48 protein-coding genes, 1 pseudogene and 4 CRISPR repeat arrays are annotated in these 54900 nt (G+C 39.7%); of the genes and pseudogenes, 25 read left to right on the top strand and 24 right to left on the bottom strand.

Translation table 11 applies throughout. The features are described 5' to 3' along the window. Positions 1 to 8: 8 nt before the first annotated feature. From H6G28_RS30510 to H6G28_RS30460, 11 genes are all read right to left on the bottom strand, one after another. Complete coding sequence (locus H6G28_RS30510) at positions 9 to 3185, bottom strand: plasmid replication protein, CyRepA1 family (RefSeq protein WP_190676558.1); 3177 nt, start codon at positions 3183 to 3185, stop codon at positions 9 to 11. 191 nt (positions 3186 to 3376) lie between these two features. Next, positions 3377 to 3973, bottom strand: coding sequence for an alpha-ketoglutarate-dependent dioxygenase AlkB family protein (locus H6G28_RS30505; protein WP_190676556.1), 597 nt, complete (start codon positions 3971 to 3973; stop codon positions 3377 to 3379). Between the two features lie 17 nt (positions 3974 to 3990). Further along, positions 3991 to 4749 (bottom strand): hypothetical protein, encoded by a 759-nt coding sequence (locus H6G28_RS30500; RefSeq protein WP_190676554.1) that lies wholly within the window; start codon positions 4747 to 4749, stop codon positions 3991 to 3993. Positions 4750 to 4790: 41 nt separating this feature from the next. Then, a complete protein-coding gene (locus tag H6G28_RS30495) occupies positions 4791 to 5246 on the bottom strand; it encodes a DUF1392 domain-containing protein (protein ID WP_190676552.1) in 456 nt (151 codons plus the stop codon). Next, complete coding sequence (locus H6G28_RS30490) at positions 5230 to 5499, bottom strand: MerR family transcriptional regulator (RefSeq protein ID WP_190676550.1); 270 nt, start codon at positions 5497 to 5499, stop codon at positions 5230 to 5232. The genes H6G28_RS30495 and H6G28_RS30490 overlap by 17 nt, the downstream gene beginning before the upstream one ends. A gap of 110 nt (positions 5500 to 5609) precedes the next feature. Further along, on the bottom strand, positions 5610 to 6419 hold the full coding sequence (locus tag H6G28_RS30485; RefSeq protein ID WP_190676548.1) for a hypothetical protein: 810 nt from the start codon (positions 6417 to 6419) through the stop codon (positions 5610 to 5612). 98 nt (positions 6420 to 6517) lie between these two features. Beyond that, on the bottom strand, positions 6518 to 6892 hold the full coding sequence (locus tag H6G28_RS30480) for a hypothetical protein (protein ID WP_190676546.1): 375 nt from the start codon (positions 6890 to 6892) through the stop codon (positions 6518 to 6520). A gap of 117 nt (positions 6893 to 7009) precedes the next feature. Beyond that, a complete protein-coding gene (locus H6G28_RS30475) occupies positions 7010 to 7207 on the bottom strand; it encodes a hypothetical protein (RefSeq protein WP_190676544.1) in 198 nt (65 codons plus the stop codon). A gap of 25 nt (positions 7208 to 7232) precedes the next feature. After that, positions 7233 to 7430 (bottom strand): hypothetical protein, encoded by a 198-nt coding sequence (locus tag H6G28_RS30470; protein ID WP_190676542.1) that lies wholly within the window; start codon positions 7428 to 7430, stop codon positions 7233 to 7235. Then, positions 7423 to 7746 carry a hypothetical protein gene (locus H6G28_RS30465; RefSeq protein WP_190676540.1) on the bottom strand — a complete coding sequence of 108 codons (324 nt, stop codon included), beginning with the start codon at positions 7744 to 7746 and terminating at the stop codon, positions 7423 to 7425. Before H6G28_RS30465 ends, H6G28_RS30470 begins: the two co-directional genes overlap by 8 nt. 135 nt (positions 7747 to 7881) lie before the next feature. Then, the gene (locus tag H6G28_RS30460; RefSeq protein ID WP_190676538.1) at positions 7882 to 8817 is read right to left on the bottom strand and encodes a hypothetical protein; all 936 of its coding nucleotides are present in this window, start codon (positions 8815 to 8817) and stop codon (positions 7882 to 7884) included. Positions 8818 to 8991: 174 nt separating this feature from the next. On the opposite strand from H6G28_RS30460, the gene H6G28_RS30455 reads away from it, so the two are divergent. The 4 genes from H6G28_RS30455 to H6G28_RS30440 all read left to right on the top strand — a co-directional run bounded on the left by H6G28_RS30455 (position 8992) and on the right by H6G28_RS30440 (position 13096). After that, complete coding sequence (locus tag H6G28_RS30455; RefSeq protein ID WP_190676536.1) at positions 8992 to 9330, top strand: helix-turn-helix domain-containing protein; 339 nt, start codon at positions 8992 to 8994, stop codon at positions 9328 to 9330. 170 nt (positions 9331 to 9500) lie between these two features. Beyond that, on the top strand, positions 9501 to 10439 hold the full coding sequence (locus tag H6G28_RS30450; RefSeq protein ID WP_190676534.1) for a hypothetical protein: 939 nt from the start codon (positions 9501 to 9503) through the stop codon (positions 10437 to 10439). Between the two features lie 287 nt (positions 10440 to 10726). Then, positions 10727 to 11809, top strand: coding sequence for a DNA-processing protein DprA (locus H6G28_RS30445; RefSeq protein WP_190676532.1), 1083 nt, complete (start codon positions 10727 to 10729; stop codon positions 11807 to 11809). 36 nt (positions 11810 to 11845) lie between these two features. Then, the gene (locus tag H6G28_RS30440) at positions 11846 to 13096 is read left to right on the top strand and encodes a phosphoribosyltransferase family protein (RefSeq protein WP_190676530.1); all 1251 of its coding nucleotides are present in this window, start codon (positions 11846 to 11848) and stop codon (positions 13094 to 13096) included. A 455-nt stretch (positions 13097 to 13551) separates the two neighbouring features. Beyond that, positions 13552 to 14455: direct repeats of the CRISPR family, unit length 36 nt; unit sequence CCTTTAAACTTCTTCGGAAGTTGAATTAATGGAAAC. Positions 14456 to 14812: 357 nt separating this feature from the next. Here H6G28_RS30440 and H6G28_RS37975 read toward each other — a convergent pair. Then, positions 14813 to 15019, bottom strand: a complete 207-nt coding sequence (locus tag H6G28_RS37975; RefSeq protein WP_524538622.1) for a hypothetical protein — start codon at positions 15017 to 15019, stop codon at positions 14813 to 14815. 109 nt (positions 15020 to 15128) lie between these two features. Here H6G28_RS37975 and H6G28_RS37970 point away from each other — a divergent pair, with 109 nt between their 5' ends. Beyond that, entirely contained in the window at positions 15129 to 15287 is a 159-nt protein-coding gene (locus tag H6G28_RS37970) for a hypothetical protein (protein ID WP_524538621.1), read from the top strand. Between the two features lie 355 nt (positions 15288 to 15642). On the opposite strand, the gene H6G28_RS30435 is transcribed toward H6G28_RS37970, so the two are convergent. After that, positions 15643 to 19392: a CHAT domain-containing protein gene (locus H6G28_RS30435; protein WP_190676528.1), complete on the bottom strand. Its 3750-nt coding sequence runs from the start codon at positions 19390 to 19392 to the stop codon at positions 15643 to 15645. Between the two features lie 14 nt (positions 19393 to 19406). After that, positions 19407 to 20168 carry a DUF4384 domain-containing protein gene (locus H6G28_RS30430; protein WP_190676526.1) on the bottom strand — a complete coding sequence of 254 codons (762 nt, stop codon included), beginning with the start codon at positions 20166 to 20168 and terminating at the stop codon, positions 19407 to 19409. Between the two features lie 229 nt (positions 20169 to 20397). Between H6G28_RS30430 and cas1 (H6G28_RS30425) the strand changes: the two genes are divergently transcribed. From cas1 (H6G28_RS30425) to H6G28_RS30375, 11 genes are all read left to right on the top strand, one after another. Next, the gene (gene cas1, locus H6G28_RS30425) at positions 20398 to 22410 is read left to right on the top strand and encodes a CRISPR-associated endonuclease Cas1 (protein WP_190676524.1); all 2013 of its coding nucleotides are present in this window, start codon (positions 20398 to 20400) and stop codon (positions 22408 to 22410) included. Between the two features lie 211 nt (positions 22411 to 22621). Next, positions 22622 to 23974: direct repeats of the CRISPR family, unit length 35 nt; unit sequence CTTTAAACTTCTTCGGAAGTTGAATTAATGGAAAC. Between the two features lie 238 nt (positions 23975 to 24212). Then, positions 24213 to 25253, top strand: coding sequence for a CRISPR-associated endonuclease Cas1 (cas1, locus tag H6G28_RS30420; protein WP_190676521.1), 1041 nt, complete (start codon positions 24213 to 24215; stop codon positions 25251 to 25253). Beyond that, positions 25253 to 25531: a CRISPR-associated endonuclease Cas2 gene (gene cas2 / locus H6G28_RS30415; protein ID WP_190676519.1), complete on the top strand. Its 279-nt coding sequence runs from the start codon at positions 25253 to 25255 to the stop codon at positions 25529 to 25531. Before cas1 (H6G28_RS30420) ends, cas2 (H6G28_RS30415) begins: the two co-directional genes overlap by 1 nt. A gap of 134 nt (positions 25532 to 25665) precedes the next feature. Next, on the top strand, positions 25666 to 25926 hold the full coding sequence (locus tag H6G28_RS30410; protein WP_190676518.1) for a hypothetical protein: 261 nt from the start codon (positions 25666 to 25668) through the stop codon (positions 25924 to 25926). A gap of 111 nt (positions 25927 to 26037) precedes the next feature. Further along, positions 26038 to 26340, top strand: a complete 303-nt coding sequence (locus tag H6G28_RS30405; RefSeq protein ID WP_190676516.1) for a hypothetical protein — start codon at positions 26038 to 26040, stop codon at positions 26338 to 26340. A 135-nt stretch (positions 26341 to 26475) separates the two neighbouring features. Further along, positions 26476 to 26652, top strand: a complete 177-nt coding sequence (locus H6G28_RS30400; RefSeq protein WP_190676514.1) for a hypothetical protein — start codon at positions 26476 to 26478, stop codon at positions 26650 to 26652. A 326-nt stretch (positions 26653 to 26978) separates the two neighbouring features. Then, positions 26979 to 30098, top strand: coding sequence for a type III-B CRISPR-associated protein Cas10/Cmr2 (gene cas10, locus H6G28_RS30395; protein WP_190676512.1), 3120 nt, complete (start codon positions 26979 to 26981; stop codon positions 30096 to 30098). Positions 30099 to 30101: 3 nt separating this feature from the next. Beyond that, positions 30102 to 31217 carry a type III-B CRISPR module-associated Cmr3 family protein gene (locus H6G28_RS30390; protein WP_190676510.1) on the top strand — a complete coding sequence of 372 codons (1116 nt, stop codon included), beginning with the start codon at positions 30102 to 30104 and terminating at the stop codon, positions 31215 to 31217. A 3-nt stretch (positions 31218 to 31220) separates the two neighbouring features. Beyond that, positions 31221 to 32126, top strand: coding sequence for an RAMP superfamily CRISPR-associated protein (locus H6G28_RS30385; RefSeq protein WP_190676509.1), 906 nt, complete (start codon positions 31221 to 31223; stop codon positions 32124 to 32126). Between the two features lie 2 nt (positions 32127 to 32128). Then, positions 32129 to 32518, top strand: coding sequence for a hypothetical protein (locus tag H6G28_RS30380; RefSeq protein WP_190676507.1), 390 nt, complete (start codon positions 32129 to 32131; stop codon positions 32516 to 32518). 28 nt (positions 32519 to 32546) lie between these two features. Next, positions 32547 to 34265, top strand: coding sequence for an RAMP superfamily CRISPR-associated protein (locus H6G28_RS30375; RefSeq protein ID WP_190676505.1), 1719 nt, complete (start codon positions 32547 to 32549; stop codon positions 34263 to 34265). A gap of 44 nt (positions 34266 to 34309) precedes the next feature. Here the strand turns inward: H6G28_RS30375 and H6G28_RS30370 are convergent, their stop codons facing one another. Then, positions 34310 to 35164 (bottom strand): hypothetical protein, encoded by an 855-nt coding sequence (locus tag H6G28_RS30370; protein WP_190676504.1) that lies wholly within the window; start codon positions 35162 to 35164, stop codon positions 34310 to 34312. 109 nt (positions 35165 to 35273) lie between these two features. Here H6G28_RS30370 and H6G28_RS30365 point away from each other — a divergent pair, with 109 nt between their 5' ends. Then, positions 35274 to 35537 (top strand): Rossmann-fold NAD(P)-binding domain-containing protein, encoded by a 264-nt coding sequence (locus H6G28_RS30365; RefSeq protein WP_190676502.1) that lies wholly within the window; start codon positions 35274 to 35276, stop codon positions 35535 to 35537. Positions 35538 to 36003: 466 nt separating this feature from the next. Beyond that, a CRISPR array of direct repeats spans positions 36004 to 36678; the repeat unit is 35 nt; unit sequence CTTTAAACTTCTTCGGAAGTTGAACTAATGGAAAC. A gap of 882 nt (positions 36679 to 37560) precedes the next feature. Here the strand turns inward: H6G28_RS30365 and H6G28_RS30360 are convergent. Further along, positions 37561 to 38952, bottom strand: a complete 1392-nt coding sequence (locus H6G28_RS30360; RefSeq protein ID WP_242054683.1) for an RNA-guided endonuclease InsQ/TnpB family protein — start codon at positions 38950 to 38952, stop codon at positions 37561 to 37563. Between the two features lie 74 nt (positions 38953 to 39026). On the opposite strand from H6G28_RS30360, the gene tnpA (H6G28_RS30355) reads away from it, so the two are divergent. After that, entirely contained in the window at positions 39027 to 39434 is a 408-nt protein-coding gene (gene tnpA / locus H6G28_RS30355) for an IS200/IS605 family transposase (protein ID WP_190676500.1), read from the top strand. Between the two features lie 114 nt (positions 39435 to 39548). Beyond that, a CRISPR array of direct repeats spans positions 39549 to 40110; the repeat unit is 36 nt; unit sequence GTTTCCATTAATTCCACTTCCCCGAAGAGAAGCGAC. 407 nt (positions 40111 to 40517) lie between these two features. Here the strand turns inward: tnpA (H6G28_RS30355) and H6G28_RS30350 are convergent. Both H6G28_RS30350 and H6G28_RS30345 read right to left on the bottom strand, forming a co-directional pair. Then, positions 40518 to 42056: a hypothetical protein gene (locus H6G28_RS30350; protein ID WP_190676499.1), complete on the bottom strand. Its 1539-nt coding sequence runs from the start codon at positions 42054 to 42056 to the stop codon at positions 40518 to 40520. 2 nt (positions 42057 to 42058) lie between these two features. Then, on the bottom strand, positions 42059 to 43723 hold the full coding sequence (locus H6G28_RS30345) for a type III-B CRISPR-associated protein Cas10/Cmr2 (RefSeq protein ID WP_242054682.1): 1665 nt from the start codon (positions 43721 to 43723) through the stop codon (positions 42059 to 42061). 685 nt (positions 43724 to 44408) lie between these two features. Between H6G28_RS30345 and H6G28_RS30335 the strand changes: the two genes are divergently transcribed. After that, positions 44409 to 46523 (top strand): WYL domain-containing protein, encoded by a 2115-nt coding sequence (locus tag H6G28_RS30335; RefSeq protein ID WP_190676496.1) that lies wholly within the window; start codon positions 44409 to 44411, stop codon positions 46521 to 46523. Between the two features lie 259 nt (positions 46524 to 46782). Here H6G28_RS30335 and tnpA (H6G28_RS30330) read toward each other — a convergent pair. Next, positions 46783 to 47185, bottom strand: a pseudogene (tnpA, locus tag H6G28_RS30330) (IS200/IS605 family transposase). 50 nt (positions 47186 to 47235) lie between these two features. On the opposite strand from tnpA (H6G28_RS30330), the gene H6G28_RS30325 reads away from it, so the two are divergent. Together H6G28_RS30325 and cas2 (H6G28_RS30320) are read left to right on the top strand one after the other, a co-directional pair. Beyond that, positions 47236 to 48420, top strand: a complete 1185-nt coding sequence (locus H6G28_RS30325) for an RNA-guided endonuclease InsQ/TnpB family protein (RefSeq protein WP_190676569.1) — start codon at positions 47236 to 47238, stop codon at positions 48418 to 48420. Positions 48421 to 48429: 9 nt separating this feature from the next. Next, a complete protein-coding gene (gene cas2 / locus H6G28_RS30320) occupies positions 48430 to 48696 on the top strand; it encodes a CRISPR-associated endonuclease Cas2, Ssr7093 family (RefSeq protein WP_190676567.1) in 267 nt (88 codons plus the stop codon). A 59-nt stretch (positions 48697 to 48755) separates the two neighbouring features. Here the strand turns inward: cas2 (H6G28_RS30320) and H6G28_RS37100 are convergent, their stop codons facing one another. Continuing rightward, a complete protein-coding gene (locus H6G28_RS37100) occupies positions 48756 to 49760 on the bottom strand; it encodes a hypothetical protein (RefSeq protein ID WP_190676493.1) in 1005 nt (334 codons plus the stop codon). Positions 49761 to 49775: 15 nt separating this feature from the next. Continuing rightward, on the bottom strand, positions 49776 to 50609 hold the full coding sequence (locus H6G28_RS30310) for a BRO family protein (RefSeq protein WP_242054680.1): 834 nt from the start codon (positions 50607 to 50609) through the stop codon (positions 49776 to 49778). 209 nt (positions 50610 to 50818) lie between these two features. Between H6G28_RS30310 and H6G28_RS30305 the strand changes: the two genes are divergently transcribed. After that, on the top strand, positions 50819 to 51145 hold the full coding sequence (locus H6G28_RS30305; RefSeq protein WP_242049377.1) for an XRE family transcriptional regulator: 327 nt from the start codon (positions 50819 to 50821) through the stop codon (positions 51143 to 51145). 115 nt (positions 51146 to 51260) lie between these two features. Here the strand turns inward: H6G28_RS30305 and H6G28_RS30300 are convergent, their stop codons facing one another. Next, positions 51261 to 51422 carry a hypothetical protein gene (locus H6G28_RS30300; protein ID WP_190676491.1) on the bottom strand — a complete coding sequence of 54 codons (162 nt, stop codon included), beginning with the start codon at positions 51420 to 51422 and terminating at the stop codon, positions 51261 to 51263. A gap of 17 nt (positions 51423 to 51439) precedes the next feature. Here H6G28_RS30300 and H6G28_RS30295 point away from each other — a divergent pair, with 17 nt between their 5' ends. Then, positions 51440 to 52294, top strand: coding sequence for a hypothetical protein (locus tag H6G28_RS30295; RefSeq protein WP_190676488.1), 855 nt, complete (start codon positions 51440 to 51442; stop codon positions 52292 to 52294). Positions 52295 to 52313: 19 nt separating this feature from the next. On the opposite strand, the gene H6G28_RS30290 is transcribed toward H6G28_RS30295, so the two are convergent. Together H6G28_RS30290 and H6G28_RS30285 are read right to left on the bottom strand one after the other, a co-directional pair. Next, entirely contained in the window at positions 52314 to 52781 is a 468-nt protein-coding gene (locus H6G28_RS30290) for a GNAT family N-acetyltransferase (RefSeq protein WP_190676485.1), read from the bottom strand. A 6-nt stretch (positions 52782 to 52787) separates the two neighbouring features. Continuing rightward, positions 52788 to 53096 (bottom strand): hypothetical protein, encoded by a 309-nt coding sequence (locus H6G28_RS30285; RefSeq protein WP_190676483.1) that lies wholly within the window; start codon positions 53094 to 53096, stop codon positions 52788 to 52790. A gap of 378 nt (positions 53097 to 53474) precedes the next feature. On the opposite strand from H6G28_RS30285, the gene H6G28_RS37095 reads away from it, so the two are divergent. Together H6G28_RS37095 and H6G28_RS30275 are read left to right on the top strand one after the other, a co-directional pair. After that, positions 53475 to 53885: a hypothetical protein gene (locus H6G28_RS37095; protein WP_242049376.1), complete on the top strand. Its 411-nt coding sequence runs from the start codon at positions 53475 to 53477 to the stop codon at positions 53883 to 53885. A gap of 478 nt (positions 53886 to 54363) precedes the next feature. Next, positions 54364 to 54504, top strand: a complete 141-nt coding sequence (locus H6G28_RS30275; RefSeq protein ID WP_190676481.1) for a hypothetical protein — start codon at positions 54364 to 54366, stop codon at positions 54502 to 54504. Positions 54505 to 54900 lie beyond the last annotated feature (396 nt).

Genomic DNA, 54900 nt, shown 5'->3' with positions numbered 1-54900 from the left:
TATTTGAGTCACCCCATCCACGTCACCCACTCAGGAGCCTGTGCTACCAACTCCCCGAACACCTCTGGCTGCGCCTCCTCAAACGCCAGCATCACGCCCCACCGTTCATCACTCGTGAGGGTGGAGAGGAACTCTTTGATTGATTCCACATCATCTTTCACTCGTTCCATAAACCCAGCAGCGTAAGATTTAACCTGCCGCCACCAAGAATCCGTAGAACTTTCCTGTCCCTCCATATCCTGATTACTGGGGAGTGGTGTTGTGTAAGTGATTGGTGTTGGTACATTTATATTACTAGTGACTGACACCAACTCCCGATTTAACCACTTCTCAAAAATCCCATCCCGCCCATCATCAGGCCCAACAAACTTATAAACACACTCCCGTTTCCCTCTTTCCCCCAACCGACCAACATACGACAACCGCAGGTCAATCTTGCCCAACAGCTTCTGTACGATCGCCACAGGTGTCAACTTCTCCGAAATAGTCACGTTCAAATAATTCTTGATCAAGTACCGATGCTGTAGCGCGTGAGCCTTAAACTCCTGCATCCTCTGATCAGAACCCCGCAACTGTTCCCCAGGCGTAAGCAATTGCAACAGCTTCAATTCTTCTAACAACCGCACCGACGACAACATCTGCCCCTTGTTAAAGTCAGGCTTCCATATCGCATTCTCCCCAACTTCCGCCTGTGCCTTAGCTCGTTTGCTGTCTCGGTTTACTAAAAACTGCCGCCCCACAGTCAGATAATAGTACAACCGCAGTTGAGGATACCAGCCGTCATCGTCTTTCTCGACTAATTCGGGTGTCACTTCCACTTCATAACGCCGGGACAATTCACCCTTACGCTGCTGATACCGTTCTTCTTTAGTCTTCACCCGCTTCTCCTGCAATTTCTTGAGTTCCGCATCAGACACATCTTCTGATTCAGAAACCCCCAAGCATTGACCAGAATATAATTCCTTGGAAGCTGCTTTGACTTCCTGAACAATTTCCTTGGTTTCATCAGGGTCAGAATCATCCGCGTCAATAATCGTATAGCCATCAGCAGCCAGACCCTTCAGCACAAATTCTTGATAGCGGCGCATCTCGACATTAATAACAGCACCTCGCTTACCCCAAGTTTGCAATGATTCGGGTTGGAAATTCTGATCAATGAACGAGTAATCATCATTGTCAGATGCCGACAATAATGCGATATTTGCCTGGGTTGCAATGTCCTGACTCCGCAATAACCCACCCATCGAAGTTGAACCATTGCCCACAGTCCCCATCCCATACCGACTAACCCAAATGTGGCGGTCAACTGTTTCGCGCAATCGTGCCAACATCTGCCGTACAGAGTCCACAGGCTGAACCCCCTGGAATATCCCCCAGACAGAGTTGAAATAACCTCGAATATCGATAGACACGCCAGTTTCCAGGCTGGGCGAAGCAATAACTAAATCGTACTGCGTGAGAATTTCGTTGAGATGGGCAATACATTCAAAAGCTGGGTGTTTCGGATCTAAAACTGAATGACTGTCAATCCGCAGTATTCGCAGGTGTGGGAATTTCTGCTTAAACCTTTGCTCTAATGCCTGAGTTCCCCACTTGGATTTAGCTTTCTGGGCAGAACAACATAATAAATGATGTCCGCCAGCAGCGATCGCCCGATCTAACGCCGCAATCAAATTCTTGGGGTTACTGCCAGAATAGTTGTAGCATTTGCCAGACACTGACTGGTAATTGTTGACGATGACGAACGGATTGACACGATATTCTCCAGCCAGAGACAAAATGTACTTGACATCCGTATCTGAGGCATCGGCAGAAGAAAGATAGATTTTGCCCTGTTCGCTACCTAAGACGTTTTGAACTAACTGCTTGAAGTTGCGAAGAATTGAGACACGCCTTTTAGCCACATCAGTAGTAGAGTTGAGCAAATGCCAGAACACTTGGTCGCATTCATCAATAATAATGACATCGTTTGACCAGTCGTTAGGGTTGAAATGAGCTTGGCTATCCTTGTGTAACGAATCAACGCACACGCCATACCCAAGCAAACCGCCTGTATCAGAGGTTTTAATTTCGCTAACGTAATCAACGCCGAAGCGATCGCACAATGCCTCACCCAGTTGAATGCGATGGGTAATAATCAGTACCTTTCGCCCCTGGTCATGTGCTTTGGCAACCTCCTGAGATAACCACTCGGTTTTGCCTGTGCCTTTTGGAGCCTTGAGGACGATGAGCTTTTCACCTTCTGGAGCAATCATCTCACCCAGGAATCTTTGGTTGAGTGCGATCGCTGGCGGATAAGTTAACAAGGTGAATAATTTGATTTCCCACAGTTCCAAGGTTTCGGCTGTATTGTACAGTGAGTGAAAAGCCGCCTCACCATGAGCTACAACAAAATCATCAACTCCCTTTTCGGTTCCTGGTAGATCAATCACTCGTAGAGAGCAACCCTCAGCAATCAATAAACGACCCATCCGGCTGATAGCAGTTCTTACCCGTTGAACAGTCTCAGGTTTGGTATCGTTGTCAAAGCAAATGTTAACTTGTCTGCCTGTTGTTGCGAAATGTTTCAAATCGGGAATGAGCGATGGCTTACCAGTGGCAGTAATGGAATCATCTTTTGGTGTGCGGTAGCCAGCATTTACTCCACTGATGGCGATCGCCGCATAACCAGCACTCAGTAAACAAGCGGCCTTCTTCACCCCTTCGACAATTACGACTGGTACATTGTTCTTCCATACCCAATGCCAGAACCCACCCGGATGCTGTAAATCCTCGTCAGTGATGGGAATACCGCAACGGTTTGAGACTTTCACCCAAATCTTCTTGGTGACTTGCAGAAAGAATGCGCGTGTTTGCTCCCTGTACGGATGCTCGTATTTTATATGTTTGTGGATCTTCTGCGGGTCACGTCGGGGTTTATCGGGCTTGAAACAACCCCACATCATTAGAATATAGTCAGCTAAGGGGTCAACACCACTGCACCACCAACCGCCCAATTCAATGTGTTGGTATTTCTTCAAATCGCGATCGCGTAATCGCCCATCGTTGCGGCGGGAGATTTTTGGACTGTACAACAGGTATTCATAAGGTGTTCTGCCGACAAGCGATCGCACATTCAAAGCAATCAGTTCTTCATCAACGCCACTGTTGAGCCATTCTTGTAAGTGATGTGATTCAAGACTCATAATTCCCTCCAATAGACGCACGACAGAGTTAGCGGTATGCACTCATACCGCTAGAGTGAAAACTGACACTGGCTAAAAAACTAAATCAGGTTGTTAGTACACCTGAACTAAGGCACGAATACTTTACGCCATTCTGAAAAATTGGGTTGAAACTCAAAACAATTAAGGAGGCGTGATTGAACAAGTAGTTTTTATCTGCCCCCGGTGTGTGGTCGAAAAGTCAGATTAATCCTCGTCCACACCACTTTGTTTGTCTTCGGAACCTGATGTACATGGGTAGACTGACATCCTGGGTGCATCAAAAGCAGACTGCCGTGTTCCAACCAAAAGTCAGTGGCACTACCACCTATCGGTTTAATCTGGAACTTACGAACAGCACCCAAACTGATGGATGCGATTGCGGGGTCGAGTCCCATTGAAGATTCGTTATCACTGTGCCATCCAATAGAATCAGAGTTTGTACGATATTGATTGCCAATGACGATACGGAAGCTGTAACCAGTAGCGACGGTAATTCTATCTCGCAGTTGGGCCAGTGGTTCTGTCCAAGGCAGGGGTTTGAGTAAAACACTTTTGGAATACAGGTAATTACAACCCGCGTCCCCGTAGATACATTCCAGGCGGGGGACAGGCAAAGTTTTTCCCAGCATCCTGATTTGGTTTTGTTGCCATTGCAGTTGTAGGCAGTGTTGATAGAGTTCGTTTGCTTCTTGAGCAGTTAGGAATTCTGGGTAATAGGTGACTGGTAGGGTTGGTGTGGATTCAGGAAATAAATTGAGTTGTTGCATGGTGGTTTCTCCATCACTTAATTTTGGTTGGCACAGAAAACCTCAATCAAAACGCTTTCGGGATACAAGCCGACTCTGCCAAACCTGGGGTCATGAATGCGTTCAATTTCGATGTTTTGTTTACGACACAAGGCACTGGCTTTTTTTCCTTTAGCACTCGCTTCTTTTGCTGATATTTCTAAACCTTGAAGATTAGCGAAACCCACGATGCTGTACTTGTGGCCGGAGGGTGTGTTAAAGCGGTCTTGTTCAATTTCGACATCCTTAAGTCGGTGCAAGATTTCGGCTTGCTGTTGTTGCTGTTGGAGTAAACGTTGTTCTTGTTCTGCCATTTGTTGTGCGATCGCAGCGAGTAACTGGATTTGAGTGAGGGCAGTTTCATTAGCCGTTGTGGGTTTTGTCCAACCCAACTTTTCTTGAATCCAAGCCCGAATACCGATAGTGTTGAATGAACGGCATACAAGTCTTGCTTGTTTAGTGCAGTATCTTCCGGCTTCATGAGCGTAGTATTCTAAAATGATGGCGATCGCCTTGTCGGGAATGCCATCAGTGCGCCATTCTTGCAGGTTAACAGCTTCAAACCAGGACTCTAAAAGCATTTGAGCTAATTTGGATGGCTCTTGGTTAACACTCTCAAAAGTCTTGAGAATTGCTGTAGCACTTACCCCAGCCAATCTTGCGGTTGCTCGAATGCTGGCTTTAGCTTTACCTGATGCGTCAACAGTAATTTCTTGCTTAATCTGTTCGATGATTTGGGCTACTTCAATCTGTGACATAGTTTTATTTGTGTGATGAGTAGAGAGTATTGAGTTGGGAGTTAAACATTCACCCGCACTAAGTCTTCTTCCCGCACCAAAGAAAAGCGATTGGTGGTGATGAGTGGTTGTTTAAAAGTAGGTAATACCAACTCGACTAGATAAAACCAGGACTTCTCGATTAACTCAATCCCCAGAATTAACCTTTGCTTTGTGCCGTGATTGGGAATTTTTAACAGTACGCGCTGTCCCAACACGAAAGCAGGTTTTTTCAAAATCCTGGGTTGTATATTACCAGTGGCAATAATTTGATGTTTAGTGGCATAGTGGAAATCATTTTTGACCTCGATAACGTAATTCCAGCAATTGCCATACCATTGCACTCCACAGCAGTAACCGAATCTTCTGTTGGTTTTGAGGTAGACTTTTTCAAACAAGTTAACTTCAACGGGTGGGATGTTTTGTTTCCAAGGCGGAGATAAGAACCAACATCTTTCTAAATCAGTGATTGATTCCATTACGCTTTCCCTTCAAAAGATAATTAATGGCTTGAGAATCAAGGGCAGTAATCCGTTTTCTAATTTGATGTGGAGGATTTTCTAGAAATTGTTTGAGGTGTCCAATCCCGATTTCATAATGTTTGGGAGTATGTTTGTTAGCTTTCAACCAACCACGCTGAATCCAAAAGCGAACTATTGATAAATTCAGAGATAGAATACTAGCAATTTGATGACAGGTATAGTTGTCTGAATCAATCAAGACTTTAGCCATAAATACCTCTCTTAAATTTGATGCCCCTTAAGATTTAGAAATAGAAGAAAGTGGTCATAAGAAACTTTGAGATTCTTTGTCTACTTCCAGCCCCTGACTTATTTACTTGGTCAAGCCACCCCTGCTTTTACTGTTGTTAACTGCTGCATCCATGAGCGAATCGCCGCTACTTCATCAGCCCCACTAGCGATCGCGTCAAGAACTTGCTTTTGATACGAAGATTCAGCATCATTGGGGTTTTCAAACTTATCAACAGCCCAAGCCAAGCACATTGCTTTTACAAGAGAATCAATCTTATTCACAGGAAGTAAACTCGGACGGTCAACATCCTGAAACTGCAAGTATTCTTTAACTAAATCAAGCGGATAATTTAACAAAGTACGTATCTGTTTCACTCGCAAATCTTGTGGGTGTGGTTGTTCTGGTGTTACGGGAACAGATGAAGATGTACCCAAGCGAGATTGAATTTCGGTAATGATTGCACCCCAGTCAGCATTTGCATTCCATTCTCTGCGGATTCTGACTTTGGTAGTGGCATCATACAATCGACAGAAAACGGTATTTTCTTCACCAGCAGTAACAGCAATAATCAGGGGTTTAGAAAAATCTTGTACAAGTGATGCTGATAATAAGAACGTTTTGGCAAAGTTCGTATCTATGCCAGTTCGGATAATGTAAACTTCATCAGATGTCACAACAATATCTAACTTGAGATTGTCCTTTCCCTTGAATTCTTTAGCTGTCACTCGTAGTTCTGATAAATAACCTGTTAGCCCACGTTGTTGTACTGGGATAGTTTTATCTTGGTCGATATTGAAGTGATACCAAAGATATGATTCACCGTTTGATTCTCCATTTTTGACGTATAGGTAAACTGGTTCTGGAGGATTGCAAAAGCCTAGTTTAATTTCAGTATTCATTTCTTAACCTCTTGATTAAATAGGTGTGCAATAATTCCCTTCATGTAGAGATATCTACCTAAATCCCTTATTTAGTAATCGCCTGGATAAAAACTTATTCAGGCTTTTGCTTTTTCATGGTTTTGATTGTTCCAAAGTTCAAAAAAGTAATGTAATTCTTCAATGCTGTTGATAGCTGTCTCCCACAAATAGGGAAATAATTTACTTGTTGTTTGGGTTTGCTGTTGAGAACAAATGATTAATCTGTTTTGTTGCGGAATCAGAACTATATTGTATCGACGGCGTTTGTTGTTCTTAATTCTGTAACCAGAGTATTGATGGCGTTGAATAAATTCGTAATCGGCATATTCTTCTATGTAGTCTCTGGCAAGAGAATACAAGTCAGTAGATTGCGTTAATACTCTAATTTCGGTAGAGAGAATAACAGGCTTATCATCTACAATTTCAACAAATTGATTGATTTCAAACTTCATTTTCCTCAGTCCTTAGCATTGGTGTGTAATAATGAAGCGTCTCTAGCGAGATGTAACTTTAAGCCAATAGCGAGTGATCGCCCCAACATAAGCACTCATTGAGGCGATTGCTCTTTCCTAATCAACACTCTTGAAAACAACTGAAGTCTGTTGATTATCTTCTAGTTCGCATTTCAAATACGAGAGTGCTGTTTGAGCATCACCAACTGTTAGGTCTGGTTGATAATCAAGTGCTTGATAATCAGGATGTTTTTCAATTTGAGTTATCAAAAACTGAGCAGATTCAACTAATAGCAATAAATCTGGGAAATCCATTTTGATTTGCTCCTTCTATCTGCAACTAAAACTGCTTAATAACTGACAGTACGAATCCATGTCCGGTATTTTTTATTTGTGCCTGTTTCTTGTCCAACAAATGCTGAATGATAGTCTGTGAAAACTGAACACGGTGTAAAGGTATAGAACCACCAGAACCACGCAGCGATCGCAGTAGTCTTGCAGCAGTTCTCTCAACGTAAGGATCGAAAACTTTAGCCATCGTTTGAACCTCCAATTGCCGTCAATTGCTGCTGAAGTACTTTGATTTGCTGTTGATGTTCGTCAATCTCAGCTTGTAGCTGCTGCTGTATTTCTGCAATGGAAAGCGTTTGAAGTTGGTCTTGAGAGTAATGGCGGACTTCATCTGAATGTTTGTCAGGAAGTACCGTATAACGCCAAGAATTACCGTACTCGTAGGCTAATTGTGTATTAGCAGGCTTGTACTCTAAGCCAATTACGATTCCTTGTTGTGTACGCTGACCGAATATGAATCTGGGGTATTCCCAGTCTTGTGGAATTGATATTGTGGGTTGCATAAATTTGTTGATGGTTGAAGGGATGGGTGAGCAATTGGGACACAATTACTGAGGCTTGCCCCAATTGCAGGTGGTTATATTTGGAACTGGTAAATCATTGGATAAAGTTAGTGGGTATAAAAGCCCACTCTTTCCTTACACTGCAACTAATTCCCGCACTGGCTCAGACTCCATCAAAAGCCGCCATTCCTGTTGACTGAGTTGGTCAAATGGCTTATCTAACAAGTCCTCCCAATTCCCAGCTTCAACCACCAACAGCATTCGCACAGCCTCATCTGCTGAACCACACGCTACCTTCTGCCCTTCTGAAGCAGCCCGGATGAACCACCAGTTGCCGTCAGTAAACCCGACTTCGCCTAATTTTTCGTCATCCTGGTAAATCCCATCATCGAGCAGTTCCAATCCGTGCTGTTCACAAGCATTGAAAATCTGCACCATGATTTCGTTACCTGTTGTGCAGATTTCCTCGAACTGTATCTGCACTGGCAATGTGCCTTGCTGGTACTGCTGCTTAACGTAACTGTGGCATCTTGCAGGTGTAGTGTCTCGGAAAATCTCGCTGTTGTTCACCAGCACACACCAGTACAAATCTTGGTAATTCTCGTGGTCGTAGCTCACACTGGCTACCAACTGCTCACCTGCGAATGCCTCTTGGTCGTAGAAGGAGATTTCGACAACTGTAGGAACTTCTGGAAACTGTGCTGGTGCGGGTAAGGGTAACGGTAGTGTCCCGTCTTTGTAATGCCATTCGATGTAACGGAAGCATCGAGCTTGGGTGTTGTGTCGGAAGATTTCGTTACCATTTACCATCACCACCCAAGGCTGAGTTATAAATTCGCTGCTGTCGTAGCTGATGTACGCGATTAGCTGTTTACCAGCAAAAATCTCGAAGTGGTGGGGGTTGATTTCTGTTACTGTTAATTCTTCTGGAGCTATTGCTTCGGCTTGCTCCGCAACATACTGATTCAGTTCGTCTTGAGCAATCGCTTGTTCGTCGGGGGCAGCAATTCTTTTGAGGTGCGGTAGGGTGCAACGGACGGGCGGTTGCTGGGCGGGGGTGGTATGTGGCATGATGGGAATCTCCATAAATATGTGGGACAAAAGGCGATTGCTTCCAAAGTTTCCGAGGCTGAGGGCATTGCCTTTTGTTATGCTTTTATATTCGCATTTTTAAGTAATAGTGTCAATATGCGTATTCGCATTTCTAGGGTATAGTATCTATTATGAGATTATGGAGGTATGACAGTGCAAAATCGAATCAAAAAATTTATTGAAGAGAAAGGCATCAGCCGATATAAGTTCTGGCAAGACACTAAACTTGGCAGAGATACTGCTTATCGACTATGCAATGACCCCAACTACATCCCTACGGGCAGTGTATTAGACAAAATTTGTACTACTTATAAAGTTCAGCCAGGGGAATTTTTGGTTTGGCTTCCTGATGATGAGCCTGGGCTTGAAGCATTGGCTGACAACCTAATATCGGAAGTTGACGAAATGCCGGAGATTCAAAAACACTCTCGCAAGCAATCAGCAGATCAATTGGATGGAATAGTGTTGCCATTTGAAAGGAGATCGGCATGAGCGTGTTTCATCAAAGGCAATTACAGCTTTTGATGATTAGTTCTAGCACTGTCAATCCTTCTATTTATCTTTTTTTCTTCTTCAATCAGCAATTACATTTATTTACCTTGCTCAAGATCAAGTGCAGACAGATTTTGAGCAAATTGTCCTGAGCTAGAAGAGGTAGGCGCATGAACACCCCACCCCATAAGCCCACAAAATCTACCTCTGCCACATCCAGCAACCCAGAATCGCTCAACTCAGACATCGCCCCTTCCGAAGACCCAGCTTCTGCAATCATTGATGTTCCTGCTGTTGAAGTCCCTGAATTAACCCCAGAAGAACAAAGCGATCGCCTACATCTTGAACGCAGAGTTGAAAGAGCATTTTTTGAGGCGGGTAAGGCTTTGGCGGAACTGCGCGATCGCCGACTCTACCGATCCACGCATAAAACCTTTGAGGAATACTGTCGTGATAGATTTGGCCACAGCCGTCAAAAGTCAAATTATTTGATTGCAGCATCCCAAGTCTACGAAAATTTGACAACAATTTGTTGTCAAAATTCTGAGGTTGAGGATTTGACAACAAACGGGACGCAAATTCTGCCGACAAGTGAAGGGCAAGTCAGACCCATGACCAAGCTAGAATCGCAGCAGCAGTGGGAAGTGTGGCAAACTGCGGTTGAAGAAGCTGGTGGTAAAGTGCCTACAGGTCGTGTTGTCAAAAATGCGGTTCAAAGAATCATGGAACGTACCAAAATCCCCAACACCTACCAAGTCGGTGAAGTCTGCCAAATTCTTGTAAAGGACAACCCTGACCTCCGAGGCAAAGCTGGGTGTTGGGCGATTGTCGCTCAAGTGAATGACTTTAGTTGCACGGTGAAAACTTGGAATGGCGAAGTGATTGTTGGGGTGCAGCATTTGCGGTCATTCAATTACCTGCCCCAGGAGTGTCAGCAGATGCAGGAGGTGTGTGATCGCATTCGGGGGTTGCGAGAGAGCGAGAACTTGGAAGAAGCTGGTAGGGCTGTGTTGAAATATCTGGGAGAGATGAAGCGACCGTATTTGACTGCATTTGAGCAGGAGCTTTTGAGTTTTCTGGAGGCAAATGTTCATCGCAAGGATGACTAATGCTTACATTGAATCACATTCAGATGTTCATGAACTAGGGTATGGTTTGGTTAAGATAGCAAAACGACTTTTGGCACAGCAAATAATGATATTAGTAATTATACTGGTGCTGTTATAGAACACAAGGATAGTAATAGATTTTGAAACAGTAAGATTATGAACCAACAAATTAGTATAAATATACTATGATAATATATAAATTAATTTAAACGTAATGATTTGGTTTGGGAGCTAAAATGTTTAACCTAAATTTAAGTAGTTCAATGACTGACTAACCAATTTATTCAATGATGGCAAATAGTAATGTCAGCAGCAAAACAGATTATTGGGTAGCAGAGACAGTATCTCTGCTCACTTTGTCATTGTTGCAGGGTGTAGGATATTGGACTATTAGAAGTATTGCTCTATCAGGACTAGGGTTCAAGCAGATACTCAAGGCTGAATCAAATGCTGAATTTATTAATTATTTATTGCAATCTAAATGTAAAAATACCAGCCAAATCGCTAACCAAATAGGTGAAAACTGGTTACAAAAGCGTGATGAATTATGGAAGCAAGGAGTTAAGCTGTATCATAATCTTGATGCACAAGGTATTAAAGTTATTCATTTTGGGCAAGAAGATTTTCCACAAACTTTACGTGAGATAGCTGATCCTCCGAAATGGCTATTTGTTCAAGGTAATATTTCTATTTTACATAAACCAGCTTTAGCTATTGTAGGAACTAGAAAACCATCTGAAGATGGAATATTTTTAGCTAATTATGTTGGTGCTTGCCTTCAATATTTTAACGCTGTTACAGTTAGTGGATTGGCATTAGGTATTGACCAAATAGTTCATAAAAAATCAATTAGAGCAAAAGTTCCAACTATTGCGTTTATTGGTACAGGTATTCTTCAGAACTATCCTGCTGGTTCCGAAAAATTACGTCAAGATATCTGTGAACATGGTGGCGCAATTGTTTCTGAATATTTACCGAATCAATCTTATAGTGCTGAGAATTTTGTAAATCGAAATAGGTTACAAGCTGGTTTAGCTGAAGTTGTTATACCTATTGAATGGAAAGTGAAAAGTGGAACGGCACATACAGTTAATTTTGCAAATAAAGCCAAGAAAATGATAGTTTGTCTCCGATTGCCAGATTGGGCTGAAGCTCATGAAGAATTAATATTGGCTAAAAAATTAGATGCAGAAATTTTTACGCTTCCGGGAGATGAGCAATTGTTTATCAATGTTATTAAGCAGAGGTTAAAAAAACAAACAAGTAATTTTAGCCTTCAAGAACAAAACATTAAAGTCATAACAAAGGATTTCCAGACTACAGAGCAAAAATTAGACCAGCAGAGTTATGAACAATTAAAGCTTTTTTAAAAGTATTAAAAATAATTTTTAAATTAGAGAAGCATTATGTATAAAAATTTGAAAGGTGTAATTTTTAGTATTGATGGAGTAATTGCAACTGGGGTAGAATCAAATGCAGTAATCAATAATTCTTTGATTTTTGAGTTAGGTCGTCTTATTAACTATTTACTTACTAATGGCTTACAGCCAGTAGTTATGGCAAACCGTGATTGGACAATTGGAAATCAAAGACTAGAAGATTTTGTATCAAATTTATGGGGTAATTTTCCTTGGTATATTGCTAATCGAGGCGATATGCCTTACAAACCTTCCAGAGAAGCCATTAATTATGTATTAGAAAAAATGGGATGGGATGATAATGAAACTATATATTTAGGTAATAGTATTGATGATATGAGAACAGCAGTAAATGGGGGTATTCTTCTACTAAATACTACATGGTACTGCAAAAATATTAGCTATGGTTTTGAATTTGATTCACCTCATGATGTTGCCCGATTTATTGATATCTTTTGTTTACGTAAACATTTTTGGCATTACTCAATCAATCAAAAAGGACTGGAATACTATTCGCTTGGCCCCTACAGTACTTATAAACCAGAATTTGCAATTTATTCAGAAGATGCAAAAAATACAGTAAAGTTTGGAGCCGGACATCCAGATTTTTGGACAAAATATTTACTATCTACTATTTATTTTTCAGGATTGCATAAACGAATTGATTTGGTAGCTCCTTATCCTGGACATAAGCAAGGCTCAACATTTAATGTAATTGAAGAGCCAATGGTAATATTTACAAAGTGCTTTAATAAAGCCTATTTACGGGATTTAGTAATTCGTCATACCCAGTCAACAAAATCAGCTTTTGCTAGAAGCTCAGGTCAACAGGTTGATCATCTTAACCAATTGAATACAATTAGGCTTAACCAATACCCATTCAATCCTAGAGGTGCTGGTGATAAACCATATAAAAATTGCCCTGTAAAAAAAGGTAAAACTGTTCTTATTGTTGATGATATCTGCACAAAAGGTTATTCATTAGAAGCTGCTCGTATATATATTGAGCAAACAGGGGCTAAAGTAATTTCTCTGTCCTGGTTAAAAACAATTAACACCGACTACGCCCAAATACAAGATTTTTCTAAATTTAACCCATTTCAAGTAAATAGATTTTTAGCTGTAGATTCTGTTACTAGACATCCATATAAAAAATATGTTTTAGATCCATTTGCTCCTGAAGAAATTGATTCTAGATTGTCAGAGTATGATAATTGGCAGTGGCCAACAGGTATTTAATAAAAGTAATTTTTAGAACGAGTGATATTATCTCGTGTTTTGGAACCAGAGAGATCGCACCCTCAAGTCATCGAAGTATATCCCCAAGCGTTTGCTGAAGCGCGTTCAGCAGATGGAGCGAGAGAAGGCAGGGGTTAGAGAGATTTTGGGGGTGTTGGGGGTAATAATCGGGGTTCTAGAAGAGTTTGTTTACCCGCCGATTAAGCTACTATAAGCGTAGATTGGTTAGATTAGTGATAAGTAAAACTTAACTGTTGAGTCATTTCGGGGCAAAAGCCTAGAGCCTCAAACCCTGATTATTTCGTTGACAGCCCCGGCAGGCTTATTCAGTAAGGGTTTGAGTCTGCGTTTTTTCAGTTTAATTCTCAATTGAGGCTCTTGATTTTGAGTAAATTTGACAAGCCCCGAAAATCTGCTGTAGGATTAGCCCCAGGTAAGGCTTTCACAGCCTAGCCCCTTTAAACTTCTTCGGAAGTTGAATTAATGGAAACATTTCCAGTTCCAAATCCGTAGAAGGACTCTTGCGAACCTTTAAACTTCTTCGGAAGTTGAATTAATGGAAACTTTGAGGGCCACTTCCAGCAAAAGCTGGAAATCACCCTTTAAACTTCTTCGGAAGTTGAATTAATGGAAACTATTCAGAAGGTGATAACACCTTGTAACCTAAAACCTTTAAACTTCTTCGGAAGTTGAATTAATGGAAACGCGAACATCAGAAAACTCACCATGCTGGATAACGACCTTTAAACTTCTTCGGAAGTTGAATTAATGGAAACCAAATGCACGAATTACCTCTGTGCAGCCAAAAGCAAAAGTCCTTTAAACTTCTTCGGAAGTTGAATTAATGGAAACAAGGCGCGACGTGTCGCACCTTGATTCATCCATTAAATCCTTTAAACTTCTTCGGAAGTTGAATTAATGGAAAACTTCCGAAACCCAAGCTATTTCTTCGCCTTCTGGAACCTTTAAACTTCTTCGGAAGTTGAATTAATGGAAAAAGAATTAGCCCTTCTGTGAGGTGTTTCATCCTCTTGGCCTTTAAACTTCTTCGGAAGTTGAATTAATGGAAATTTCGCACTCATGGATTTTTGTAAAACTGTTCGCTGCCTTTAAACTTCTTCGGAAGTTGAACTAATGGAAACTTACAAAACCAGGCGGGGCGGTACTGTACTAACAATGCTTTAAACTTCTTCGGAAGTTGAACTAATGGAAACTTGACTGTTTATGCCTTGCATCTTATCAACTGCGTTGTCTTTAAACTTCTTCGGCAGTTGAACTAATGGAAACAACTGCCGCTGCAAGGGGGGTGGGAAGTCCTATAAAACTTTAAACTTCTTCGGAAGTTGAACTAATGGAAACCCTCGTTTGCTATTGTTAAAAGCCCCGTTCAGGTTGTTGTAAAATTTTTCAAAAGTTAAATTCAAGAATAGTAATTTGCAGAATCATAAAATAGAAATACCCAACTTATCAGAATAAGTCGGGTATATTTTCTTTCTAGTTAGCAATTAAGAACCAGAATGATTTGGTTGATGAGTTTCCATTAATTCGCCTCCACTATCAATGTGGAGACTCAGGAGTGCTATTCAGGTTTTTCATTCTGTAAATAGTTTCCATTAATTCGCCTCCACATTGATAGTGGAGACTCTGTGGCTGCAATGATAACACCGTTTACCGAAGCTGTTTCCATTAATTCGCCTCCACATTGATAGTGGAGACCTACACTTGCAAAATCATCACTGGTTTTAGCAGCGTTTCCATTAATTCGCCTCCACATTGATAGTGGAGACCGTGGGGGCGCGTTCGCGCCTCCGCGTCCTGTTGATTGTGTTTTTTCTGGCTTTCCATTAATTCGCCTCCACATTGATAGTGGAGACTAAACATTGTTGCCAGCGAAGCAAGATTTAAGATTTGGCGCCTTTCCATTAATTCGCCTCCACATTGATAGTGGAGACTCGCATTTTGGATGAAGTTGGAGGGGCGATCACAACCTTTCCATTAATTCGCCTCCACATTGATAGTGGAGACTCGCATTTTGGATGAAGTTGGAGGGGCGATCACAACCTTTCCATTAATTCGCCTCCACATTGATAGTGGAGACACTTCTTGGGCAACCCAAGGGAGTTTCGGTGCAGACTTTCCATTAATTCGCCTCCACATTGATAGTGGAGACAGCAGTACAGGCATCCCGTAATGGTGAGACATCCCTTTCCATTAATTCGCCTCCACATTGATAGTGGAGACTGCTGGCACTTGAAAGGCTTGAAATACAAGACTTACAACCACCAAATTCGCGGGTCTTCATCAAAAGTACTGTTTCAGCCATCACCTGTCAAGTTTGCCACATGATAAAAATGCTTACAAATCAGGCTGCATAAGACTTTTGGCGTTTTCGCGGATGCCATTTTTAGTGAAAATCGCTAAAAACTAACTGCCGTAAAGGTTGTAGCCTGATTTTTGGGTGAGTCCCAAAAAAACAACTACTGATCCGCGAAAAAATATAGTGGGAGAGTTAACTGACCAACAAGATCGCCAGCCTCGGACTGTCCCTAGTTCACCAACGGATCTGTATTTCCTTGGCAAATCCAAGCTCCCCAGTAAAAGGGATGTTTTAAGGGAGTGTCATCTTCTTGACAATCAATTAAACTATTTTCTGATAACTCTGTAACTGCTAAAAGTTCTTTTAACACTTCCAAACTCAAAGCTGATTCGCGCAATTGTTTAACAGTGATGTTGCGTATATAATCTTGAGCATCATGTAAAGCTTCAGCCCGACCCATACCAAACTGTAAGTTGTCAAAGAAACGCTCCATCAGTAGAGCAGTCACCTTATCAGGAACAGACCACAGGCTCATCACTAGAGTTTTTGTACCCGCCACGGCAAAAGCGCGACGTAATCCAAATACACCTTCGCCAATTTTAATATCTCCTCTGGCAGTATCGCAGGCAGAAAGAACCGTCAGTTCATTGCCCCACAAATCTAAACTGGCAATATCTTGGGCAAAAACAAAGCCTTTACCTGCATAGGCGGGGAGCTTACCACCAGCCAGCCAAGTATTAGCACCCGCTAACGCCAGTCCAGAACGCAACATGGGATTTTCTACCTTGGTTGTTCGCGGACGTTCCATACTTAATAAATTACGTCTTTTAGTTGCTGATTCTGGTGCAGAATCGGTTTGGAATAAGCCATGAGTTGCAATTAGCATGATGGTGGGACATCGGCTGTTTGTCAGGCGGGTTTCTAGTGCCTCAGCGCCTAAGTATAATTTGGCATTTGGTAGTTTTTTTGCCACACTTTCGCCCAAAAACTTCGTCCCAGGAGCGCGGAACAAGCCTTTTGTGGCTAGAGTAGTCAGTAATTCTGGGATTTTTGGTGCTGGTGTATTGCCAGTTTCTTGATCTGTGGCTGCATCTGCTGTTAAATCAAAATCAGGATCAGCGATAATTAATGGTGCAGAGATAGAACCTGTCGGTAGCTGAACTTTGCTACGGAGGATTTCTCGCCCGACACTAAGATAACTGACAATATACTCATCCATTAAGAGACGTGACCCCGTGGCATCAATCGGCAATATCTGAAACGGCACTAAATTTAAATTTCCATCGGGTGCAATAATTAGATGCCTGCAATCTTTCACTAAATCCCCGATGGGGTTAAATAGGGCTTCGGTTAGTTGTATTGCGGCTATGGAATTATATGATTTAATTTGCAGCTTTGGTACATTGCCACTTTGTCCCCAAGCTAACGTAGTGTGAGTATAGTCGGATGCTTCTAAGCGAAAGGCTTGAATTAGTCTGTCGATGGTATCAGCTGCTCCTAAATCCACCATCTGTACTTTATTTGGAAATCCGGCTGTTAAGACAAATGCTAGATACTTGGCTGGATGCCATTGCGTTTCTCCATTCGCTGGGATTGCCTGAAAATCAAACACGTCAAAGCGGACAAACTCGACAAAAATAGATAATGGCGGTAATGCTTCGATAATCGCTTGACAATCAAAAACTTCCTCAGATAGCTGAATTTCTGGTACTTCCGCCGCTAATTGTTTTTGCAGATGGTTATGTCTGCTTTGCAGTTGTCTCAGATTTTCTTGATATGTAGTCAAATCGTCTGTTTCGGGAATTGCAAAAGTCAGATGGATAATTTGATTACTCAGATCGCGTAGTTGATGGAATTTTTCTACTAATTGTGGGTAGCGATCGCTGTAAAATGCTTCATTTTGAGCCGCCAGTGCTGATGCTGTCAAGGCTTTGCGTTTAAGAACAAATGAGAGTGCTGCAAGTTTGGCATTGTCTGAATCAGCAAGGTGGTTGCAGACGAGGGAGAGAAATAAGTCAAAGTTATTTCGGATTTTTTTCAAGAAAGCTAGGCGATCGCTTTCCGAACTAAACGCAAATATGTTACGGATTATCTTATCATTAAGAATACTTGCTTGAATGCGACATAACAAGGATTCTTCTGGACGATTAGTTGCTGCCAGTAAAGTTGCCAGATTATTTAAACTAAATGCTACATCTGGATGTTCTTCTCCTAGTAAGTGTCTTCGCATAGCCAAAGTTTCTCTATACTTCTGTTCTGCTTCTTGATAGCGTCCTAGAGAAAAATATAACTCTCCTAAATTATTTAAACTATTAGCAATTTGAGTGTGTTCTTCACCTAACAATAGTTTTTTGAGTCTTAATGTTTCTAAATGTAGCTGTTCTGCTTCTTGATAACGTCCTTGGAAATCATAAATCACAGCTAAATTATTCATACTACTTGCTACGTGTGGATGTTCATTCCCAAACACACTTTTCACAACGTCCAAAGCTTCTAAGAGTAATAATTCTGATTGCTTATATTGAGTTAAGTCATCATACAACACAGCTAAATTGTTAAGACTAGCTGCCACCAATGGATGACGCTTTCCTAATAAGCGTTTTCTTATTGCTAAAGATTCGAGGTGCAATTGTTCTGATTCTGAGTATCGTCCTTGCACACGATAAAGTGCCGCTATTTGATGTAAAGTATCAGCAATAACGGGATGCTCATTACCCAGAAGATTTTTTTGAATTTCTAGAGATTGGAGATATTTTTGTTCAGCTTGCGAATAATTTCCTTGTTCCTCATAAAGTCCAGCCAGATTATTTAACATATTGCTAATGGACTTATGTTCACTTCCCAACAATCTTTCTAGCATTGGTAATGCTTGTAAATACTGCTGTTCTGCTTCTAGATAGCGTCCTTGGTATGTGAATACCACACCCAGATTACTTAAGCTTTCAGCAATATCAGGGTGTTCTCCTACAAACAAACCCTTTCTTAGATTATAAGCTTCTTGATATTTCTGTTCGGCTGCTAAATATTTACCTTGAATGAGATAAACCTCTGCTAAATTATCTAAACTATGAGCCACATCAGGATGTTCATAACCCAGCAAACGTTGGTTCATTGCCAAAACTTCTAAAAACTTCTGTTCGGCTGCAATATAATTTCCCTTATCTTGATAAACGCCAGCAATATTACTTAAGATAGATGCTGTGTATGGATGTTCATTGCCTAGAAATTTTTTAAGAATTTCTAATGCTTTGAAAAACTTAATTTCAGCTTCTTGATAACGTCCTTGAGCATCATAGACTTTTCCTAAATTATTCAGACTACTAGCAATCTCAAAATGCTCTTCCCCGAATAATCGTGTTTTCATTGCTAATGCTTCTAATTGCATTTGTTCTGCATCAGTATAGCGTCCTATTAATATATAAATAGCTGCTAAATTAGTTAAAGATTGAGCAATATCAGGATGCTCATCACCAAACAAGTTTTTTCGCATTGCCAAAGCTTCTAAATGAACTTGTTCAGCTTTAAAATATAATCCTTGTTCTCGATAAATTTCTGCTAGATTATTTAAAGTAGTAGCAATTTCAACATCTTCTTCCCCGTAACACACTTTCCACACATTTAAAGCTTCTAAAAACAGTTTTACTGCTTCTATATAATTACCTTGAGCATGATACAATGCTGCCAGATTATTCAAAGATTGAGCTACATCAGGATGCTCTAAACTGAAGAGATTCTTTCTAATATTTAGTGTTTGGAGATATAAGGGTTTGGCTTTAGAGTAATGCCCTTGTATTCGATATAATTCTGCTAAATTATTCAAACTATCACAATATTCCGAATTCATGGTTAGTTGATGACTTTCCCCGAATTTAACAGCTTGTTGAGCCACAGTCATCGCTTGTGCTAAATTACTTTGACCAACTAATGCTACAACTTGTAAATTGAGTTGAATGATTTCATTTATAAGTTGATTTGTCATAAGTATTTATCTTGTTACTTAATTTCGTATTCTGTATATAAAACTCTACAATTTTTATTTTCATTAATAAAATCGATTAACTGATCAAGATGATTTTCTGTTAACTTTAATGGGTTACTATTCTCTGCTGTCCACCAATTTAAAGTGGGCATTACCTCTGTAAGTATTGCTAAAACTACTTCTTTCCCTGGGGTTCCTTCTATTGGAAATGATGTAATGGGTGAACCTGGTTGAGGTAGGGTTGTTTTACCTGTATTTAAATGTGATTGAGTAGCAAAACAAGAAGGACAAAAACACCACACTTGCTCAGACGTATCTTTTTGGATGACTAATAAGTATCCTGGCGTGTCAAAATCTATCTCAAATCGAATGAAACTACCTATAGATACAGATTTTTCATAACGACTATTAGGTTCCCAACCCCAACCAAGAGTTTCTTCTTTAACTAATACCAAACCCATTTTTTCCGTAGGAGAACCTAATGATTGCAGTTGTCGCCAACGTTGTGCTAAAGGGTTGATTTTTTGGTCTTCTGACTCTACACTCCCTAAGTTAGATGACAATGCAATATCTTGCCAATCTAATTCCAGCATCGTACAGATTTCAGTAAAAATAGTATAACTAATAGGAATTCCGTTAAAAAATTTACTAATAGTTGCCCAAGAAGCAACCTGAATATCATCCGCTAAGGCTTGTTGAGTCCAGTTTTTCCGCACCAGAGCATACTTAGCTTTTTCAATACCTTTTGGCGATGCTACCAATGTTCGTCTCGGCATGATAACAGAAAAATAAAAACATTTTTTGTGTAAATTATATACAAACTTATATACCTGAAGCAAAAACTTATATAGCTGCTTATATAGCTGTTAGTGACAATCAGAATAAGTAAAAAGAACCAAGTAAAAAGTAAAAAGAAAGATGAATTCAATATTTCTTCTTACTTACGGGCATAACCCCTATAACTAAAGTTCTTTTGCTTTTTAACTTTTAACCTTTAACTTAATCATGTTCACTATTGAACAACTATACTTCGCTTGGAGTCAAGTCCGTGCGGGAAGTCGTAGTGCGGGTGTGGATGGAATTAGTGTTGATTTGTTTGCTGCGTCAGTTGATGAACAATTACCTATACTACTGCATCATTTACTACAAGAATCTTATCGTCCTAGCCCCGCTAAAGGGTTTTATTTAACTAAAAAAAGTGGGGGAAAACGGCTAGTTGGTATCTCGACAGTTCGAGATAGAATTGTTCAACGTCTACTTTTAGAAGAGTTATATTTTCCTCTAGAAGAAAAGTTTCTCGATTGTAGCTATGCTTACCGTCCAGGGCGGAATATTCAACAAGCGGTGCAACAATTGTTTTTTTATTATCAGAATCGTTCTACTTGGATTATCAAAACTGATATTGCCCAGTTTTTTGATAATTTATGTTGGGCTTTGCTGTTAAATAATTTAGAATCTTTGCAGTTAGAAAGCAGAGTTTTGCAGTTGCTTGAACAGCAAATTAACTCTGGGATGATCATTGCTGGTAAGTACATTAATTTTGGTAAAGGTGTCTTGCAAGGTGGGATACTTTCGGGCGCATTAGCTAATTTATATTTGACGGCTTTTGACCGAAAATGCCTGAGTAATGGAATTAACTTAGTTAGGTATGGAGATGATTTTGCTGTTGCTTGTAGCAGTTGGTCGGATGCTAATCGTATTCTCGACAAGATCATAGTTTGGTTGGGAGAACTTTATCTTACTTTGCAACCAGAAAAGACACAGATTTTTGCACCTCATGAAGAGTTCAAATTTTTAGGTTATCGCTTTGCAAATGGGAAGGTTTATGCGCCACCGCCACCAGAACCAACACCCAAACTGGAGGGGGAATGGTTGCTAAATCCTTCTGGTACGCCTTATTTTCGTCCCAAAGAAAGACCTTTTAATTTTGTTTCTCGTCCACCGAAGGCTAGTGATATCAGCAAGCCAGCAAATTTACCTCGCGCACCTATATCTCATCTTTGGCAGGATTCTATGACAACATTATATATAACGGATCAAGGTGCTTATTTAAGTATCAAAAATCAGCAATTCCAGGTTTTTTATCAACAGGAATTGCGAATTAAAATCCCTGTTGTGAGAGTAACAAGTATTGTATTATTTGGTTGTTGCAATGTTTCTCACGGTGCTGTGAGTTTAGCACTACAACGACGGATTCCGATTATGTATTTGTCCCAGAAGGGAAGGTACTTTGGTCGATTACAGGCGGAAGGAATGGCGAAAGTTGAGTATTTGGCGCGTCAAGTTCAATGTTCGCAATATCCTGAATTTACCAAAAAACAAGCAGAAGCTATTGTTCGCGCTAAATTACATAATTCTCGAATTATGTTGATGCGCTTAAATCGTCGGGTGAAGTCTGAACAAGCGACTAAAGCCATAGCTCAACTAGAATTGTATATGGAGAAGTTACCATTTGCTGAAGATATTAATATGTTGCGTGGTTATGAAGGGATAGCTGCAACAACATATTTTCAAGCATTGGGTTCATTAGTGACAGGAGAATTTACTTTTGAGAAACGCACGAAAAGACCTCCTACCGACCCCATTAATAGTATGCTGAGTTTAGGATACACATTGTTAAGTCAAAATGTTCACTCATTAATCCAGTCTGTCGGCTTACATACACACTTTGGTAACTTGCACGTACCCCGTGACAATCATCCAGCATTAGTATCTGATTTAATGGAAGAGTTTCGTGCGTTAGTTGTTGATTCTCTAGTTGTATATTTAACAAACCGAAACTTATTTACAATTGAGGATTTTACCTCTCCAGATGAGCGCAATGGGGTGTATTTTCAACCTCATGCGCTGAAAAAATTTCTCAAATACTGGGAAGAAAGGCTACAAACAGAAGTAAATCATCCTCATACAGACTGTAAATTACCTTACCGCCGTTGCATTGAGTTGCAGGTACGCGAGTATATTGCTTGTTTAATGGGTGAGGTTGAAATATATCGACCGATGATTTGGGATAAGTAAAACTTAACTATTGACTCGTTTCGGGGCTGAAGCATAATGCCTGAAACCCTTATTCTTTCGTTGACAGCCCCGGTCGCTTTGTCCAGTAAGGGTTTTAGCCTATGTTTTTCCAACTGAATTTTCAATTTAGAGTCTCCATTTTGAACAAATTTGACAAGCCCCGAAAATCTGCTGTAGGATTGCCTCTAGGTAAGGCTTTCAGAGCCTAGCTCTTTAAACTTCTTCGGAAGTTGAATTAATGGAAACAATATTCAATGTTGATTAACACTTGTTGATTACTTTAAACTTCTTCGGAAGTTGAATTAATGGAAACCCCTGGAGATGAGGGTGACGATTAGTTAGTAATAACTTTAAACTTCTTCGGAAGTTGAATTAATGGAAACTGACAAACATAAATTTTATCTTTCTGTAATTGTCTTCTTTAAACTTCTTCGGAAGTTGAATTAATGGAAACACTTCCCTATTTGGAGATCAGAATAAGTAAAGCGTTTAAAACAACTTTAAACTTCTTCGGAAGTTGAATTAATGGAAACAAGGTACACGGTTAGATTCAATACTGTCTCTTTAAATCTTTAAACTTCTTCGGAAGTTGAATTAATGGAAACAATTTCAAGTGTACGTAATAACCGTACCCAAACTCATGTTCTTTAAACTTCTTCGGAAGTTGAATTAATGGAAACATTCTAATTCTCTAATAATGTTTTTTGCGGAATTCTTACCTTTAAACTTCTTCGGAAGTTGAATTAATGGAAACCCTTTCAGGGCATCGCTAATAATCCCAAAAAGACGGACACTTTAAACTTCTTCGGAAGTTGAATTAATGGAAACCTAAAACAACCCCTAGGTCGATTTTGAGGAGGATTGTTGAGACTTTAAACTTCTTCGGAAGTTGAATTAATGGAAACTGAATTAATCCATCATTGACAAGGGATTCCAAATCTTCTCTTTAAACTTCTTCGGAAGTTGAATTAATGGAAACAATCAACCCATGGATGCAGGGTTATTTCTACATTGCCTGGCTTTAAACTTCTTCGGAAGTTGAATTAATGGAAACTACGGGTTCCCGCGCCACAAATGTTTGTGCAACTTCTTTAAACTTCTTCGGAAGTTGAATTAATGGAAACAATTCTCCAAGCTCAGCGAAACCTTGCCCAGGCGTGTCCTTTAAACTTCTTCGGAAGTTGAATTAATGGAAACTGCAATAACTGTGTATCGGCAGGAACTTTGTTAAGAACTTTAAACTTCTTCGGAAGTTGAATTAATGGAAACAAACTGATAAGAAACCTTACCTTCGGTAGGAGTAAATTCTTTAAACTTCTTCGGAAGTTGAATTAATGGAAACATGTGGGTGTGGGGAAGCCGCCAACCCGATATTGCCAGCCGCTTTAAACTTCTTCGGAAGTTGAATTAATGGAAACCACTTACCGTAGATGGCCTGTATGTTTCCCTCCACAACATCTTTAAACTTCTTCGGAAGTTGAATTAATGGAAACTAGCAGAGCTATGATTTCTAATCATCCTGTAGATGACTTTAAACCTCTTCGGAAGTTGAATTAATGGAAATAGTAGTTTATGAACCCTGGCTAATTTCACAAGCCAGGGTTATTTTTAGCCTAGAATTTTGTCTGGTTAATCAAGTTATATACTGAGCAAAACTTATATACAAAGTTATATACAGAATAATCTTATATATATAGTTGGATATATATTCATCTGCGAGTATGTAATTAAGTAAAAGCAAAGACAAAGAACAACGCTTTTATCTTTGATTTTTACTATTAAACATTTACTTAATTCTAGTTATGACTACAATTTACATCACTGAACAGGATGCAGACCTGAAAGTGCAATTCAATTACCTAAAGGTATTTCATGAACAAAAAAAATGCGTGAGTATTCGGATTAATAATGTCAGCCAAATTATCGTTTTTAGCAATATTAAATTGCCAAATGAAGTAATAAAAGCTGTAGTAGCGTATCAAATTCCAGTCTTGTATATCACTCCATTCGGTGAAATCATTGGCAGGTTAGAGAAAACCTCACAACGACAATATAAATATTTGGGTTTGCAACGCCAATGTTTACGCAATTTAGAGTTGAGACGTGCGATGGCTGAAAGTATGATTTGGGCAAAATTGCACAATCAACATATATTTTTGCAAAGTTGGACTCGTCATTATGCTGACTATACAACCCAACGTGCATTAAATTATCTCACGCTATTGATGGATAATTTATCAATAGCAACATCCCTTGAGGAACTACGCGAATATAGCGAGGAAGCTGATAAAGTTTACTACAGTGCTGTTATGGCTCTTGTGAGTTTTCACAACTTATGTTCGCATATTCATCAAAAGCAAATCAATGGATTTTTCCATTTAGGTTATCAACTCCTACATCAATATGTATATACTCTGCTTGATACCGTAGGGCTGCATCCTGATTATGGGATTATACATCGCAGAGGAGATGATGATTTACCTTTAGTATGGGATTTGGCATCTGAGTTTCGTGCGCCAATTGTCGATGATTTAGTCTTACATTTCGCTCGAAATTTTGCTCACACTAATGGCAATGGAAACGGTAAAGGCAGACCACACACTATTCTCCAACGCTTTCTTCAGTGCTGGGAAGGTAAATTGAAAACTTTTGTATTGCATCCTGACGGTGGAGAAGTTAGTTATCGCCAGTGCATGAATTTACAAGTACGTGAATATATCTCGTGTTTGTTGGGTGATGTGGAATACTATCGTCCATTAGCATTAAAATTTCATCCTGCACATTCTGATGTTGCTGATGCTGTTGCACCAGTTCCAGTACCGTTAAAATTGGTGAAATCGTAATGTTTTACCTAGTTTGCTACGACATTGTAAGCGATACACGCCGTAACAAAGTAGCGAAACTTTTAGAAGCTTATGGGTTGCGAGTGCAAAAGTCAGTTTTTGAGTGTGTATTAGACGAAAATCAGTACACAACTCTATCCAAATACCTGACTCGACTGGTGAATAAACGCGAAGACCAAGTACGATTTTACCCGATGTCTGCACACACTCGATGCAAAGTCGCAGTTGTAGGAACGCAACCAGAGTTTGTGGTTGATGATGCGGCGTTTATTGTTTAGTCTTTTAGCCCCACACAAAAATGATGACTTGGGAAAAAGTGCGTAGAAACTTTTGTGGTTTCTCGCCGCGATCTCCGCCTTATGCGTGACAATATCTGCGCTTCGGTCTAGTTAGATATTCACGCAAAGCAAGAATGGATATAAAATTCCGTCTCATCTTTACGTCCAAAGCTCAAAAACAACTTGATGTTTTAGCTCATCAAGACCGCAAGCAATATCAGAAGGCTTTTCAATTTTTATCTAAATCTGGGCCATCATACCGCAGTTTAAGAACCCATCGTTATCGATATAAAGGAGGCGATATCTGGAGTTCTTCTGCATCAATGGCAAAGCGATTCTACTGGCATTTTTTGGAGGAACAAACCATTGTAGTCACACATTTAGATTCACACTAATCAAGTTAAAAGTAAAAAGTCAAAAGTAAAAATAAAGAATGCTTAGACCGCAAGCTTTTGACTTTTTTATTCTTTTTTTGCCTTTTACCTTTTACCTTTTGCCTTACTTCTATGCTCAAACCTCGTCGATTAACAACACAAGAATTACAGCTAATTGACTTATACAGCAATTGGGATTTTGGTATGACTCCAAAACAGTTTTACGAAAAATGGGAAGTAAGTTATGAACAAATTGCTTTGATATGTTATCGTTCTGATTCTACTGTGCGCGGTTGGTTTAAACAAGGTAAGTATCGACGTTACCCTAACGTTAATGATTTACGCCACCTAGCGTTAATGAATTTCTTGCTAGAGCATTTTGAGGAAATTCCTGAACATTTACGAAGTTCATTAAGTTTGGTTTCTTCATCTTAATTGTACAAATTCACAAAAATGTTCAGTTGTCAATATCATGTAGACCTGTTTTGATTGATTTTCACGAATTAATGTGATATTGAGCAATTCAAAAACACATTATTCAGAAATTTGCAGCAATTTTCAGAGGTGATTATGACCTATTTTGAGCAGTTACATCCGTGGTGTATAGTTCGCAACTTACCTAGCAATAACGATAGCACAGTAGTAGCGAGATTTCGTCGCCGCAATGATGCAACTGCTTACCTACAAGTGCTGCAAAGACAAGTGAATAATGTGAATTTTGTGTTGAAGTTTAATTTTCAAACGTGAATTGCTTGACTTCTTCGGAAGTCGAACTAATGGAAACATTGGCATTTATTTCACATATATTTGCTAAATCTTCAGCTAAATTTTACTGCTGGAGATTTTTTTATAGGTGGTTAGGCAAAAATGCGATCGCTTCTTAAATATACAAAATATTTATATACAATTAAATGTAATTATATAAAGATAAATTGATTTAGAAGTAGTTTTACTCAAGTTGCTTGTCGAGTTATAGTACTATTTTTTATACATTAAAAATTAACGCCAAATAAAATTAACCCAGTTTGAAATGCTGAAATAATAAGCATTTCAGATATTGTAGTTATTGTAATATGAGTAAATTTTATCAACGTAAGTTATACGCACTACTGCGATCGCCAGAATGTGCTGACTGGGGAGAAGCTGTATTATCACAACTAGACTGTATCAAAAATGACCTTACAGATTTAGAAAATTGGTGGAATGGAGTAAATAGCAATGCAGAGATGGGTCAACACGCCCAAGATATTGCTTCTTCCTCAGATCGCGTGAACATACCTCATGTAAAATACAGCGAAACTCCTACAAAAGTTACAGTTTGCCATCCTATCAGTGGACAAAAGCAGCAAGTTCAAACTTTACAACGTCCCAGTAACTCACTAGATATTGACCAGATAAAAAATAAAACTGAAGCCAAAGAAGTGTTTTGGTGGTTTTGGCGATTTTACCCAGAACTCTTAGCAAACACCCAATCTGATGCACTCCTATTTCCCGCACATTCTGTTATTCCCGACTGTCCCCTACACAGCCACCAAAGCACAGTTTCAGCACTGACAGGTGCAATGTTTCCCGAAAACTGGCAAGGTGGAGACTCACAAACACCATATTTATTGATATTCTCCTTCTCACCAGTACAGGAATTTATCAAATCTTCCCGTAAATTCTTAGATTTTTGGGCTGGTTCATATTTATTACACTATCTCAGCAGTAAGTTGTGCTGGTATATTGCCCAAGAATTAGGCCCGGATGCAGTGATTGTACCTTCCTTGTGGAGTCAGGAGATAATTGATGCGTTGATTTTCAAGGAAAAATATCCCCATTTTGTAACTGATTTTAAGCGTCTCCAGAAAGATAAAAAAGACCCAGTGGGAAGGTTTACAGATAAAACATCCACTAGCTTGAGTACGGCTGGATTTCCTAATATGGTGACAGTCTTGGTTCCCGGAAAAGAATCTGCTCAGAAATTGGGGAAGGAACTTAAAGATACACTAACCCAAGAATGGGTAAAAATAGGTGAACAAGTTCAGCTTTGTATCAGAGAAAAAGTAATTGAATATTTAAAAAAACCAACGACAAAAATAGATTATCTTCTAAAAGAAACTTTTGGTGATTTAACTGAATTATCAGATGAATTCTTAGAACCATATAAACACGAATTAGAACTTCTGCAACGCGAAAGTTGTTGGGAATGGACAAAACTCTGGGATGAACAACTAAAACATACTTGGGAGCCTTATTGGGCTGCAATTCCTTTAGGAAGTCCAGATTTACCATTAGTTAAAGATAAAGCAAATCAGATATTCGACCAATACTGGATTAAAGTTCAACAAGAAATTGCCGACGCACTTATAGATATACCTACACTAGCCGAAGCAAATATTTACGATACTTTGAATGTAGGAACTTGGTGGGGAAGTCTGCAACAAAGATTGCGGATATGTTTAATAGCAGTCAAAAATACGCGGAATTGGCAAATTCCTACTGCTCCAGGAGAACGTTCAACCATATCAGGTCAATTCAGTGCTGTTCACCCTCGGTTTAACTATACAAAATTTTCCGCAGGTGCAGGAATGCCTAATGGTTCCATGCGCCTATTTGGGATATTGATGTCAAAATCATTTCCAGGATTATTTAATGGTTCAGAAAGATTGAACGCATTAGAACTGACAAAGCGAATGGCGTGGGTTTATGGCGGAGTTGCCGAAGAATTGGGAATTAATGTCAAAGCTATTAAGGCTATTGTCAAAAAAATTAAACTCGAACGGTCAGAAGAAAAACAGATATTTCAAGTTATTAGAGAAAATCAATTTATTTACGAACGATTATTACGGTTTCCTAACTTAAGTTCCATTGCTTCAGCCAGATTTTTACATGACCATCCAGAGATAGCTCATAAATACAGGGAGAATCTTAATAAAAAGATTAAAGAACGATTACCAAAATACCAAGGTTTTTTTCGTTTCTTAACTCGTGTTCGTTCCTCTCAAATCCCAAAAACAGATAGTAAAATTAATACTCTGAACAGTTTGCCACATAATTATAACGGTGTCATGTTCTCCAGCAAATGGTTAGCAGATGACATGGGTTTACAAGGTGAAGATGTTAACACTCTCCGAAACATAATTAATATAATACATAGCGAAACAGGGTTTGGTGAAAGTAGTCCCGCCGATTGGTGGGTGATTATCCTCGCTGATGGTGATGGGATGGGTAGTTACGTTTCTGGGGAGAAGCTGAAAAAGTACAAGGATTATATTGAAGATAAGGCTGTTAATAAAAACAATGAGAATTTTGATAATAATTTATTTAATGAACTTTTAGAGAAAACTAATAAACGTATGGGGCCAGCAACCCATGTTGGACTCAACCGTGCTTTGTTGGACTTTTCTAACCGTCTGGTTCCCTATTTAACTGAAAAACGTTTCTGTGGGCGAGTCATTTATAGTGGTGGCGATGATGTAAAAGTGGTCTTACCTCTAGAAGACTTACCAGAATATCTATTATCATTACGTGCAGCTTGGTGTGGTGATGAAGATCCTCATCAAGAGTTTACTAATTCTCGTAATAGTGCTGAAAATCAAGCTACTGGCTATTGGTATCCTACTGATAAGGTAAAAGGTTTACCCAAGCGTCCCCACTTCACAATGGGAAAGAATGCAACGATGAGTGCAGGTGTAATTATTGCTCATAAAAGCGTTCCCCTCCCCACGGTTTTAGAAAGCTTGTGGGAAGCAGAAGGAGAAAGGGCTAAAAAAATCCCTGGCAAAGATGGTATTTGTTTCCGTGTAATTTATGGTGGTGGAAATCAATTAGAAGCACTAATGAAAGGTGAATTACTAGAAGCGTGGTGGGAATGGGTGAAAGATTTTGAAGATTACAAAGAAAAACTCAGCCCATTACTGTATCGATTAGCCGAGGAACTCCCCCATCGCGCTTCCATCACTGAAGATTACAAGCTGTTCTCTAAAGCAGCGAAAGTCATAATGGACAGCCGCGATAACAGCAAAGAACTTCAGCAAACATTTGAAAAAATTGGACAATGGTTAGATAAATGGGAAGATTGGGCAAAATCAGCTTTACAAAATAATTCTGAAGCGATCGGTACTACACCCGAAGATTTAGCCAAAATCTTAAGATTTACCGCTTTTTGGGTTGATAAACGGGTAGAACGTTGGAAATGGAGTGCGAAATAATCTATGCACTGGTATAAAATCACTCCCCTGGATTTACTATTATTTCGAGATTGCAAACCCTTTAGTCCTGGTGATGGGTCGTGGGCAAAAAGTTTATTTCCACCGATGCCAATTACAGTATTTCAGGCTTTGCGATCGCTTCTCCCGCAAACTAATACTCAATCTGAACGTATTCAGCGCAATCTATCTTTCCTCGGCCCATTTTTATTAGACAGTAAGCAGATTTTATGGCTACCCACACCCAAAGATTTAGTTTGTTTATATCCACCAGGACAAGACCGCAAAATTGCCACTGATAACTGGAGCGCAATTCAACGCCTGCAACCTCTTCCCAAAGATGAAGCGTGGAAACATTTAGCATTTGATGACCAACAAATTGATCCATTGGTTCTTAATAAAAAATGGTCTGGAAATATCAGTCCACCCAAACCTTTGATCAAAGCCGAAGCATTGTTTAATTACCTGGAAAATAATAGTAATTGGCATCCAGAAGACTTTCATGAAAATCCTTGGAAGACTCAGGTTTTACCTCATATTCAAATGCAAACTGACAAGCGACAAGTTAAAGATGCTGATGGTTATTTTACTGAAGTTGCAGTTCGCTTGGAAGATGGATGGTGTTTTATAGCAGGGTTGAGTGAGAAATTACCTGAAAGTGTAGTGCGTTTGGGGGGAGAAGGACATCGAGCTTTAGTATCGCCTCTGGAATCAAACACCGTATTAGAAAAACAACTTGAGTTGATAGAAGGCGTTAGCGAAGCTTGCCGCAGGCATCGCTCTTTAACAGTACCAAACTTTGCCTATCTCCTCACCCCTGGACTAGCACTATTTAACGAAACATACAGCGCCTATCCTCAAGATTGGAAGTTAAAGCTAAAAGGTTGTGCTACTGATAAAGCATTACTCTGGGGTGGGGTTTCAACGATGCGTAAGGAGAATAAAACAAAAGAAGAACCTGCACTATTACCGCAAAGAGCATTTGTACCACCAGGAACAGTGTACATTTTTGATGGCGTATTACCTGAAAAACTAGAGTTATTACCCCAACAAGGTGGGCGGTGGTTAGAAACTTTTAAACAGCTTAATTATGGAAAATTATTGTGGGGAAGAGGAATTTAATCAATGAATGATTTTCGTACTGGATACCTCTATACACTTGCACCAATTCATTGCGGTGGTGAAGGCGATTTAGGAAATATTTTAGATATTGTCCGCGAAGTACACACAGATTTTCCTTACATTCCAGGTTCTTCTTTACGAGGTAGTTTGCGATGGGATGTCTACTCTATTGATCCAGCAGCCGCAGATAAATTATTTGGTAAGGAACTAAGTTCAGATGGACAAATGGGAGTTCATCAAATTTGGTTTGGTGACGCTCGTTTATTATGGGTGCCGATGCGGACAATGGCAATGAACGGTAATCGGAATGTGTTTACTTGGGTAAGCTGTCATTCGCTGATCCGCGACCATGTATTACTATCTGGGCTGCCAATCACCGAGTTTCCCGATCATCCTGTAGGAACTCAAGCGGGTAGTTATTACGTTGCTGACGCTCAATTACAAGTTTCCGGGCTTACCGAACCCCAAAAACAAGCGATCTCACTAGCGGGAGATTGGCAGCAATCTCTGGCTGGTGCTGTTGAGTCAACTTGGAATAAGAACCGCATCGTCCTTGCTGACAGTGATTTTCAAACTTTAATGGAGCATTCGTTGTGGACGCAGATTCGTAACAAAATTAACAACGATAATAGAAAAGATCATGATGATGATTCTGAAGGTGGTGCAGAAATATTTTGGACAGATGTTTGCATTCCCAGAGATACTATTCTTTACTACCCTTGGGGTTATAAATTAAACAAAAATAATCCAGTAGCTCAACGTGAACATGATTGTTTAATAGATGTTGTTACAGGCTTATTTCAAATTGGAGGACAAGCAAATGTCGGAAGAGGTTGGGTACAAGGCTGGGTAACAAATAGTACTTTACCTCTAATAAATACAAATCAACCTATTCCAGTGGAGGCGTAGTTATGGTTAAACCGGAACAAATGAGCCTGACTGCTCATCAACATATTCAAAAATATCTTGAAAGCATCCATAATACAGTAATTAGTAAAGAAGAATTAAACGCGATTTTAAGACTATCTCAGCATTTACGTGTTTTTGGCTTACTCTCAGCCGCAGCTTATGTAAATCAAACAAATGCTCAAGAAGGAAAGGTGCGATCGCGTATTCTTCCCGTTTGGAAATCTCTACTTGGTCAACTGATCAATTCGGAAACACCACCTTCTGAAGAAGAGTTACGCGAGATTGTTGTCCAGATGGCAAGGGAAGAACCAGCCAAATATATGGTTACTTGGCGTAAAGCCATGATTTTATCAAACCATTGGAATTTTTGGGCAAGAGCCTATTCTGCATAACTCTTCTTTTGATTTTTAATTTATTTATATGTACACTGGTTCTGACTTAGCTAAATTATTAGAAAAGCAACATCAACGTCGAGGAACATCCAATTTATTTAAAAAAGATACTTTTATCCTGCAATGGAGGAGTAAAGTTGGTTCATTTCCTCATCCTGATGTGGAAACGATGGTTTCTGCGGGTGAACCTTGTGGGGCTTGGCACGTTGTTAATGGACGACCAGAAGATAAACGCCAATTAGATGAAAACTTAGAGCAAATGCTAGAACTTCCTCTTAATGGCTATATTCCTGGATCTTCAATTCGAGGCATTGTCCGTGCGTGGGCAATGAAACGCCCCGGTATTCGTATGCAAATGTTTAATTTGCTAGGATCTCAACAAGGAAATATAATTCAAGAAGGAAAAATTGAATTTTTGGATGCTTGGCCAGAAATAGCAACCAAACTTGTTTTAGATATAGTTAACCCACAGCAGAACTTCCAAGTTTATCATGAAGGTCAAGGTAAACCAATTTCAATTTACACTTTGGGAGATGGTGAAGATACTGTTTCAGTAACAGTGGCAATTCGTGGCATTCCTGGTAAAGCTACTCCTCAAGATGTACAAATAGTTTGGGAATGGGTGCAACAAGCCCTAAGTATTCATGGAGTCGGCAGTCGAACCTCCGCGGGATATGGTCAGATTAAAGCACCTAGCGGTTTTATACCATCGCCACAATTGCGCCAAGTTGAAAATGGTTATACTACTAAAACCTTTGAATTTAAACTCTATAGCCAAGGTTGTGCTGGTGCTGATCGGCAACAACAAGATTTCCGCCCTTCCCACTGGCGTGGTTGGTTGCGTTCTTGGATTTTGCGGTTTTTGTTGGGTGTAATGTCGAAAGATAATGCAGAAATAACCTTATCGGAACTCATGGGAATTATAGAACCAGAGACCCGCAAAGGTTGTGTAAAAATCCGTATGATTCCAGACACAGACATTTGGAGTGATCGCTCAAGTAACCAACCCTACTTTTACGTTTGGGAAGGGAAATTAGAAGTGACTGCACCTACTGAAATTCTCAACAAAATTATTCTTCCAATTATCCGATTTGCCGTAAGTACAGGAAGTGTTGGTAGAGGTTGGCGACGACCTTTACATATTTTCCACATGAATAATGGTTATGCTGCAACACGGGGAAGTCATTTAGTCATCAAACACCAAGTTCGCAACAGAGAAGGAAACTTGCAGAAAAGAACTTTAAGTTTGCTACTAAATCCAGAAAGTTGGACTTCTACCTATGATAATTGGTTGACGGCTGTGCGATCGCAGTGGGCAGACAGAATTAACACTAATGCAAATCATTCATTAGAAGCTGAGGTATTTTCACCACGTACTTGTGCTGTTTATGCCGTCCCTGGTTCCGAAGCTAATCCAATTGATGAGAATGATTTTGAATGGCTAGAAACTGATGCTGTAGCAACTCGTGGAGACGGAATGCACTTGATTTACGAACAAACTCCTCCTCGTAATTACAAACGTAATCCTGATATCGGAGGGAATGCGGCTGATAAAAATCCTCATTGTTCATGGGCAAGTATTAAAAGGATTAATATCCCTAGTAAAGAAATAGAAGTGGATTGTCAAGAAATTGTTTGCTTATTTATGGGGGGAAAAACACCTCAGTCAAATCATATCCGCGCCCAGTTTCTTAAAGATTTAAATAAGATAGAGGGAAAGCTACATTTATTTGGCGTGTCTCCATAAACTACAGCACTACATAAGTTAAACGAGAAACTTCTTAAATTTGGTTAACACTTCTTCCAAGCATCTGCAACATAGGCTGAATCAACCACAGTTCCAATGAGATTTACAGGTGTGTTTGCTGAAGCATAGTATCTAACTTTCTGTGACAATCCATCAATAGCGTTAATTCTTTGCTTACCAGGGCGAATATAAACTACTAAAACAGCTTTGTTAGGTAAAACATTAAGTAATTTCTGAAGTTGTTCAGTTACTCTCTCTTCTACTAATTTACTGAGTTCTGTTTCCGAGAGATTACTTCTTTCTGTATCTGTAATCAATTGGTAATTTACCAAATCTAGAACCACCACATCAGCAGAAAGTTTAATACGTTTAGCAGCATCTACAATTCTTGTTGTTTGAAAACCCCTTTGCGCCAGCAGTTGATATTCTTCTGGGTAATCATCTGGTAATATTGATTGTTTCTGTGGAATTACGTAGTCAACAGATATTGCCCCTACGACTTTTTCTCTATCTAAAATTTGTTGGAGATGACTAACTTGTTGCCCTATAACTTCGCTTACTGATGCTTGTAATCGCTTTTCGACTTCTTCTCGTACTAGCTGTCGTGCTTCTTTGAGGCTTTGGTTGAATAAATAAATACTTATAGCTCCTGCGACCGCTAAAATTAATCCCAGCACCACAAAAGAAAGATTAATTGCACCAACAAAGCTACCAAAACTATTATTCAATCTTGTATTAGCATCCTGTAGAAACTGAATTTGATTTTTCAGTAGTTCGATATCAGGTACAGGTGATGGTTTGGGAGTTGATTGATTGGGAGTGGGAGTTTGGGCTATAAAGCACACCCAAGCTTGAGTTAAACTTTCTCCCCATAAATTGGACAAATTTGGCAAATACATACAGAATTATTTTAGTTTTAGCTTATCCTCTAATAGCATAAGGCGATTTTCTGCTACTTGGTAATGCGGGCATTTGGGAAAATCTTATGCGCTTACGGGTAAGGAAGCCTTGACTTACTATGAAGTGGCAGACATTTTTACAGAAGTTTTGGGTAAACCAATTGGCTATACTAATCCCTCATTACTGAAGTTTATTTGGCAAATGCGCGATCGCGGGCTGTCGTTGGATTTCATTTTGGTAATGACAGCAATTTATACAACTGCTCGTTTAGGATTGGCAGGTGGCATTACACCCGATTTAGAGCAATTACTTAGTCGTCCGCCACTGACGATGCGGCAATATGTTGAGGATTATCGAAAGTTTTGGTTGTAAGAATATAGAGTTATAGCTGTTTATTGGCATCATTTTTACCAATCAAATCCCGCTTCACAGCAAGAGCATATCACTCGCCGCAAATACTTCACTCGTTCTTGTGCATTAAGCGATCTCATTACTCAAATATATTCCGACTCTCTGGACGGAGACAGTCAAAAATCTGTTGCAGTCTTCGGGGAAGGTCAATCGGCCTTATCTGACGGCGGTGGAGGAGAAACTGTTGAGTGTTGTGGAGGCTGAAGTTAAAGATAAAACTTAACTGTTGATTCATTTCGGGGCAAAAGTCCGAAGCTTCAAACCCTGATTCTTTCGTTGACAGCCCCGGCAGGCTTATTTAGTAAGGGTTTGAGGCTGTGTTTTTCCAAGTTAATTCTCGATTGAGGCTGTTGATTTTGATTAAATTTGACAAGCCCCGAAAATTAGCTGTAGGATTAGCCCCAGGTAAGGCTTTCACAGCCTAGCCCTTTAAACTTCTTCGGAAGTTGAACTAATGGAAACTTACCATGAAATTCGTCACGCTGATTTTCAATAACTTTAAACTTCTTCGGAAGTTGAACTAATGGAAACAATCAGGAGCGGTGACCAAACGCTGATAAATATCACTTTAAACTTCTTCGGAAGTTGAACTAATGGAAACGCGATCCATGACCCCAATCCGCATCTTCTTGCCCTTCTTTAAACTTCTTCGGAAGTTGAACTAATGGAAACTACCAGCGATGCAGGCTCAAATCACTTTCAATCGTGCCAACTTTAAACTTCTTCGGAAGTTGAACTAATGGAAACCTTGCTTGTAAGCCCCTGAAAACTCAGATTCCAATTCTTTAAACTTCTTCGGAAGTTGAACTAATGGAAACTTTTTCTACTGCTTCAGGATCAAAACCATCGGCTTTAAACTTCTTCGGAAGTTGAACTAATGGAAACTTACAAAACCAGGCGGGGCGGTACTGTACTAACAATGCTTTAAACTTCTTCGGAAGTTGAACTAATGGAAACTTGACTGTTTATGCCTTGCATCTTATCAACTGCGTTGTCTTTAAACTTCTTCGGAAGTTGAACTAATGGAAACAACTGCCGCTGCAAGGGGGGTGGGAAGTCCTATAAAACTTTAAACTTCTTCGGAAGTTGAATTAATGGAAAACCTCGGTTGCCATTGTTAAAAGCCCCGTTCAGGTTGTTGTAAAATTTTTCAAAATTTAAATTCAAGAATAGTAATTTGCAGAATCATAAAATAGAAATACCCGACTTATTCTGATAAGTTGGGTATATTTTCTTTCTAGTTAGCAATTAAGAACCAGGATGATTTGGTTGATGAGTTTCCATTAATTCGCCTCCACATTGATAGTGGAGACTCCTGCGATGATGAACATGCTGCTAAACTTTTTTGATGAGGAACCATTTCCATTAATTCGCCTCCACATTGATAGTGGAGACTCCCTTGCTGCGATACAAAACATACTACTATTTCATTTCCATTAATTCGCCTCCACATTGATAGTGGAGACCAGAAGTAATAGCTGATTCCGCCTACTATAGCATTTCCATTAATTCGCCTCCACATTGATAGTGGAGACTTAGTAGAAGAAAGCGGAACAATTGTTTTAGTTATTTCCATTAATTCGCCTCCACATTGATAGTGGAGACCTTCATCTGGAAAGTAGTTTCCAGATGAGTCTTGAAATTTCCATTAATTCGCCTCCACATTGATAGTGGAGACCAAAAATGGACATTCTCATAAGATTTCTTGGAGTATTTCCATTAATTCGCCTCCACATTGATAGTGGAGACTGCTGGCACTTGAAAGGCTTGAAATACAAGACTTACAACTACTAAATTCGCGGGTCTTCATCAAAAGTACTGTTTCAGCCATCGCCTGTCAAGTTTGCCCTATGATAAAAATGCTTACAAATTAGTCTGCATCAGGCTTTTAGCGTTTTCGCGGATGCCGTTTTTAGTGAAAATAGCTCGAAGTTAACTGCCGTAAAGGTTGTAGCCTGATTTTTTGCTGAGTTCGCAAAAACAGCTAGTGATCCGCGAAAAAAATGGGTGGAGGAGTGAAATATGAGTACGATCGCTCATTGACACTCTCAGGTCTAAAGACACTGAGATTCTGCGGACAGAGAGCTTTTGGTAGTGTCCAAAGTCTTACTCTCGCTACGGTCGTCAAGCACCGTCTACTCAGTTGGCTAAGGTCTAAGCCTAGCTTACTGGCTACTTTTCTGAGGATGTTTGCAGCCCCATTTAAATCTGCATTAACAATGTACCCATTAGCTGATCGATACAACCCCCGTTGCACTCGCTTTCCCGATGCTTTCCACCCGAATGGCTTTTCGCCGTACTTGGGTAGGGAGTCACCATCTAAGTAGCTGGCTTTTGATGTATGGGATTCTTCGGTTTCCTGGTATCTAATACCGTGTAACTCACAAAGCTGCTTCAATCGGTCTTTAAGCTTGCCCAATGGCATTTGAACAAACTTTTGATTGTTCAATCTACCCATGTCAGCGTTGGCTTTAAATCCATCATTCCAACCAATAACTAATGTACCAATCCCATGCTTTAGGCAATGGTTAATAATTAACTTTGCGGACTTGTTAATACCATCGCGCATCTGATGGTTACGTTTACGAGTTACACTGTCTAACCAATTATCCCAGTACGCTTCCGGTTTGCCTTCTTTTCGTGTTGATACTTTTTTGTTCCATAGCTGATTCATTGCCTTCATTACGCGAGCATCAATCAACAAGGAATTTCCCAAGGTATCAACACAAGCGGCAAGATTATCAGCTGTACCAAGGTCAATTGAGAATGCTTGATTAACATCTAATTCATGTGTTTTCTTTTCTACTTCATAAGATAATTCCAGGTAAAACGCTCCATTTTTAGGCAGGATTGTAAACTCTTTAACCTTTGAATAATCAAAATTAGACGGCATTGGAAGTTGGAAATCAGAAACACCAAACCATCGCCTAATCGTCAATCCCAAAGAAAATTTTAATTGTCCATCAACAAGCTTAGGTTTTTGAGCGCCACTGTTGGGATATGCCACTTTAAACAATTTAGAGCCTTTAAGGTAATCAGGAGGTCTAGGTTTAAAATGTAACTGACCTTGAAAATGTAGTTGCCTAAGTTCTTTGAAAGACTTAAAAGCTTCTATCACTGAATGCAAAGTTTGTTGTGCTGGTGTGGACGGGAGGGATTGAGCAATTATGGATTTTGCCACAGACGGCTCAAAATCTAAATCAAATTTACCTGTCAATATTTTCCCCGTCTTAAAAAATGTCTGACGTGCAAAATATACACCATTGTTGTAAAGCTTTCCTGATTGCTCACACAGGTATTTTAAAATAGCTTTTGTTTCAGCATCGAGATGTAACAAAATTTGCTGAACACCCATTAATTTTTTGACTTTAGGCATACTCTCTTTTAGTTGACTGTATTCATAGTATCAATTAAGCTAGTTGATAGCAACCGAGTTATCAACTAATTTTCATGCTGTCACAAGACGATTACAAAGCCAATAACCATGTTAAATACTTGTTAAATTACCACTTTGTCTGGATACCCAAACGACGCAAAAAAGTTTTAACTGGTGTAATATCAACTAGACTAAAACAGATTTTTCTTGATTTGGCTGTAGAAAAAGGATGGGATATTTTAGCCTTGGAAGTCTCACCAGACCATATCTATCTGTTCGTAAGTGTCAAACCAACAGACGCACCACATTCAATTGTTAAAGCTTTCAAAGGACGTAGTAGCAATTATTTAAGAAAAGAGTTCCCAGAGCTTAAAAAACTGCCTACACTGTGGACTAGCAGTTACTTTGTCAGCACCGCAGGTAATGTTAGCAGTGCAGTTATTAAGCGATATATTGAAGACCCGCACCATGCCAAAAACTAAAAAGACAACGGCGAATAAATTCGCTCCCGTCGCTTGCCTCTCAGGGCTAAAGCCTCTGAGCTTCCCGCTTCCTGCGTTATTTTTGTGAGTTAAGCCCAGCGTGCAGCTGACCAAGTTTCTATTAATTCCACTTCCCCGAAGAGAAGCGACAGCGCCTGGATTAAGAAACAGTGGGCAACAATGGTGTTTCCATTAATTCCACTTCCCCAAAGAGAAGCGACAACTACGGCGGTATCACTACACGCTATATCAAGAAGTACGAGTTTCCATTAATTCCGCTTCCCCGAAGAGAAGCGACATGTTATGCAATTTCCATTCACACCTGAAATGACATTACAAGAGAAGTTTCCATTAATTCCACTTCCCCGAAGAGAAGCGACATGAATGTTTGGGATACCACTACGCTATAGCAACAGCAAGGTTTCCATTAATTCCACTTCCCCGAAGAGAAGCGACCAGGGAAATACGCGGAGAGGAAAGCTTTGAAGCCAATCAGTTTCCATTAATTCCACTTCCCCGAAGAGAAGCGACGATAATCCTAAGAGGGTTATGTTCGCTGGTGACAAAGGGTTTCCATTAATTCCACTTCCCCGAAGAGAAGCGACAGTTGGCGGTTTGCCTTTACCTAACTTCCAGTTATGTTTCCATTAATTCCACTTCCCCGAAGAGAAGCGACCCTACCCAGTTTAAACCCAGACAGGGACTAATGTACAGATGCCATTTGCGACGGGGTATGAATTGGCAACCACTTTTTCTACCATAGTGGGAAGACAAAAGCTCTGAAACACTTGTCCAGAAGGACATCGGCGGGGTAAACGAGATAATGATGATTTCAGACTTTTTCTGACCCTGCCGCAAATTAACAAACTACAACTGTGGAAGTTGAGTAATTGTTTAGTTACTGGCTGGAGTGCATTCATTGATTCGTTCTCAAAGTATTAGCCAATAAGCGATAGCTGCAATTGAGAATAAAGTGGTGTTTCATTTTCTATTAATTTAGTTTTCAACGAAACTCATATCGCAAGCACTTTTATTAATGTAGTGCCACACTTCTAGCAGAAGTGAGATTACATTTGTTAAAAGCTAATTAAAGGAACTTGCTATTTCTTGCAGTTTATTATTTACTTTTTCTCTTTTATAAGGTAAATGAAAGTAATCAATGGCATTTAGAAAAGGTTTTTTCACATAATTCGCATAAACATCTAAAACATCATTTGCACTAGTCCTTTGTTTATAACCTAGTAAATATTTAATAACATCACTATCCTCTACACCCCGTAAATTGTGCATAAACTGGTTGCGTATGTCATTATCAAATATCCTATTATCATCGCAGTACCATTCTAGTAAATCCCACCTAGGAAAATTATTATCTATATTTTTTAGCCATCTAATCAAATTAGAATTTTTATTAATCGACTTGTTATTTTTATTATTAAATTTTAGCTTTTGCCATACATCTTGTTTAAAAGTTATAGACTCATTATCAATAGAGCTACTGAAGCGCAAGCCTGAAGGAACCCATTCTATTAGCTCACTTACCTTTTTCGGAGAATTATTTAAGATAACTATATCATTTATGAGAGCTACTTTTGAAAGTATTGCTACCTTCAAAAATGTTTCTTGACTAGCTGCAAGCAATGTAATTCCTTGTAAATAATTCTTCTGTCCAAAGAAAAAACTTATTAGGTCGAGTGCATCAACAATACGTTGATTTGCTTGAGGAACAGTTAATTCTTGACTACTATTAGCCAAAGGATTATAAAGATTAAAAAAGTCAACCATGCTATTCAGTTCAGCAATGGCAGACTGGCTAATTCCATCTATTTGCTCTAAGATTTTAAGTGCAGCCCCAGGGAAACCTGTGATAATTAGTTGTCTTGCTTTCTGAATCTGTATTCCTCGCCAATAACTAGAACTAGCAATCTCATCTGCTCCAGATTTTTGTTGATAATTTTCATCAAAATATTGATTACTAACTATAAATTTGACATCTTTAAATTTACCTAAACTGACAAATTGTATAGCAGAAGATATAGCAGGTGTCCCAGCTTGATGGCTGACGTAAGTAGTAGAATTTGACTCTAAATCTAAATCATCAAAAACTTTTGTTACTAATGATAAAGTTGCATCCCAGTGATCTATTCCTTTATTTTCTGTTTCAGGAGATAGAGTAACAAATTCTGGCTGACACTTAAAAATACCTTGATACTTCTGAAAGTACCACTTTAATAAGGGTTCCATACTAGAGGTATCTTGCCAATAAGGTGATTTTTCATGTATTCTTTGCTCTAAAGAATGAAAAATTTGCGCTTGGTCTGTAAGTAAAACTATAATTTTTTTAAGCTTGATTTCTTCTTTCTCAAAATACTCACGATACGTATCAAGCAAAGGAAAGCTTAAATCATTGGCATAATAGTCTGGATACTTGGCATAGACTTGACCTAATACTCTTGCTGGTACTGTGAAGCCAGAACTTTCATCGCGTGGATCTCGTGGGGTTGCACAAGCAAAGTCCCAACATTCTAAATCATCCCTAACTTCTTCATGAAAATTTCCCCAATTGAGGTCGTGTTTAAGAATAACATCACTATTCCCAGTAGTTACAATCCAAATATTCATGATTATTCACCCCAAAGTTGAGTAAAACTGCTTGTTGGTAAAAAAGTTAAAAATCTTTGGGTTATATCATCACTTTTATCTGGAAAGATAGTTAATAATTCTATGTACTGTCTTCTTTGACGAATCACTTCTTTATCTCTTAACTTGTAATGTGGATACATACGATGCCATATTCGTCCAATATTACTCATTTTTCCTGTCAAACTTGAACCTTTAATAGAATTGCTACCTTGATAAACGTCATGAAACCATCTCACCGCTAAACTATCATCTTCATCCTCAGCAATACGCCCCCAGACTTGAACTTTTTGCGGATGAAAAGATTCCCGCCATGAACTTAGTTGATTACTAGGCTGTTTACCTTTTAACTTGACCCAGTTCTCAGCAGCCATGTGAACATTGTTTAGAATATTTGTAATATGAGTAATACTATTAACTGGAAAATAGTATTTATTTGATTGCTTGGTAAATTCCCAATGGCAACCAATCATGGGTTTATTCCCATTCTTTAAATATTCTGGAAAAAATAAGCGGTGATCTATACGTCGCCAAGATTTACCAAATCCACCTAAAAAGATGGAGAATCTCAAAATTTGTGTAGCCAAATTTCTTAACTCTTTTTTATATTCAGTTGTTAGCTTACTACTAGAGATAAGATGCAAAGTGCCTGAATTTAATTCATAAATTGGCATTTTAACGTTTTGATACTTAAATTCATCTATTTCTAAATCAACAGGATTAAATGCAATCCCTAATTGCCCAACTACTGCACCATTACTACCAGCAAATCCACCCCATAGTTCTTTAGTTAATTCTTCGGCTGTATCTTCATCTGTCACACCACTGAATAAACGTAATGTGTGACCACGCAAAGCCGCCTTAAACATATTGGGACGAAATTCCCCCGTTTTATCAATTAATTGAGAGGCAAGACCCTGACCTCGTAAATTCACAGTGACTAATTTAGTTTCAAGATGATTGATAGGTTGACCATAACCAGCACTAACTCTAGAACCAATCCCTCGCTCTATAGCTTTGTCCCAAATACTCCAAATAGTCTCCCATTCACTTTCTTCTAACTCAATTGTGCTAGAAATACCAAAAATTAAAATTGGCTGATAAAGCGATATTTGTAAAAAAGCTGAGTGAGCAGCATTGCTTTTAACTTGCCATTTTTCCTGTGGATGAATTACGTCTATCAATGGCTGTTCACACCAAGTATCATCTTTAGGGTAAGCACCATGAAAGCGTAGTATCCCCGGTCGAGTATTGTTAGAATCTTGTTTACCACCACAGTATTTTTGGGCTTGCTCAGAATTACAAACACGCCGAAAAGCACCTTTCATACTTGCGCCAGGATAATAAGGAAATCCTCCCGCAGCAATTACTTTTTGTAGTATTTCCTTCCATGCGGTCAATAAGGTTTGTTCAACCTGTTGCTTTGAAAATTCTCCCTTGATAAGAATACGATTAGGCATCCCTTTTTGAAGATTGGGAGATGAAGGGGAAATTACTATTGTCGTCTTTGACGCTTCTAGGACTATCTGTTGACTGAGATAAGAAAGAATTAAAGATGCACCATATAAGTCCCGCAACTTCCGCGATTTCTCGATGAATCCCTGTACGGGAGCGAAAGTAATTGCTGTATATTTTATTACGTCTACCATAGATCACTGTTTACAGTCCTGTCTAAATTACAGTAGAAATTTGAACTTTTATTCTGTAGTTATACTTTGTAATAATTCTAGTTTTTGTTTTAATCACTTGATTAGTAAAGCTAGGCTAGTAAGTTTGCTTAAGTAAAAATAACACATATATTATTTACGTAATATAGGGGAGTTCGGAGTTACGTAATACCAGGCAAATTACTGTGACATTCATATCTTCTCGAAAAAACCAAAAATGTGAATGCCTTTTCATGCGAATGACGAATTTTTTTTAAAGATAGCCGTAATTTTTGAGATTTTGTAAATTTGTGATAAGAAATCCACTATTCTGCTTTCTGTTGGGCAGGAAGCTTACACTGACCGTTTGCAGCAGTGCAAGTAGTTCACTACCAGATATATAATGCTTTTTAGAGTTGTGTTGATCTAGTGCTTGAAGGCCTTACGAAGCAAAAGCTCCGCAACGAACTCCCTCCGATTGGGTTAAATCGGAATTAATGGAAACGCTTCGTTAGCGTCGCCGCCGCTACCTTTGCAGTCCCTCCCAATTCAGTAAAATTGAATTAATGCTCATTTAAAATTGAAATTACAGACTATGAATTATTTTGTTGTTCGCTTGAAAACCCTAGACAATCAATAAATAGCAATTAAAAGTTAAAGTAGAAGAATTTTTAGCCTTGAACTTTTGATGATTTGTCACTTTCTCATTGGTATCCCTGGAAGCGGGAAATCCACCTTTGCTGCCGAGTTAGCAAAGTTAGGGAATTATCGCATCGTCTCCACTGATGCAATTCGCCAAAAACTCTATGGTGATGCAACTATTCAGGGTGAGTGGCTAGAAGTGGAGACAGAAGTGATTTCTGAGATTGTGAATGAGATCGCTTTTGGTAATGACGTAATCTACGATGCTACAAATGCCAAGCGGGTCTGGCGAATGGATTTATTAAGTAAGCTCAAATCATCTATTGCTGCCTTACCCCAACATAGCGATCAAGTTCAGTGGATAGGGTGGTATCTGCAAACTCCGATTGCAACCTGTAAGGCTTGGAACCAAAAGCGAGAACGCCAAGTTCCAGACATGATAATTGAAAATATGCACAAATATCTGCAACTGTTTCCACCAGTGGCAGCAGAGGGATTTGTTGCAATCAAAGAAATTGATGTCACTGCGCCTAAATTTGACATCCAGCAAATTCCAGCCCAAATCAAAAAGCTGCCACGCACCTTTATCAATCGTGCTAACCGCAATCATCACGTAACTCTACATTCCTACAGTCGGCTGCTAGACTTTGAACGCCTAATGTATTTGATTTCCTTGATTATCCGTTACCCAGGAATTGGAAATCTACAAACCACTAACCCCAGTCTAGTTGAAAGCATTTTTGGGCATATCCCTCAGTTTGTAAGTTCCATAGAAGAAGTTACGGCTGTTATGGGTAAAGTATGCGGTCACATCTATGCCGATACTGGAGCGATCGCATCTGACTTAAACTGGCTAGAGCAAAATTCACTGATCGGCACTGATAGCTTTTCGACTTCTTCTTTGATTTTCACACCCCTGGGCAAATCTATTGCACAATCTTCTGTTGTGACTCACAGCTATTCCGACTGGGCTACATTTGAAAGATTAATACAAATAATTCGTTTTATTCTCCATCACCCATTTTTACAAGATATAGGCAAAGGTAGTCTACAAACTCTTGTCTCGGCACTGAAGCAGCATGAAATTATCGATGGCGACAACTTAGATACTGTTCGCAAAGATATTGAAAAAGTGCTTAAGCCATACAAAATATTGCCTGACTTCCCATTGAGAGATGGTTACTTTGCCGGGACAGCGATTTTATCGGCTCAGGAGTTAACAAAAGTATTTGATGTGCTTCAATCTCAGGCAAAAAGTTTGAATGACCCTGTAGCTTTGGAAATTTATGAAACTTTTGCTGCCCGAATGACGCAAAGTAAACTAAATGTTCATCAAGTTTATCCCGTACGAGCGATCGCTAATCGTAATATAGTTGATCCGGAATTTTTACCATCAGATGCTCTGTCAAGAAATTTGCAGCAATTAGAAGAAGCAATTGCTAAAGGACAACTGCTAGAATTAAACCGCTTTCCCGGAGGTGGGAGGTTTGCTCTTGATGAGGAAGGTTTTTTTCTTGTATTTCCATTGCAAATTGTGTTTTATAACCAAGCATGGTATTTAGGATTTGAGTGTGAAAGCGGAAAGTATAAGGGATTATTTCGATTTGAGCGTTTAGATAGATTATTTGTTGGCCAACCACAAGTACAAGTACGTTCTAGACAAGAACAAGAAAATTCATTGAGAAAGTTGCAAAAACTTTCTGCTGCTAGTGCTGGAATCTTTTTGGGGTATGATACCAATGACCAGCGTAAGTTTCTTAGTCAAGATAAGCAAGAACGCTTACAAGTTTGTCAAACAGTAGAGTTATGGTTTAACAATGCCATATTTCGCTTTATTAGTGAAGGAACAAAGAGGTTTCCTGCTAAACAAATGAAAATGTCTTTACCTGTAGACAGTAGAAGATTAAAATTGCCAAAATCTATTTTTTGTTTAGAGAAAACAACAGATAAAAATTTTCCTAATCGTTTTCAATTACTACTACCTAAGTGGTATTTTGATGATATAGAATTCTTACGCTGGATTGTCGGGTTTGGTGGTAGCGTCAAGGTGGTAAAGCCAGACGATTTTAAACTGTTTAGGTTTGTGTATCTAATAGTTTCCATTAATTCCACTTCTCCGAAGAGAAGCGACCCCTCTACTTTAAGCCCTTGTGGGATCTAAAGTCCAGACACCATTTGCGACGGGGTTAGTGAATACGACGATTTTGCTCTTAATTAAGAAGGTGAAATCGGCTAAAATCCAGGCACAGAAAGGAATCGGCAGGGTCAACGAGAAATTAAGCCTTTCCAGATTTTGCTTACCTCGCCGCAGAAAAAGTAGTAGTTTGCATAAATTTGTCATTCGCATAAAACCACTAGAAAAATTTAAAATCAGCTTTTAATCTAAGTTATCAGGTGAATGGGTTTAAAACCACGTCGTTCTACGACGGCTTTTCAAGATTGCTGGATGTACTTTTTAAGAACTTCAAGCGGCGCACCCCCAACCGAAGACACAAAGTAACTAGGACTCCAGAGAGCTTGTTTGCCATAAGGTTTAGGGTATCCAGCTTGACCATATCTACGACTGGATACACCTTTTAAAGCATTGACAATTTGAGATATTGAGATTTTGGGTGGAAACTCGATTACTGTGTGAATGTGGTCTGACTCTCCGTTAAATTCAAGTATTTGGAAATCCATTTTTTTAGCTACTTCTACAAATGATTTGTGGATTAGTTCAAGGCTTTCATTAGTAAAAATCTTTCTTCTATATTTAGTAACACAGACCAAATGTATTTTTAGGTCTGAAATGCTATGTCTTTCATGCCTTAAACCACTTGTCATCTTTGACTGACCAATGTAGAATATTTGAACAGACCAATATTAACACAAGCATGAAAGCTAGGTATCAGTACAGATTCTATCCAACAGACCAACAACAACAGAGTTTAGCTCAGTTGTTTGGATGTGTTCGAGTTGTCTGGAATGACGCTTTAGCTATCTGTAAGCAATCCGAAAAAATGCCAGGGTACAACAAACTCTCGGCAATACTTACCCAATCTAAAAAGACTGATGAAAGAAAATGGCTATCTGATGTTTCTTCAGTGCCACTACAGCAGTCTCTTAGGCACTTAGATGTAGCTTACAAAAACTTTTTCAACTCCATTAAGGGCAAGAGAAAGGGTAAAAAAGTTGGTATTCCTAAATTTAAGAAGAAAACCAACTCGCAGTCAGCAGAGTTCACCTCATCTGGTTTTTCTATAAAAGATGGAGAAGTTTACTTAGCCAAAATTGGAACTATCAAACCAATTTGGTCAAGAGAGTTACTATCTGAACCTAGTTCTTGTACTGTCATAAAAGATTGTGCTAACCGCTATTTTCTAAGCTTTGTAGTAGAGATTGAACCCAGTATTACTTTTGCTAATAACCAAAGCATAGGTATTGATTTGGGGCTAAGAACTTTTGCTGTAATGAGTAATGGAGAAAAAGCTTTAAGTCCTAATTACTCAAGACATGACCGCAAAATTCGTCAACTACAGAGAAAGTTAGCACGACAACAAAAAGACTCAAAAAGAAGAAACAATACTCGCCTTAAAATTGCTAAACTACATAACCAAATTGCTGATACCAGAAAAGATTTTTTGCACAAGTTGTCAACCAGAATAGTTAGCGATAACCAAGTAATTGTTTTGGAAGATTTGAATGTATCGGGAATGGTTAAAAACCGTAGGCTATCTAGAGTGATTAGTTTGCAGGGATGGCGAGAATTTAGAAATCTTTGTGAGGCTAAGTCAGAAAAGCTTAACCGTGAATTTCGAGTAATAGATAGGTGGCAACCAACAAGTCAGATATGTTCATGTTGTGGTTTTCGGTGGGGTAAAATCGACCTTTCTGTTCGCTCAATACTTTGTTTAAGTTGCGGCACTGAGCAGGAAAGGGATGAAAACGCATCTAGGAATATAAAAATGGTCGGCATGGGGCATCAGCACGACCTTAAACGGACGGGGAGCGACCATAAGACTACTTCGGTAGCTAGTTGCTGTGAACCGTCAAGAATCACCGACGTTCTACGTCGGTGAGTATGTCAAATAGTAGTTTATGATATACCCTGTGATAAGAGACGCAAAAAAGTTTCCGATTTGTTAGAGGGTTATGGTAAAAGAGTCCAATATTCGGTATTTGAATGTATTCTTAATCAAAAAAAATATAATGAACTAAAAAATAGACTGCGTAAACAAATCAATCTATCAGAAGATAGCGTTCGATTTTATCCTTTAAGCAGGCATACATTTAGCCAAATTGAAACTTGGGGAGAGCCACCAGTTACTGAGCTACCAACGTCAATCATTATATGAACTATTCCACCCTCAGCATCAAAGCTGGATGCCAAGTTGATGAATTCCGCTCTGCTAGATTACCCCCCACCCGGAAACTTTCGCATCATCTCCCGCAACTCAACAGCCTCCCCATCGACCGTATAAACCACGTTACCCGACATCGCCAACACAATCCGCTGCCGCCGCGCCCACTCAAACCAAGCACTAACATCTGCGGTAACGGTGTTTTTCCCCTTAGCCCCACTCTTACAGGAGTTGATAAACAGCCCAGTCGGATTATCACACCAACCTTCTGCGATCGCATCCTTCACCCTAGCGATCGCACCCTGAACATTCGCCCAATGCTTCTTGATCACGCCCAAACAAGGCTGAGGATTGATCCGCAATCGCCTCAACTCGTTACAAACCTCCGCAATTTCCTGCTTAAACACATTTAAATTAGCTTTATCATCCGCCCCGGAAAGCTCGTCCTTATGAGAATATTCCTCGTTAGTTGAGTAGTCCATTTCTTGTTCATCAACGAAGCGAAGAGTCTGGGGTTGCTCTGGTTGGGGAGTTAAACAAACCAATTCGGGTTCGTTGTCCGAGATTTGGCTTTCTTCCAGTTCACTTTTTTCTTCTTCAGCAGCAGCAGCGTGTTGTTGTGAGGAGAACTCTTTGGAGGGGAACTCTTTGATATGATCTGTTGGTGGTGAACATATTGAAGTGTTCAAAGCACTCAATTCGATTTGCTGTTTTTGACAAATTTGATTCCATAGGGCTTCGACCTTCTCCAGGTTAACGGTGAACCAGTTCGCCTGATACCAAGTCTTCTGACTGTGGCGGCAGACATCGATTAGCTCGAAATTCCTCAAGTTAGCGATCGCACGTCTGATTGTAGAGATTTTGAGAAAAGGCAGTGTTTGTCCCCAGTCCTGGAGGGTCTTCCAAAACCAGCGCCGTCCGTCAGCTTTGATGTGCTTGGAGATTTGACAAAAGTAATGAATCTGTTGGAGTATGACTGCTTCTTCTAAACCAATCTCTGCTGCCAGTAATGGCGGAACCAGCAGAGGGGATTCTGGCGTAATTAGTTTACTGCTCATATTTTTACCCAATATTTAAAATGGCATTTCTTTCTGTTCTTCGTCTGAAGCTTGCGACCAAAACTCTCTAAGCTTTTGGAGCTTCGCTGCCTGAAACTGCTGTTTCTCTTCGAGCGACACTTCATCAACCAAACGCTCAACCTCAGCCCGTTGCCGTTCCTTCATCTGCTCAACCGTGGCCGCAGGCAAAGCTAACGGTTGATTCTCTTGAGATGGTCGGAAGTTGCGACGGCGGTACAAAAACCTAAAGTGTCGTTTGTCTTGTGAAGGAAGCGATCGCCAGACTTCGGCATCCCAACCGGGGGGTATGAAATCGGCTGATGGGGGCAGTAGGTTCTGGATTTGGGCTTGGAGGTCAGCGATCGCCTTGCCTTGTTCTTGGATTACCTTATTTTGCTGTTCTAGTTTTTCCCAGAGTTGGGCGAGTAGTTCTGAGTTTTGTGGGGCTAACTCTGCTTCACGGGTTTTCACTGCAAAGTAATTTTGTGCTGCGGCGATCGCACTCTTGCGAGGGTCGCCATTCATGGCCACCAAATAACAGGCGTGTCGTGATAGCTTGAAATCTTTCAGCACTTCTCGAAATGCTTGAGATGTGCCAATTTGCGCCATTTGGACAATATCGACCAAATGGTGGGATGGATCTATCCCTGAATTTTTAGCACTGATTTTCGCTCTTTCAACCGTGTCCTTAATTCTTTTCCAAGTTTGATAACCCAGCAAGGTTAACAATTCAGTAGCTAACCAAAACTCACTACCATCAGAGTCAACCTGTTTAATTTGGTCAAAGGGGCTGGAGTGACTTTCACTGTTAATAATCGCGTCCATACTTTCTCCTGGTTTTTGACGCATAAAGCTATTTCGGCATAGTTGCAATGCCTGAGCGGATTTTGAAAGCTTTTAATTGCAATCTATTGAATTGCGATAATCTACCGTTTAGTCAGGTAGTCAGAACAAAATAACAAAACATAATTCTCGATCAAGTGGCGATCGCTTGTGCTTTGCCCTGATACTAATAGTTGCAGATAACTATTGAATTTGTCAACTAAATATTGCATAATATGGCAAGGCAAGAAAAAGAAGAAGAGGTTGTAATGCTACCACTAAGTGAGGTGGGGTCAATTAAATGGACAAAGGAGCGTGGGGAGAAAATGCGCTCGTTACGTGGTGAGATGCCATTGATGGCATTGTCTAAAAAGCTTGCCGAGAATGATGTTGATATTTCTCGCCAATATTTGCACAGAATGGAGACTTATTCCGATGTTAAAGGTGCTTCCCCTGAGCTTGTGGCAGGGCTTTGTAAAGTATTTAACTGCACACTAGCTGAATTGTTGTGTTTGAAAGAAACCAAAATTGTGCAATTAGGGGTTGACAATCGCAACTTTTAGTTGCACTATAGTAATCAAGGGCAAAGGAATAGCAAACCGCCTGCACCTAACGCAATCAAGGGTTTGCACTAGCAAAATAACAAACCATCAAGCATAAAATTAGCAGCCACCGGGACTAGCAGCCGGAAGCCAAAAACTTGTATTGCTCAAGCCACCGGAGATGATTCCGATGACCTACCAAGTCTAAAAACTGGTAAAAAAACGAATGTGGATTCGTCAAATTTAGAAGTGCGATCGCTAACCCCACGGGGGGCGATCGCTTTTTAACTAGTAGCATCGGAGGTCATCAGCATCTTGGCTAAAGATCCGATTCAAAAATTGAATGCAGCCAAAAGCAAATGGATGCAAGTCACTGGTTATCCACCAAAAGTAAGTTTTGTTAGGATGTGTTTACCAGATTTTGGCTACTTTGATTTCGAGAATATTTCTCACTGGAGAAAGGCAATCGACCTTTTCCAAAAGAAATACATTAAATCAAAAAAGCAATTGTTATTGCATCCATTAATGCGTCCATTAACACCAGCACGAGAGGAATGGGTCAAAACTACTGGATTAAAAGCTTCTCTTCAATCTGTAATAGAGGTGTTACCAGAATGCAAGTTTCCTTTGAAAACAGAACGAGATTGGTTCTTAGTGACATCTCTCTATGTACAAAGATATCCCGAAAAAGTTCTGTCGCAGGACTCAACAGTTAAGGTAATTAAAGAAGAATACGAAGTTATTCAAACCAAGCCTCTTAATAAAACACCGCACGACTTTCAAAAACTTGAGCCTATTGCTAAACCACTACCTGTACTACAGCCGTCAACTCAATTTGTTTCACCGTCACCGCTAAAAGACCCAGCCGAACAGCGAATGTCTGATTCGTTAGCAGAAATATTAGGAGGAATTCGAGAAGCTCATAATCCATCCGGGCGAGTTGATGTGCTAACCAAACTGTATGTTATTGAAGTTAAAAAAGCTGCCAATTGGAAACATGGTATTGGTCAAGCACTGGTTTATCAATTGTATTACCCTAACAAGAAACCCGTCTTATTCTTGTTTGGTGAGGATGTTGGTTTATATAGGAATATCGCTAGGGAACATTGTCATCGCCTTGGTGTGATATACCGAGAAGAATCGCACTTCGCACTACAAGGCAAACAATGAGGTTTTCTGATGACCAAGCCTAAATTTCTCGGAGCATTTCGATATTGCTAAAGCGAAAACCGCAGGATGCAAACAACTTTCGAGCGTTTTCATTCTCGACTGCCGTATCTAATCGAATCTGCTTAATTCCCATTTGTTCAAAACGCTCTACACACAGCATTATCATCTGTCGAGCAATACCTTTTTGACGGTGTTCTGGCTCTACCCACAGGTCGTAAATAAAGGCATATTCCTGCAAGCGGTAAATGGGGATTTCTTGCTCTATTGCTGAGATGAGGAATGCTACAAGCTGCCGATCATCTTCTGCTACTAAAAATACGCTGCGCTCGTTTTGCGCCATTCGCATTAACCATTTTTCGTAATGCTGTTCTATATGTGCTACGAAACCATATTTGGCATTATCCCAAGATTCATGTAAAGCACAAATCTTGGCCACCATTGGCAGAATTGCGGGTACATCATTTGGCTTGGCAGAGCGAATTAGCATAAGCCTTTACAATCCACTGCCGCCATTGCGATCACGCAGAATTCGCAAGATTTCTGCAACATCATTTGTTACTTGCCGTAAGTCAGCTTTAACTTCTCTCATATCAGTTTTTAATTCGCTGACATCAGTTTTAAGTTGACGAATATCTGTTTTTTGCTCTCGCACTTCTGATGTTAGAGCAGTCACCAGAGACAGGGTTTGGGCAACAGCCACTTGAGTAGAACCAATGGTTCCGGCTTGGATTTTTAAGTTGTTGACATCTTCAGTCAGGGCATTGAGCCGTCTGTAAATATCTTCGATTGTTGCGTCGGTCATGTTTACATCCCTTGATAAATCAGCAGCAGGCAATAAAACCCAAATCCAAGCACAATGCCTGTTTCTACTTTAAACCAAAAATCAAAAGAGTAATTTTACTCACGGCTGATAATGCGTGAACATCTCAATATAACGCTTCGCTAATTTTCATTGAGTGCGTAGTGGCTCCCCACAACGTGATTCATATCCAAAATCAAAAGGCAATCACCGGTCTTCCAAACAGTGTGATCGCCTTTTTATCCACTACTGGAGAATTCAATCATGCCACAAACAACATTAACAGAGCAACTGCGGTCAGTAGAAATCGACTTCTACGAACATGAAATCTACGATGGACAAAAGCTAATCGCTCGAATCACTTATGATCATACGGATTTCGTGACCCAGCCGTGGGTAGTGATGGTGAACGGTGAAGAAGTATTTCGAGCTATTGCACAAATGAAGTGCCACGACTTTGTAACATGGCACTATAAACAAGGTACTTTGCCAATTCAATTAGAAGAACTCCCAATCGCTACAACGGGGAATGAAATCATGGCTGAGATTGCTCAGGCTTGTGAAGTTCTAGGTTACGAACTCCGAGACGACGGCATATATCACAACAGCAAGCGCCTGAAAGAAATCGTTTACAAAAACGGTACTTATTGCTACGTCCAGTCTTTACTGCCGCAGCCGGAAAGCCCTGGCGAGGCTTTGGATTTGCTGGATAAGCCGTTTGATCAAATAACTCCTGAAGAATGGCTGATGCTGGCGGAGTATGAGCCAGTACATGAGTTGGTTGCGGCGTAGTTAAGAAAAAGGGCGATTGTGTACTCTCCAAGCAATCGCCTCCGTTCCAGATTGTTATCAAGATTTTTAATCAGGTTTATTGCAATGGTTCGTGTCCCAGAGTTTATCGGGTATATAAAGGTGATTCAATGCTGGGTTTGGTATTCGAGCATCTCACGCACTGGTCAAACGCTGTAGACAACATTCGGCATCAGGAGCCGTTGAGTGCGGCGTTCGTCTTTGACGTTGCCGTTCGCGCAGCGTCTCCGATAGGAGAAGGCATCGCATTAGACGAGTTCATGCAGACTGCTGGGATCATCAGAAAGGCAAAGGAAGAGCATCTGGGGGCTGTGGCTTAGGAAAGGCTCAGATTTAATCACACCAAGCGATCGCAGTTGTAATTCAAGAATGATTGCCTACCACCAAGTCATTACAAATATGTTGTAACCAACATTACAGTTTGTAGATTTTTCCTGGAATTGTCCAAGGGGCATGAAATATGGAACCGAGCAAAATACTCAAGACATTCAATAGCTGTTATGTCCAACTTCAAGCTATAGCTCAAGATGTCCAATGGCTGGCATTAGCAAATCGTGATGATGTTGACCCCGAAATGAAAACACATTCTTTTTTAAATTAAAAATGCAAAATGCAAAATTCAAAATGAAGAATAGAAATAATTTTGAATTAATTATTCTCCAAAAGGGAGACGCTGCGCGAACGTGTCAAAGACCCCCTCACAATATGCAGATTTGGCGGTCAAGACTCTTAGTATTGAGTTCAATCAGACACTAATCATCTTTAATTTTAAATTTTGAATTTTGAATTTTTAATTGGAGCGAAGCGACTTGATGGACTGTATCGAGCCGTTTGTAGAAACTACTACTGAATCTGAGGTGCAAACGTGAAATTTTACCTGACAAATGTTTCGCTAAATCTCCCCCCGTGGGCAACAATCACATCACAAACTTCAGATTTGGTAGAGCTAGAAATCAACGAGCATCACCTTGATTTTCAATCGTTGTTCAATGAATTG

Origin of the sequence: Nostoc sp. FACHB-190 (assembly GCF_014696905.1) — a bacterium.
In the GTDB taxonomy this organism is placed as follows: Bacteria; Cyanobacteriota; Cyanobacteriia; order Cyanobacteriales; family Nostocaceae; genus Nostoc_B.
Note: the sequence above shows the minus strand (reverse complement) of the source record. Positions and strands in the feature narration are given on the sequence as shown.

Coding starts and splice junctions, on each gene's coding strand:
- H6G28_RS30510 (WP_190676558.1), bottom strand. CDS start 3,185: ATGAGTCTTGAATCACATCACTTACAAGAATGGCTCAACAGTGGCGTT.
- H6G28_RS30505 (WP_190676556.1), bottom strand. CDS start 3,973: ATGCAACAACTCAATTTATTTCCTGAATCCACACCAACCCTACCAGTC.
- H6G28_RS30500 (WP_190676554.1), bottom strand. CDS start 4,749: ATGTCACAGATTGAAGTAGCCCAAATCATCGAACAGATTAAGCAAGAA.
- H6G28_RS30495 (WP_190676552.1), bottom strand. CDS start 5,246: ATGGAATCAATCACTGATTTAGAAAGATGTTGGTTCTTATCTCCGCCT.
- H6G28_RS30490 (WP_190676550.1), bottom strand. CDS start 5,499: ATGGCTAAAGTCTTGATTGATTCAGACAACTATACCTGTCATCAAATT.
- H6G28_RS30485 (WP_190676548.1), bottom strand. CDS start 6,419: ATGAATACTGAAATTAAACTAGGCTTTTGCAATCCTCCAGAACCAGTT.
- H6G28_RS30480 (WP_190676546.1), bottom strand. CDS start 6,892: ATGAAGTTTGAAATCAATCAATTTGTTGAAATTGTAGATGATAAGCCT.
- H6G28_RS30475 (WP_190676544.1), bottom strand. CDS start 7,207: ATGGATTTCCCAGATTTATTGCTATTAGTTGAATCTGCTCAGTTTTTG.
- H6G28_RS30470 (WP_190676542.1), bottom strand. CDS start 7,430: ATGGCTAAAGTTTTCGATCCTTACGTTGAGAGAACTGCTGCAAGACTA.
- H6G28_RS30465 (WP_190676540.1), bottom strand. CDS start 7,746: ATGCAACCCACAATATCAATTCCACAAGACTGGGAATACCCCAGATTC.
- H6G28_RS30460 (WP_190676538.1), bottom strand. CDS start 8,817: ATGCCACATACCACCCCCGCCCAGCAACCGCCCGTCCGTTGCACCCTA.
- H6G28_RS30450 (WP_190676534.1), top strand. CDS start 9,501: ATGAACACCCCACCCCATAAGCCCACAAAATCTACCTCTGCCACATCC.
- H6G28_RS30445 (WP_190676532.1), top strand. CDS start 10,727: ATGATGGCAAATAGTAATGTCAGCAGCAAAACAGATTATTGGGTAGCA.
- H6G28_RS30440 (WP_190676530.1), top strand. CDS start 11,846: ATGTATAAAAATTTGAAAGGTGTAATTTTTAGTATTGATGGAGTAATT.
- H6G28_RS37975 (WP_524538622.1), bottom strand. CDS start 15,019: ATGGAAAGGCGCCAAATCTTAAATCTTGCTTCGCTGGCAACAATGTTT.
- H6G28_RS30435 (WP_190676528.1), bottom strand. CDS start 19,392: ATGACAAATCAACTTATAAATGAAATCATTCAACTCAATTTACAAGTT.
- H6G28_RS30430 (WP_190676526.1), bottom strand. CDS start 20,168: ATGCCGAGACGAACATTGGTAGCATCGCCAAAAGGTATTGAAAAAGCT.
- cas1 (WP_190676524.1), top strand. CDS start 20,398: ATGTTCACTATTGAACAACTATACTTCGCTTGGAGTCAAGTCCGTGCG.
- cas1 (WP_190676521.1), top strand. CDS start 24,213: ATGACTACAATTTACATCACTGAACAGGATGCAGACCTGAAAGTGCAA.
- cas2 (WP_190676519.1), top strand. CDS start 25,253: ATGTTTTACCTAGTTTGCTACGACATTGTAAGCGATACACGCCGTAAC.
- H6G28_RS30410 (WP_190676518.1), top strand. CDS start 25,666: ATGGATATAAAATTCCGTCTCATCTTTACGTCCAAAGCTCAAAAACAA.
- H6G28_RS30405 (WP_190676516.1), top strand. CDS start 26,038: ATGCTCAAACCTCGTCGATTAACAACACAAGAATTACAGCTAATTGAC.
- H6G28_RS30400 (WP_190676514.1), top strand. CDS start 26,476: ATGACCTATTTTGAGCAGTTACATCCGTGGTGTATAGTTCGCAACTTA.
- cas10 (WP_190676512.1), top strand. CDS start 26,979: ATGAGTAAATTTTATCAACGTAAGTTATACGCACTACTGCGATCGCCA.
- H6G28_RS30390 (WP_190676510.1), top strand. CDS start 30,102: ATGCACTGGTATAAAATCACTCCCCTGGATTTACTATTATTTCGAGAT.
- H6G28_RS30385 (WP_190676509.1), top strand. CDS start 31,221: ATGAATGATTTTCGTACTGGATACCTCTATACACTTGCACCAATTCAT.
- H6G28_RS30380 (WP_190676507.1), top strand. CDS start 32,129: ATGGTTAAACCGGAACAAATGAGCCTGACTGCTCATCAACATATTCAA.
- H6G28_RS30375 (WP_190676505.1), top strand. CDS start 32,547: ATGTACACTGGTTCTGACTTAGCTAAATTATTAGAAAAGCAACATCAA.
- H6G28_RS30370 (WP_190676504.1), bottom strand. CDS start 35,164: ATGTATTTGCCAAATTTGTCCAATTTATGGGGAGAAAGTTTAACTCAA.
- H6G28_RS30360 (WP_242054683.1), bottom strand. CDS start 38,952: ATGCCTAAAGTCAAAAAATTAATGGGTGTTCAGCAAATTTTGTTACAT.
- tnpA (WP_190676500.1), top strand. CDS start 39,027: ATGCTGTCACAAGACGATTACAAAGCCAATAACCATGTTAAATACTTG.
- H6G28_RS30350 (WP_190676499.1), bottom strand. CDS start 42,056: ATGAATATTTGGATTGTAACTACTGGGAATAGTGATGTTATTCTTAAA.
- H6G28_RS30345 (WP_242054682.1), bottom strand. CDS start 43,723: ATGGTAGACGTAATAAAATATACAGCAATTACTTTCGCTCCCGTACAG.
- H6G28_RS30335 (WP_190676496.1), top strand. CDS start 44,409: ATGATTTGTCACTTTCTCATTGGTATCCCTGGAAGCGGGAAATCCACC.
- H6G28_RS30325 (WP_190676569.1), top strand. CDS start 47,236: ATGAAAGCTAGGTATCAGTACAGATTCTATCCAACAGACCAACAACAA.
- H6G28_RS37100 (WP_190676493.1), bottom strand. CDS start 49,760: ATGAGCAGTAAACTAATTACGCCAGAATCCCCTCTGCTGGTTCCGCCA.
- H6G28_RS30310 (WP_242054680.1), bottom strand. CDS start 50,609: ATGCGTCAAAAACCAGGAGAAAGTATGGACGCGATTATTAACAGTGAA.
- H6G28_RS30305 (WP_242049377.1), top strand. CDS start 50,819: ATGGCAAGGCAAGAAAAAGAAGAAGAGGTTGTAATGCTACCACTAAGT.
- H6G28_RS30300 (WP_190676491.1), bottom strand. CDS start 51,422: ATGCTACTAGTTAAAAAGCGATCGCCCCCCGTGGGGTTAGCGATCGCA.
- H6G28_RS30290 (WP_190676485.1), bottom strand. CDS start 52,781: ATGCTAATTCGCTCTGCCAAGCCAAATGATGTACCCGCAATTCTGCCA.
- H6G28_RS30285 (WP_190676483.1), bottom strand. CDS start 53,096: ATGACCGACGCAACAATCGAAGATATTTACAGACGGCTCAATGCCCTG.
- H6G28_RS30275 (WP_190676481.1), top strand. CDS start 54,364: ATGGAACCGAGCAAAATACTCAAGACATTCAATAGCTGTTATGTCCAA.